Annotated in this window: 57 protein-coding genes and 1 other RNA gene (2 of these 58 running past the window's edge); 24 read left to right on the top strand and 34 right to left on the bottom strand. The window is 49.2% G+C overall.

Going from position 1 to position 57,671, the window contains the following annotated elements; genetic code table 11:
• On the bottom strand, positions 1-402 hold the 5' portion of the coding sequence (locus tag CSR04_RS21985) for an FMN-dependent NADH-azoreductase (protein ID WP_102798486.1). Its footprint begins 210 nt before the window's first position; the window shows 402 of its 612 coding nt (coding positions 1-402); its start codon is at positions 400-402; the stop codon falls past the left edge of the window.
• Positions 403-598: 196 nt separating this feature from the next.
• Here CSR04_RS21985 and CSR04_RS21980 point away from each other — a divergent pair, with 196 nt between their 5' ends.
• Positions 599-2,008 (top strand): DUF4397 domain-containing protein, encoded by a 1,410-nt coding sequence (locus CSR04_RS21980; RefSeq protein WP_102798485.1) that lies wholly within the window; start codon positions 599-601, stop codon positions 2,006-2,008.
• 56 nt (positions 2,009-2,064) lie between these two features.
• Here the strand turns inward: CSR04_RS21980 and CSR04_RS21975 are convergent, their stop codons facing one another.
• The 3 genes from CSR04_RS21975 to CSR04_RS21965 form a co-directional block, all read right to left on the bottom strand.
• Complete coding sequence (locus tag CSR04_RS21975) at positions 2,065-3,789, bottom strand: potassium/proton antiporter (RefSeq protein WP_102798484.1); 1,725 nt, start codon at positions 3,787-3,789, stop codon at positions 2,065-2,067.
• 113 nt (positions 3,790-3,902) lie between these two features.
• The gene (locus tag CSR04_RS21970; protein ID WP_102798483.1) at positions 3,903-5,141 is read right to left on the bottom strand and encodes a cystathionine gamma-synthase family protein; all 1,239 of its coding nucleotides are present in this window, start codon (positions 5,139-5,141) and stop codon (positions 3,903-3,905) included.
• Between the two features lie 71 nt (positions 5,142-5,212).
• Positions 5,213-5,806 carry a lysophospholipid acyltransferase family protein gene (locus CSR04_RS21965; RefSeq protein ID WP_102798482.1) on the bottom strand — a complete coding sequence of 198 codons (594 nt, stop codon included), beginning with the start codon at positions 5,804-5,806 and terminating at the stop codon, positions 5,213-5,215.
• A gap of 138 nt (positions 5,807-5,944) precedes the next feature.
• Between CSR04_RS21965 and CSR04_RS21960 the strand changes: the two genes are divergently transcribed.
• The 4 genes from CSR04_RS21960 to CSR04_RS21945 all read left to right on the top strand — a co-directional run bounded on the left by CSR04_RS21960 (position 5,945) and on the right by CSR04_RS21945 (position 10,224).
• Complete coding sequence (locus CSR04_RS21960; protein WP_342751423.1) at positions 5,945-7,210, top strand: S1 family peptidase; 1,266 nt, start codon at positions 5,945-5,947, stop codon at positions 7,208-7,210.
• Positions 7,201-8,160 carry an FHA domain-containing protein gene (locus CSR04_RS21955; protein WP_102798481.1) on the top strand — a complete coding sequence of 320 codons (960 nt, stop codon included), beginning with the start codon at positions 7,201-7,203 and terminating at the stop codon, positions 8,158-8,160. Before CSR04_RS21960 ends, CSR04_RS21955 begins: the two co-directional genes overlap by 10 nt.
• Positions 8,161-8,163: 3 nt before the next feature.
• Complete coding sequence (locus CSR04_RS21950) at positions 8,164-8,934, top strand: NRDE family protein (RefSeq protein WP_102798480.1); 771 nt, start codon at positions 8,164-8,166, stop codon at positions 8,932-8,934.
• Between the two features lie 102 nt (positions 8,935-9,036).
• Positions 9,037-10,224 carry an amino acid aminotransferase gene (locus tag CSR04_RS21945; RefSeq protein ID WP_102798479.1) on the top strand — a complete coding sequence of 396 codons (1,188 nt, stop codon included), beginning with the start codon at positions 9,037-9,039 and terminating at the stop codon, positions 10,222-10,224.
• 60 nt (positions 10,225-10,284) lie between these two features.
• On the opposite strand, the gene CSR04_RS21940 is transcribed toward CSR04_RS21945, so the two are convergent.
• Both CSR04_RS21940 and CSR04_RS21935 read right to left on the bottom strand, forming a co-directional pair.
• Positions 10,285-12,237, bottom strand: a complete 1,953-nt coding sequence (locus tag CSR04_RS21940; protein ID WP_102798478.1) for a methyl-accepting chemotaxis protein — start codon at positions 12,235-12,237, stop codon at positions 10,285-10,287.
• Between the two features lie 92 nt (positions 12,238-12,329).
• Positions 12,330-13,007 (bottom strand): 1-acyl-sn-glycerol-3-phosphate acyltransferase, encoded by a 678-nt coding sequence (locus CSR04_RS21935; protein WP_102798477.1) that lies wholly within the window; start codon positions 13,005-13,007, stop codon positions 12,330-12,332.
• A gap of 93 nt (positions 13,008-13,100) precedes the next feature.
• Between CSR04_RS21935 and CSR04_RS21930 the strand changes: the two genes are divergently transcribed.
• From CSR04_RS21930 to CSR04_RS21910, 5 genes are all read left to right on the top strand, one after another.
• Positions 13,101-13,526 carry a hypothetical protein gene (locus tag CSR04_RS21930; RefSeq protein WP_102798476.1) on the top strand — a complete coding sequence of 142 codons (426 nt, stop codon included), beginning with the start codon at positions 13,101-13,103 and terminating at the stop codon, positions 13,524-13,526.
• A gap of 126 nt (positions 13,527-13,652) precedes the next feature.
• Positions 13,653-14,129 carry a glycine zipper 2TM domain-containing protein gene (locus CSR04_RS21925; RefSeq protein WP_172449459.1) on the top strand — a complete coding sequence of 159 codons (477 nt, stop codon included), beginning with the start codon at positions 13,653-13,655 and terminating at the stop codon, positions 14,127-14,129.
• Positions 14,130-14,183: 54 nt separating this feature from the next.
• Positions 14,184-14,450, top strand: a complete 267-nt coding sequence (locus CSR04_RS21920; protein WP_102798474.1) for a PepSY domain-containing protein — start codon at positions 14,184-14,186, stop codon at positions 14,448-14,450.
• Between the two features lie 6 nt (positions 14,451-14,456).
• On the top strand, positions 14,457-15,131 hold the full coding sequence (locus CSR04_RS21915; RefSeq protein ID WP_102798473.1) for a response regulator transcription factor: 675 nt from the start codon (positions 14,457-14,459) through the stop codon (positions 15,129-15,131).
• A 5-nt stretch (positions 15,132-15,136) separates the two neighbouring features.
• Entirely contained in the window at positions 15,137-16,456 is a 1,320-nt protein-coding gene (locus tag CSR04_RS21910; RefSeq protein WP_102798472.1) for an ATP-binding protein, read from the top strand.
• Here the strand turns inward: CSR04_RS21910 and CSR04_RS21905 are convergent.
• Positions 16,428-17,474, bottom strand: a complete 1,047-nt coding sequence (locus CSR04_RS21905) for an AI-2E family transporter (RefSeq protein ID WP_102798471.1) — start codon at positions 17,472-17,474, stop codon at positions 16,428-16,430. The two genes, CSR04_RS21910 and CSR04_RS21905, sit on opposite strands and share 29 nt — an antisense overlap.
• An 89-nt stretch (positions 17,475-17,563) precedes the next feature.
• Between CSR04_RS21905 and folX the strand changes: the two genes are divergently transcribed.
• The gene (folX, locus tag CSR04_RS21900) at positions 17,564-17,929 is read left to right on the top strand and encodes a dihydroneopterin triphosphate 2'-epimerase (protein ID WP_102798470.1); all 366 of its coding nucleotides are present in this window, start codon (positions 17,564-17,566) and stop codon (positions 17,927-17,929) included.
• Positions 17,930-17,952: 23 nt separating this feature from the next.
• Positions 17,953-18,852: a TIGR01777 family oxidoreductase gene (locus CSR04_RS21895; protein ID WP_102798469.1), complete on the top strand. Its 900-nt coding sequence runs from the start codon at positions 17,953-17,955 to the stop codon at positions 18,850-18,852.
• Positions 18,853-18,884: 32 nt separating this feature from the next.
• On the opposite strand, the gene CSR04_RS21890 is transcribed toward CSR04_RS21895, so the two are convergent.
• Together CSR04_RS21890 and CSR04_RS21885 are read right to left on the bottom strand one after the other, a co-directional pair.
• The gene (locus CSR04_RS21890) at positions 18,885-21,407 is read right to left on the bottom strand and encodes an ABC transporter permease (protein WP_245921817.1); all 2,523 of its coding nucleotides are present in this window, start codon (positions 21,405-21,407) and stop codon (positions 18,885-18,887) included.
• A complete protein-coding gene (locus tag CSR04_RS21885) occupies positions 21,397-22,095 on the bottom strand; it encodes an ABC transporter ATP-binding protein (RefSeq protein ID WP_102798521.1) in 699 nt (232 codons plus the stop codon). The genes CSR04_RS21890 and CSR04_RS21885 overlap by 11 nt, the downstream gene beginning before the upstream one ends.
• Between CSR04_RS21885 and CSR04_RS21880 the strand changes: the two genes are divergently transcribed.
• The 4 genes from CSR04_RS21880 to CSR04_RS21870 all read left to right on the top strand — a co-directional run bounded on the left by CSR04_RS21880 (position 22,076) and on the right by CSR04_RS21870 (position 25,508).
• On the top strand, positions 22,076-22,738 hold the full coding sequence (locus tag CSR04_RS21880) for an arylesterase (RefSeq protein WP_102798519.1): 663 nt from the start codon (positions 22,076-22,078) through the stop codon (positions 22,736-22,738). The genes CSR04_RS21885 and CSR04_RS21880 overlap by 20 nt on opposite strands.
• A 56-nt stretch (positions 22,739-22,794) precedes the next feature.
• Positions 22,795-22,971: a hypothetical protein gene (locus CSR04_RS25040; RefSeq protein WP_172449458.1), complete on the top strand. Its 177-nt coding sequence runs from the start codon at positions 22,795-22,797 to the stop codon at positions 22,969-22,971.
• A gap of 149 nt (positions 22,972-23,120) precedes the next feature.
• The gene (recN, locus tag CSR04_RS21875) at positions 23,121-24,788 is read left to right on the top strand and encodes a DNA repair protein RecN (protein ID WP_102798468.1); all 1,668 of its coding nucleotides are present in this window, start codon (positions 23,121-23,123) and stop codon (positions 24,786-24,788) included.
• Positions 24,789-25,157: 369 nt separating this feature from the next.
• Positions 25,158-25,508, top strand: coding sequence for an outer membrane protein assembly factor BamE (locus CSR04_RS21870; RefSeq protein WP_102798518.1), 351 nt, complete (start codon positions 25,158-25,160; stop codon positions 25,506-25,508).
• A gap of 76 nt (positions 25,509-25,584) precedes the next feature.
• Here CSR04_RS21870 and CSR04_RS21865 read toward each other — a convergent pair whose 3' ends face one another.
• Entirely contained in the window at positions 25,585-25,938 is a 354-nt protein-coding gene (locus tag CSR04_RS21865) for an RnfH family protein (protein ID WP_102798467.1), read from the bottom strand.
• The gene (locus CSR04_RS21860; RefSeq protein WP_102798466.1) at positions 25,931-26,365 is read right to left on the bottom strand and encodes a type II toxin-antitoxin system RatA family toxin; all 435 of its coding nucleotides are present in this window, start codon (positions 26,363-26,365) and stop codon (positions 25,931-25,933) included. The genes CSR04_RS21865 and CSR04_RS21860 overlap by 8 nt, the downstream gene beginning before the upstream one ends.
• 102 nt (positions 26,366-26,467) lie before the next feature.
• Here CSR04_RS21860 and smpB point away from each other — a divergent pair, with 102 nt between their 5' ends.
• Positions 26,468-26,947 carry an SsrA-binding protein SmpB gene (gene smpB / locus CSR04_RS21855; RefSeq protein ID WP_102798465.1) on the top strand — a complete coding sequence of 160 codons (480 nt, stop codon included), beginning with the start codon at positions 26,468-26,470 and terminating at the stop codon, positions 26,945-26,947.
• Between the two features lie 101 nt (positions 26,948-27,048).
• Positions 27,049-27,408, top strand: a transfer-messenger RNA (tmRNA) gene (gene ssrA, locus CSR04_RS21850).
• 81 nt (positions 27,409-27,489) lie between these two features.
• Here the strand turns inward: ssrA and CSR04_RS21845 are convergent.
• From CSR04_RS21845 to CSR04_RS21790, 12 genes are all read right to left on the bottom strand, one after another.
• Positions 27,490-28,536, bottom strand: coding sequence for a protein-glutamate methylesterase/protein-glutamine glutaminase (locus tag CSR04_RS21845; RefSeq protein WP_102798464.1), 1,047 nt, complete (start codon positions 28,534-28,536; stop codon positions 27,490-27,492).
• Positions 28,537-28,545: 9 nt separating this feature from the next.
• On the bottom strand, positions 28,546-29,160 hold the full coding sequence (gene cheD, locus CSR04_RS21840) for a chemoreceptor glutamine deamidase CheD (RefSeq protein WP_102798463.1): 615 nt from the start codon (positions 29,158-29,160) through the stop codon (positions 28,546-28,548).
• The gene (locus CSR04_RS21835) at positions 29,157-29,978 is read right to left on the bottom strand and encodes a CheR family methyltransferase (RefSeq protein WP_102798462.1); all 822 of its coding nucleotides are present in this window, start codon (positions 29,976-29,978) and stop codon (positions 29,157-29,159) included. The genes cheD and CSR04_RS21835 overlap by 4 nt, the downstream gene beginning before the upstream one ends.
• Positions 29,979-29,993: 15 nt before the next feature.
• Positions 29,994-32,057: a methyl-accepting chemotaxis protein gene (locus CSR04_RS25300; RefSeq protein WP_102798517.1), complete on the bottom strand. Its 2,064-nt coding sequence runs from the start codon at positions 32,055-32,057 to the stop codon at positions 29,994-29,996.
• 639 nt (positions 32,058-32,696) lie between these two features.
• A complete protein-coding gene (locus tag CSR04_RS21825) occupies positions 32,697-33,194 on the bottom strand; it encodes a chemotaxis protein CheW (RefSeq protein WP_102798461.1) in 498 nt (165 codons plus the stop codon).
• 2 nt (positions 33,195-33,196) lie between these two features.
• Positions 33,197-35,092, bottom strand: coding sequence for a chemotaxis protein CheA (locus CSR04_RS21820; RefSeq protein WP_102798460.1), 1,896 nt, complete (start codon positions 35,090-35,092; stop codon positions 33,197-33,199).
• 12 nt (positions 35,093-35,104) lie between these two features.
• Positions 35,105-35,473, bottom strand: coding sequence for a response regulator (locus CSR04_RS21815; protein WP_102798459.1), 369 nt, complete (start codon positions 35,471-35,473; stop codon positions 35,105-35,107).
• Between the two features lie 7 nt (positions 35,474-35,480).
• A complete protein-coding gene (locus tag CSR04_RS21810) occupies positions 35,481-37,175 on the bottom strand; it encodes a fused response regulator/phosphatase (protein WP_102798458.1) in 1,695 nt (564 codons plus the stop codon).
• Positions 37,162-37,446, bottom strand: a complete 285-nt coding sequence (locus CSR04_RS21805; protein ID WP_102798457.1) for an STAS domain-containing protein — start codon at positions 37,444-37,446, stop codon at positions 37,162-37,164. The genes CSR04_RS21810 and CSR04_RS21805 overlap by 14 nt, the downstream gene beginning before the upstream one ends.
• 23 nt (positions 37,447-37,469) lie before the next feature.
• On the bottom strand, positions 37,470-38,126 hold the full coding sequence (locus tag CSR04_RS25545) for a methyl-accepting chemotaxis protein (protein ID WP_245921826.1): 657 nt from the start codon (positions 38,124-38,126) through the stop codon (positions 37,470-37,472).
• Between the two features lie 576 nt (positions 38,127-38,702).
• The gene (locus CSR04_RS21795) at positions 38,703-39,845 is read right to left on the bottom strand and encodes a response regulator transcription factor (RefSeq protein ID WP_102798455.1); all 1,143 of its coding nucleotides are present in this window, start codon (positions 39,843-39,845) and stop codon (positions 38,703-38,705) included.
• 17 nt (positions 39,846-39,862) lie between these two features.
• Positions 39,863-42,271, bottom strand: a complete 2,409-nt coding sequence (locus CSR04_RS21790; protein WP_172449457.1) for a hybrid sensor histidine kinase/response regulator — start codon at positions 42,269-42,271, stop codon at positions 39,863-39,865.
• Positions 42,272-42,390: 119 nt separating this feature from the next.
• Between CSR04_RS21790 and CSR04_RS21785 the strand changes: the two genes are divergently transcribed.
• Together CSR04_RS21785 and CSR04_RS21780 are read left to right on the top strand one after the other, a co-directional pair.
• Entirely contained in the window at positions 42,391-43,476 is a 1,086-nt protein-coding gene (locus CSR04_RS21785; protein WP_216362617.1) for a sulfite exporter TauE/SafE family protein, read from the top strand.
• Positions 43,477-43,648: 172 nt separating this feature from the next.
• Positions 43,649-44,041, top strand: a complete 393-nt coding sequence (locus CSR04_RS21780) for a DUF3718 domain-containing protein (RefSeq protein ID WP_102798453.1) — start codon at positions 43,649-43,651, stop codon at positions 44,039-44,041.
• Between the two features lie 51 nt (positions 44,042-44,092).
• Here CSR04_RS21780 and CSR04_RS21775 read toward each other — a convergent pair whose 3' ends face one another.
• From CSR04_RS21775 to yoaA, 11 genes are all read right to left on the bottom strand, one after another.
• On the bottom strand, positions 44,093-44,587 hold the full coding sequence (locus CSR04_RS21775; RefSeq protein ID WP_102798452.1) for a YcgN family cysteine cluster protein: 495 nt from the start codon (positions 44,585-44,587) through the stop codon (positions 44,093-44,095).
• A complete protein-coding gene (locus CSR04_RS21770) occupies positions 44,581-45,249 on the bottom strand; it encodes a fumarylacetoacetate hydrolase family protein (protein ID WP_102798451.1) in 669 nt (222 codons plus the stop codon). The genes CSR04_RS21775 and CSR04_RS21770 overlap by 7 nt, the downstream gene beginning before the upstream one ends.
• Positions 45,227-46,225, bottom strand: a complete 999-nt coding sequence (locus tag CSR04_RS21765; protein ID WP_102798450.1) for a lytic murein transglycosylase — start codon at positions 46,223-46,225, stop codon at positions 45,227-45,229. Before CSR04_RS21765 ends, CSR04_RS21770 begins: the two co-directional genes overlap by 23 nt.
• Positions 46,218-46,511, bottom strand: a complete 294-nt coding sequence (locus CSR04_RS21760; protein WP_102798449.1) for a YcgL domain-containing protein — start codon at positions 46,509-46,511, stop codon at positions 46,218-46,220. The genes CSR04_RS21765 and CSR04_RS21760 overlap by 8 nt, the downstream gene beginning before the upstream one ends.
• A 54-nt stretch (positions 46,512-46,565) precedes the next feature.
• Complete coding sequence (gene rnd / locus CSR04_RS21755) at positions 46,566-47,690, bottom strand: ribonuclease D (protein ID WP_245921814.1); 1,125 nt, start codon at positions 47,688-47,690, stop codon at positions 46,566-46,568.
• 105 nt (positions 47,691-47,795) lie between these two features.
• Entirely contained in the window at positions 47,796-49,451 is a 1,656-nt protein-coding gene (gene fadD / locus CSR04_RS21750) for a long-chain-fatty-acid--CoA ligase FadD (RefSeq protein ID WP_102798447.1), read from the bottom strand.
• 116 nt (positions 49,452-49,567) lie between these two features.
• Positions 49,568-50,419 carry an alpha/beta fold hydrolase gene (locus CSR04_RS21745; protein ID WP_102798446.1) on the bottom strand — a complete coding sequence of 284 codons (852 nt, stop codon included), beginning with the start codon at positions 50,417-50,419 and terminating at the stop codon, positions 49,568-49,570.
• A gap of 98 nt (positions 50,420-50,517) precedes the next feature.
• The gene (locus CSR04_RS21740; protein ID WP_102798445.1) at positions 50,518-51,141 is read right to left on the bottom strand and encodes a Slp family lipoprotein; all 624 of its coding nucleotides are present in this window, start codon (positions 51,139-51,141) and stop codon (positions 50,518-50,520) included.
• Between the two features lie 118 nt (positions 51,142-51,259).
• On the bottom strand, positions 51,260-51,577 hold the full coding sequence (locus CSR04_RS21735) for a hypothetical protein (RefSeq protein ID WP_102798444.1): 318 nt from the start codon (positions 51,575-51,577) through the stop codon (positions 51,260-51,262).
• Positions 51,578-51,708: 131 nt separating this feature from the next.
• Complete coding sequence (tsaB, locus tag CSR04_RS21730) at positions 51,709-52,395, bottom strand: tRNA (adenosine(37)-N6)-threonylcarbamoyltransferase complex dimerization subunit type 1 TsaB (RefSeq protein ID WP_102798443.1); 687 nt, start codon at positions 52,393-52,395, stop codon at positions 51,709-51,711.
• A complete protein-coding gene (gene yoaA, locus CSR04_RS21725; RefSeq protein WP_102798515.1) occupies positions 52,392-54,320 on the bottom strand; it encodes a DNA repair helicase YoaA in 1,929 nt (642 codons plus the stop codon). Before yoaA ends, tsaB begins: the two co-directional genes overlap by 4 nt.
• A 541-nt stretch (positions 54,321-54,861) precedes the next feature.
• On the opposite strand from yoaA, the gene CSR04_RS21720 reads away from it, so the two are divergent.
• The 4 genes from CSR04_RS21720 to CSR04_RS21705 all read left to right on the top strand — a co-directional run.
• Positions 54,862-55,257: an H-NS family histone-like protein gene (locus tag CSR04_RS21720; RefSeq protein WP_102798442.1), complete on the top strand. Its 396-nt coding sequence runs from the start codon at positions 54,862-54,864 to the stop codon at positions 55,255-55,257.
• Positions 55,258-55,471: 214 nt separating this feature from the next.
• Positions 55,472-56,389 carry an AAA family ATPase gene (locus CSR04_RS21715; RefSeq protein WP_102798441.1) on the top strand — a complete coding sequence of 306 codons (918 nt, stop codon included), beginning with the start codon at positions 55,472-55,474 and terminating at the stop codon, positions 56,387-56,389.
• 2 nt (positions 56,390-56,391) lie between these two features.
• The gene (locus CSR04_RS21710) at positions 56,392-57,369 is read left to right on the top strand and encodes a DUF58 domain-containing protein (protein WP_102798440.1); all 978 of its coding nucleotides are present in this window, start codon (positions 56,392-56,394) and stop codon (positions 57,367-57,369) included.
• On the top strand, positions 57,356-57,671 hold the start of the coding sequence (locus CSR04_RS21705) for a transglutaminase TgpA family protein (protein WP_172449456.1). 1,691 nt of this gene lie beyond the right edge of the window; only the first 316 of its 2,007 coding nucleotides appear in the window; its start codon is at positions 57,356-57,358; the stop codon falls past the right edge of the window. Before CSR04_RS21710 ends, CSR04_RS21705 begins: the two co-directional genes overlap by 14 nt.

The raw sequence follows: 57,671 nt of genomic DNA, 5'->3' as shown, positions 1-57,671 counted from the left end.
GACTTTTTTGCCTTCCAGCAGGCCAACCGGACCATTTTCCGTATAACGGAAAGTAATACCTGCACGCGCAACCCTGTCCACCCAGGATTTAAACACTGACGGCACACCAAAGTTGTACATCGGCATACCGATAACAATAATGTCGTGCGCCTTAAGCTCCTCAACGAGTTTGTCTGACATACCGGCCAGGCGCTGTTGTTCGTCGTTGCGCTGATCGGCGGGTGTCATCCATGCGGCCATTTCCGCCCCACTTAGATGTGGCAGGTCAGTATCGTCCAAATCGCGCTCAGTGATTTGAATGTCAGCCGCCTTAGCCAACTGCTGAACAAATTTTTCAGCCAGTTGCCAGGAATTACCTTGTTTACCATTCAGGCTTGAATTAATCAGAAGCAGCTTGTTCATCGCTCGTTCTCCAACAGGTTTAATTTAGAAGACGAGTGTATTTTAGTCGCACACATACGAAAGAAAATCACAAAAAAACGGCAAAACCATTCCAATAAATTGAACGTTTTATTTTCACACCCGAGGGAAAGGATGTGATCCCTCGCCGGATTATCCCCGTAGTTGAATTTGCCTAAACAACAATGAGGAGAAAACCATGCAAGGGATCACAAAGCTGTTGACGATCTCATTGATGACTGCCGCACTGACCGGGTGCTGGCTTGACGACGACGATGATCCGGCTCCCGTGCCAACCCCAACCCCGGAGCAACCCGCTCCAGAGCCTGCTGATGCCATTGTGCGAATAACTCACGCCGTCGCTGATGCGCCGGGGGTCAATATTCTTGCTGGCAATAGCATACTGGCGGGCCTGGAAAATGTCGACTATCAGGTGTCATCGCCCTGGATCACAGTCGATGAGGGTAGTTATGACATTCAGGTGGATGCACGCTTGCCAGGCGGTAATCTGGCAGCCGTGATAGGCCCGGTTTCATTAACTTTCAGCGCAGACAAAAGCTACGACATTCTGGCTGTGGGTAACGTCGAGACGATTGAGCCGTTGGTGATCGAAAATGATGTCATGGACGTCAGCACTGGCAATGCCAGAGTACAGGTAGTGCATGGTGCGGCCGATGCACCGGCCGTGGATATCTACGTTACAGCGCCGGATGACGATTTAAGCAGTGCCCAGGCATTGGCCACGCTGGCATTTAAGCAATATACCGCACAAATGGAAGTAGCGGCTGGCGACTACCGAATCAGGATCACGCCAGCAGGTAGCCTGGATGTGGTATTTGACTCCGGTACCGTCACGCTACCTGATGGTCTGGACGCTATGATCACTGCCACAGACAATGTAGGTGCTGGCAGTGCGCCGGTTAGTCTGTTGCTGTCTACACCAGAAGGCTCGAGCCTGATTTGGGATGCTAATGCAGGCGCACATTTACGCGTGGTGCACGGTGTGGCAGATGCACCAGCAGTGGATATTTTGCTGAATAATGCCACTATCCCGGCAGCTCCCGCTCTCGATGCGCTTGCCTTTAAACAAGACTCAGGTTACCTGCCGGTGGCGGCTGGCGATTATCTGGTGGATGTGGTGGCTGATGCAGATAACAGCCTGGTGGTTATTGATGATGCTGAGTTAATGCCAGCGCAAGGCATGATTTACACGGTCATTGCGCATAACCAACTGGCCGACATTGCTCTGGGCGTTTTAGCTGATACCCCCAGATCTTTGGCCACAGCGGCAAAAGTTCGCATCGTGCACGCATCGCCAAGTGCGGGTGACGTGGATATTTATGTCACTCAGGATGATGATATCAGTGATGATACGCCAGCTTTCAGTGCCGTCCCTTTCAGTTCACCGGACTTGGCCACAACTGGCTATGAGGAACTGGCAGAAGGCAGCTATTATGTCACAGTTACAGGGGCTGGCAGTAAAGATGCAGCCATTGGCCCGTTAATGCTGGAATTTACCGCAGGCCAGGTATTTACAGCAATCGCGCTGGATGGCGACGGTGGCGGACTGCCTCCCCAGGTCATACTGCTGGATGACAGCCAGCCTTAACGGTATAAAACACCCACAGCAGGGGGAGCCAAAGGCTGCCCCTTTAAATCCGCTTGTCAGGCTTCTTTAATACCAACGCTTTCTATATTACCTGCCTCATCCACCTGACGCACGGTCAACACCACCCCGCCAAGGGTAAGGTTGTCTCCCACCACAACACGCCGATGAAACTTACGGCCAAAAAAATCCGCCAAGCTTAGTTGCCGCTTTTCCTCAGGTAACTCCCCGAGCGGATAAAACTCAGCGACTTCGGCCAGGGTCAGACTGGCATGCAGACTGAAAGCGCCAAAGAAATCACTTTCCCGTAGTTGCTTGCCTTCATTGCTGCTGGCCAGCACGCGACTGACGCTTTCTATATCCGCCACTCGCCCCATCACCAGCACCTGATCATCCTGCTTAAAGCGTAACGCCGGGTCGGCCTGCAACCATTCATTGTCTCTGAGTACGCCGATAAAACAGGGACGATGAGTGAAATTCAGTTCCTGCCAATGATGTTCAAGCGCCAGACTGTCGGTACCAATGGGAAAGCACCAAACTTCCAGAGGATCGGCACTTGGCAGCGATTCAAGCGGCACTCGCTGCGCCGGTTCGGGGATTGGCGGCACTTCCAGTCCTAACCAACGCGCCAGAGGCGCCATAGTCCAGCCCTGCACCAGCAGAGAAATCAGCACCACGAAGAAGGCCACATCAAAATACAGCGCCTGGTATTCCAACCCGGATAACCAGGGATATAATGCCAGAATAATAGGGACTGCCCCGCGCAGCCCTACCCAACTGATAAACACCTGTTCCCGCCAGGGAAAAGAAAAAGGTGCCAGACAAATCAAGGTGGCCAGCGGCCTGGCAATAAAGATTAGGATAAGCGCAACGGATAATGACAAGGCAGCGTTGTCCATAAGGTGTGAAGGTGTCACCAGCAGCCCCAGAATCAGAAACATCAAAATTTGCCCAAGCCAGGTCAACCCGTCCTGCACCTGTAGAATATGCACCAGTTGTGGTAATCGTGCGTTACCTATCAGGTAGCCCATCAGATACACCGCCAAAAAGCCACTGGCATTGGCTTTAGCGGTTAATGAAAACACCAGGATAGCGCTGGCCGCGGCCAGTAAGGGTACAAAGGTGAAATCTAACGGAATACGCCGAACCAGTTGGATAAACGCCTGCCCCCCTATCCAGCCGGCAACCAGGCCGATAACCAGTTGCCATAATACGTTAGTCCCCAGGCTGAGCATATCCAGCGACGCACCAGTAGCAAGCGCCGTGGTAAGGGTCATGGTCAGGATCACCGCCATTGGATCATTGGTACCCGACTCAATCTCAAGAGTAGAAGCCACACGCTGTTTTAAGGTCACGCCCCTGGACTGAAAGATGCCAAAAACCGCAGCAGCATCAGTAGAGCTGAGTAACGCGCCAATCAGCATGGCAGTTGGCCAGGGCAAGTCAAATAACCACACCGCACCGGCCGCAGTGATAGTACAGGTCAGTGCCACACCAAGCGTGGACAGGCTGATAGCGGGCCAAAGGGCCACACGAAATCGGTCCTGGTGGGTGCGCATACCGCCATCGAACAGAATAATGGCCAGCGCCAGGGAACCAATAAAAAAGCTCAGTTGCGGGTTGTCAAACTCAATGCCCAGCACACCGTCTTCACCCGCCAGCATGCCGATACACAAAAACACCAGCAGCAGCGGCGCCCCAATCCTGTTGGACAAGACGCTGGCCAGTATGCTGAACACCAGCAGCGCGCCCCCCAACAACATTATACCAATCACGTCATTCATGGTGTTTCCTTCAGGCACGGTCCACTAAAAAATAAGATTACCACAAGCCTGAATTGGCACGAATTGGTTAGCTCTTTTATATCCCCTGTTTCATCTGATTTTTTACGATATTGTCAGAGTTTATCCAGCGCTTGCTCGAAGTCGGCGATAATATCGTCAATATCTTCAATACCGACGCTGAGACGAATCATATTGTCGCTTATTCCAGCCTTGGCCCGTTGTTCCGCGCCCATTTCAAAATAAATGGTATGGGCAACCGGTATTGCCAGGGTTCGGGTATCCCCCAAGTGCGTAGCATTTAACACCAGCTTCAAGTCATTTAAAAATGCAAAGCAGTCAGTACCTTCTTTTAAATCAAGGCTTAATATGCCGCCATATTGCGCAAACAGGTCACCGGCCAGATGATGTTGGGGATGATCGCTCAGGCCAGGATAATACACCTTCTCCACCTTGGCATGGCTGGCCAGATAAGTGGCCAGGGTCAGTGCGTTCTTACAGATTTTATCCATACGCAATGCCAGGGTTTCCATGCCGATGGATATCAGATGTGCGGAATCAGGAGTCAGACAACCGCCCATATCGCGCAGACCTTTTTTCTTAACCTGCAGTAATCCCCACATATGTGCTGGCTGGGATTTGTATGACTCATTGATATTAGGGAACGTCTGCCAGTCAAACAGCCCGGTGTCCACCACTGCACCGCCCAGCACATGGCCATGTCCGGCTATGTACTTAGTTAACGAGCCAACCAGCATGGAGGCTTTAACCGACTTGGCGTCAAACAGATTGGCAGGGGTCATGGTATTGTCAACCAGATACAACAGGCCATGCTTTTCACACAACTTACCAATGCCTTTTAAATCCGGCACCTGAGTCACAGGATTGGCAATAGTTTCCAGGTACACGGCGCGGGTATTAGGTTGAATGGCCGCTTCCACATTGGCCAGATTGGTTGTATCCACTAAGGTGACATCAATGCCCAAGCCCCGCAGTGTATGGGCGAAGCTGTTGGTATTACCAAACAAAAACTGGCTGAAAATCAGATGATCGCCCTGCTTAAACAGCGCCAGCATAGTCGTGGTGATGGCAGCCATGCCTGTCGCAAAGGTCAGTGCGCCGACACCACCTTCTAATTGACTCAACATATTCTGCAGGGCGTTAATGGATGCCGAAGATTGGCGCGAATATGCATGACCGTTGTTGCGTCCCTGGAACACATCCACCAAGTCTTCAACCCGCTGGTACTCAAACAACACCGAGTTACTGGTTGCCTGATGCACCGCTCCATCCTGCGGTTGGTTAATCAGCCTGTCAGCATGCACCAACCTGGTAGTAAAACCTTTAAACTCCAAAACTCACCTCGTCATAGGCCTGTTCAGGCCATTTGCGGGCGACCACGCCGCCCGTAAAAATTGTGCTGTCGTTACGCCATATCTGGATGCCTGGCATGAACGGTGGCATAAAACTCTCGGATTTTAGCCATCTCTACGGCTATATCATCGCCGATTTCAAGCAAAGGACCAAATCCAATTACTTTTTTCTTATAATCAAGATAGACCAACAGCACCGGAACATTGGCTGCGCGAGCTATGTGTAAAAAGCCGGACTTCCAGTGCTCCACCTTTTTACGCGTGCCTTCCGGCGCCACGCCCAACACCATATTCTGGCGGGCAAAGACATCGGCGACCTGTTGTACCAAGCCTTGCGGGGCACTGCGATCAACCGCAATACCACCAATTTTGCGCATCCACCAACCCAGTGCCCCTTTAAACAAGCTATGTTTGCCGAGGAAGGAAATCCTTAAGCGCAGGGCAAAGGCCGTGCCCAGCGCCACCACAAAGTCCCAGTTTGATGTATGCGGTGCCACACAGGCCACCATTTTACCCAGGTTTGGAAATTGCCCTTCCATTTTCCAGCCTTTGAGCTTCAGTACTTTACAGCCAAGCCAAAACGTAAAGTTACCACCAATTCTTGGGACATTGTTGCCGATTTCCGGCATATTCAGTGAATCTTGCATAAAACCAAATTGTCATTACACCTGCCCCATGATCCCTGAGGCAAACTCGCTTGTCGAGGAGATTTGATCGCGGATAAGCGTGGCAAAGCCCAGTAGCCTGAGGCAGAATGAGGCTATTCGTTTCTTTCTGGTATCACAATGAAGTTGATGTCTTTATTCAGGATTTTCATCCCCCTGTTCTGCTGTCTGAGCAATGCATCGCTGGCGGCACAGGAAAATGCCAAGGATGTTTTCGGGCATTATCAACCGGCTTTGTTTCAAATTAGAATGATTGAAGTGGAGTCAGGCAATAAATCCTCTATCGGTTCAGGATTTCAGGTCAGTGCGGATGGATTGATTGTCACCAATTACCACGTTATCTCGGATTCTGTGTTTTATCCCAAAAAATACCGCATTGAATACCTTACCCACGAAGGTGAAACCGGCACCTTAAAGTTACTGCATATTGACGTGGTTAATGACCTGGCACTGGTGCAAAGAGAAACGGCAAATGCGCCCTTCTTTGTCCTGGGTGAGAATCTACCGGCCCAGGGAGATAATATCTTTTCACTGGGTAACCCCCATGATTTGGGTATGATAGTGGTACCCGGAACATACAATGGTCTGAAAAAAAGCAGTTTTAACCAAAAGATCCATTTTACCGGTTCCATTAATCCAGGTATGAGTGGCGGCCCAACCGTCAATGCTTATGGTCAGGTGGTGGGCGTTAACGTAGCGACGGCAGGTAACCAGATTGGCTTTCTGGTGCCGCTGGCCCCCCTGCAGGCTTTGGTAAATAGGGCGGTTGATCCAACACCTGATGATTTCATGGCGGAAATCCAGCGCCAATTAATAGATAACCAACAACGTTTATTAACACCTTTTGTGGAAAACCCCTGGCCCATTGCCACCCTTGGACAAGCCCAAGTGGCGGGCGAAGTGGTGAGCTTCCTGCCCTGCTGGGGCGATTCCAACGCGAATGACAAAAATGCCCGCTACCTGACCGTGCAAAAGCGCTGCCGTTTGGATGAAGAAATCTACCTGCATCAGCGTTTACGTACCGGTACGCTGGAACTTGAATATGAATGGCTGACCTCCGACAAGCTGTCTTCCGCGACCTTTTACAACCTTTATGAACAAGGTATGCAAAGCGCAGGGCCGGGCAATAATGCCGGCAAGGAAAATGTGACCAACTACAGTTGCCAGCAACAGCGTATGGCCAATAGCCATAACATGAAACTGAGATTTGTTTTTTGCACTCGAGCCTATAAAGACTTTGACCAGTTATATGACGTGTTAATTCTCGGTGCCAGTTACGATCAGGCCAATCAGGGTCTGATTAGTCATTTCACCCTGGCCGGTGTTACTCAGCAAATGAGTCAGGCCTTTACGCAACGTTTTGTGGAGGCATTGGCATGGCAATAATTGTTGAAAAACTGGGGGGCAATAACCGTCAGGTTAAACACTTTCGCTTTGACCAACAGCAAATCAGCATTGGTCGTGGCTATGACAACGATATTCGTCTGGACGATCCCTATGTATGCGCAGATCATGTGCTGATTGAACAGGACCCGGATAGCGGCCAGATACGGATCAGTGACAAGCAGAGCGTTAACGGGCTGCGGGTAAACGGACTGGCCACAACGCAATCGGCTGTCACTAAACAGGATGTGATTGTCCTTGGTAAAACCCGCCTGCGTATATTTGACAGTGCAGAGCAGGTAGATCCTGCGCTACGCCTGAGTGTGATTGAATCCAGGCTGAACTTTCTTTCTCATTGGCGATTTGCGTTGCTGCTTGGCTTTGTTTACGCATTAGCGCTGACCTATCAGACCTATCTGAATACCTTTGTCGAATTTGAACTGGGCAAAGTGCTGCCGCGGCTGATCAGTGATTTCCTAATTCTGTCGGCATGGCCCCTGCTGTTTGGCATGTTATCCCGACTGCAGAAGCAGGATGCCAGGCTGGCCAGCCAATATTCCATCGCTTTAATCATGGTATTAATCGGCATGGGGCTATCACTGATAAATCAATGGATTCAGTTTAACTATCCGCAGCTACCTGCCTGGAACCTGGTGGAACTAAGCGTATTGGCGCTGCTGCTGTTTGTGCTATTTTGGTTAACATTGCTAATTGCCTTTCACCAACCGACCTACAAACGCAATCGTATTGCCCTGGGGTGCAGCCTGATACTGCTATCCTGCATCATGGGTTGGCAGCAGATTAAACAAGCGGAGTTTACCCCCAGGCCCGTCTACCAGTTTATTTTGTTACCCGATAGCTATGCACTGGACGATGGTATGACAACCGACCAATTTATCCAAAGCTTGCAAGGCAGCTATGCAGATTCAGCCGCCAACAGGACAAAGAAATAGGCTATGTGCATCCTGTTTGTGGCTTTGAGGGCTCATCCCGAGTTTCCGCTGCTGATCGCGGCTAATCGTGATGAGTTTCATGCCAGGCCCACCACCCCATCGGGTTTTTGGCCCGCAGCCCCAGGCATTCTGGCTGGCAAGGATCTGCAGGCTGGCGGAACCTGGATGGGGGTAAGTGAGGATGGCCGGGTCGCCGCCCTGACCAATATCCGCGAACCATCGCAACACAAGGCAAATAGCCCAAGTCGTGGCCACCTTGTCAGCGGCTATCTGACAAATACCACGCCACAGGATTACGCCGCGGCCTTAAAGCGAAGCAAAACGGCTTACAATGGCTACAACCTGCTGTTTGGCAACTGGCAGAATCTGGCCGTTTACAATAACAAACGCGATGAGCTGACTGTGCTTACCGACGGGATATACGGGCTGTCCAACGCCGACATCCACAGCCCCTGGCCTAAAACCAGTAAAGGGGTGGCGCGCCTGACGCAGTTCTGCCAGCAAGGTCAGACGAATACAGAAATCCTGTTTTCCTTGCTAAAAGACGATGTGCCCGCCGAAGACCATCTTTTGCCCAGCACAGGTGTGGCAAAAGAATGGGAAAAACGCCTGTCGGCCATTTTTATTCAGTCAGAGCAATACGGAACCCGCACATCGACCTTACTGATGGTCAACAAACATGCTCAGGCATCCTGGTATGAGCGCAGTTTTTCTGCGTCAGGGGTTGTTTACAAAGATGTCAGCTTTCACTTTCCACTTCGCGAATATCTATAACCATTATTGTCTAAAACGGCACTCGAATTTTGTCGTACTGCTGTCATAATAGGACGCCGTTTGCGCACCATACCAACCGCACATAATTAGTTGAGGGAAACCATGTTAGAAGTGCTAGAGCAGTTACCTGCCGATCCAATCCTTGGCCTGTCCGCCGCGTTCAAACAGGATGCCAACCCCAAGAAGGTTGACCTGGGTGTAGGCGTTTATAAAGACGAACAGGGCCGTACGCCAATTCTGCACGCCGTTGCTAAGGCACAGAATATTCTGCTGGCCAACGAGGATTCCAAAACCTACATCAGCCCGCAAGGTGTGCAAGGTTTTATCGACGGTATGCTGGAACTGCTGTTAGGTAAAGGCCACAAAACCCTCATCGAACAGCGTGTCGCCGCCGTTCAGGCGCCAGGCGGATGCGGTTCTTTGCGTATTCTGTCTGAGCTGCTGAAGCGTGCAAACGGTGACTTAACCGTGTGGGTCAGCGACCCCACCTGGGCCAACCATATTCCACTGATTGGTAGTGCCGGCCTGAAAATTAAAACCTACCCCTACTTCGACAAAGAACAAGCCGGCATAAAGTTCGATGAAATGGCGGCTTGTCTGGCCCAGGTCAGCAAGGGCGATGTGGTGTTACTGCACGGCTGCTGTCACAACCCGACCGGGGCAGACCTGACTAAAGAGCAATGGCACAAAGTATTGGAACTGGCCCAGCAGCGAGAGTTTCTGCCGTTTTTGGATATTGCCTATCAGGGCTTTGGTGATGGTGTAGAAGAAGACGTCTACGGTTTGCGCCTGCTGGCCGACAACCTGCCGGAAGTGATTGTTGCGGCATCCTGCTCGAAGAATTTTGGTTTGTATCGTGAGCGCGTTGGCCTGGCCGCCATGATTTGCGCCAATAATCAGGTGCGTAACGCCTTGCAAAGCCAGATCCAATCTATTGCCCGGGCTATCTACTCGATGCCGCCTTCCTACGGTGGTGCACTGGTAGATATTATTCTTAACAGTGAAGAGCTGAAAGCTCAGTGGCTGGGTGAAGTCACCGAAATGCGCGAGCGTATGCAGCAGTTACGCCGCTTGCTGGCCGACAAAATCAAAGAAAAAAGTGGTAGGGACTTTGACTTTATCACCCGCCAGAAAGGCATGTTCAGTTACCTGTGTATCAGCCCTGAACAGGTAAAAAAAATGCGCAGTGACAATGCCATCTATTTTGTTGATTCCAGCCGGGTCAATATTGCCGGTATCAGTCACCAGAATGTTGACTATATTGCCGAAGCGCTGGTTGCAGTTCTGTAATCAGACCGCCAACCAGGAAAAGAAAGCCGCGTTAAAGCGGCTTTCTTGCTTACTGCCTGACTAAGCCACTTTAAATCGCTCACAGCTCTGTTTCAGATGCTTGGCAAGCTCATACAGGTTATTTGAGGATTGCACAGTATCACTGGCTTCTTCGGCAGTGCCTTTGGCGATCAGATTAATATCTCCAACACTGCGGTTGATTTGCTCAGCAACCAGGTTTTGTTCTTCCGATGAACTGGCAATCTGGTGATTCATATCATTGATGGTTCCTATCGCAGCAATGATGTTTTCCAGCGCACTATTGGTTTCCAGCGCGGCAGTAGCCGTTTGTTCGGCTTCGTGGGTGGTTTTGAGCATGGACTCAACCGAGCGCTTGGTCTGGTTCTGCAAACTGGACAACTTCTTCTGTATTTCTTCGGTGCTGTCCTGGGTGCGACTGGCCAGTGTGCGAACTTCATCGGCCACTACAGCAAAGCCCCGCCCCTGCTCTCCAGCTCTCGCTGCCTCTATAGCTGCATTCAGCGCCAGCAGGTTGGTTTGCTCTGCAATGCCACCTATGACCCCCAATATGCCGCCAACGTTTTCTGCTTCCTGCTCAAGACCCGTTATCATTTCACTGACAGAACGAATGTTCCCTACCAACTTGTTAATGTTTTGCCCGGTGGTGGCCACCACTTGTTGCCCCAATTGCGCCTGGTGATCGGCTTCTCTTGCCGCATCTGCTGCATTGTGCGCACTTCGGGTAATTTCCTGTACGGTCGTTGTCATTTCCTCCATGGCCGTGGCTGTTTGCGTTAACATATGCATCTGATTTTCAGAATTATCCGCTGTTTGACGGGTAACCTGTGACAAGCCTTGCGCCGCCACAGTCAGCTCGTCACTGGCAGCATTAATCTGTTTAATCAACCCGGAAAGTTGTTCCACCATTTGCATGGTTGAAGCATATATCCCCGTCAGCGGTTTTGAACTATGATTCTTGGCTAACGTAAAATCACCCGCAGCAACCCTTCTTACTATCGCCTCGATATCCCTTGGTTCACCCCCGATAGGACGAATCACCAGGTTGCTGACAAAAAAGGTCACTGAACTGGCAATAATCACCGACGCAACGGCAAGCATGATGACCTCCCACTCCACCTTTTTATTGTATGCTAATGCTTGTTCTCCGGTATCCCGTTCTTCGCTTTCAATTAAATCAGCTACGCTCTTGAGTTCTGCCAGCACTTTGGGGCCTATTTGATTTAACTGCCCATCGATCAGCAGATTTCGTTTGTTAATGATCTCATTCAAGCTGACAAAGGCTTGTTCATATTCCATAGTCAGTTGCTGACTTTGTTGAACCAATGCCTTGTTCTCAGCGCTGACTCTGCTCGACAACGCTGTCAATCTGAGCTGTATATCTGTAAGGGCCTGTTTAGCCTGCCGGGCATCCTCTGCACTATTCGTTTTGATGAACTTGTTCGCAGCCAGCCTCGCCTGCATCAGATTTTCCAGTGTCAGCGCCCCCAGAAAACCAACCTCCCGGTCATCAATTTGCTTACTGCGTTCCAGCAGGTTATGTAACGTTTTCAGAGCTTGTGGACCCACATTATCCATAACAGCAACCTGTTGGCTGCGCTGACGAAACAAAGCTTCAACCTGTTTAAACACATCCTGGTACTGAGATATCGCAGTGACAATCTTTTCTACCGCCACCGTAAATTCAGGCCGATGTAACTGCTGCTGCGTATTGCCGGCCTTATCATTTAACTGCTTGACCGTGCCGGCAATTGTCTTAAGGTTGGCCTCGCTGGGTTCTTTGAGAAAATTAATCACAGATATACGCATCTCCATCAACGAAATCGTCATATCCTGAACCACCGAACGATCAATATTTAACTCACGATAAGTTTCCAGATTACTATTACCTTTTGAAAGGGCCATATAGGCCAAGGCAACAACAACAAATATGATAGCGACGAGAATCATAAAGCCGCTGGCTAACTGCTGACGCAGGGTAAGTTTAGAGAACACGCAAACCTCCAGGTTAAGCTTGCCAATTACTTCGACGTGATATTCTGTCAAAAGTGTAGAAAACTTAATCTAATTAGCGAGTTTGCTGTGATTCAGGGGACAAAGGTATCCAATCGGGCGTTCATATCTGCCATCACTCTGGCTTTAAAATTCGCTTCACTGCGCTGATTGATACTGTGTTTGTATGTCTGAATATCTACAATCTGCAGGTTGGCCGTCAGGGTTTTAAATAGCCTTGGTAGCCTTTCACCGGGGCACTGAATATGATGCAGCCCGCCACTGTAAAAAAACAGCATTTTGCCGTTATCAAGCCTTTCCAGAATATCCGCCACCCCGCCCCTGACGCTCATCGGCTGGCCGTCCTTGTCCAAACCATTACGCCTTTTCATTCTGCCTTCCGGCAATATGGCAGTAATCACATCGGTATTGACCAGAGACAGAAAATGCTCCCATGACTCGTCAGCCTTGCGGGTAATAGGGATCACACCCGGCAGTAAGGTCTTCAGCAACGTGCCGGCCACGGGTCTGTCGAGGGTAACATCCGCGCCTGGCACGATAACTTTATGGGCAATTAGCCATACAAACGACCAGGGAGCAAAGCGGATAAACAACGGCTCGAACAGACTGGTATGATTCAGAAAAACCACCAGCCGGACATCTTTCAGTGATGATTCCTGTTCTTTACTTAACCAGTTTGGCTGACCACGATAAAACACATGGGCTAAAACTTTCACCAGTCCCATCAACAGAAAACTCAGAAATTTAGTCACATTCTGTCACTCCTTTCGCGTCCGCATATTTATCTTAAAGGAAATTCGGTGCAGGCCGATACCTGTTGTGAAAGCGCAAGACGGAGTCACACAATGTCCAAACAAGTTAGCCTTAAAGCACGCAAGCTATTCGCTGCCACACTGGCATTGTTGGCCACTTTGTCCTTATCTGCCTGTATCCAAAGCCAATCCCTCACTGCGGCTCCTCAGGATCCTCAGTTGGCTCAGCAGGCCCTGAAACGCGTCAATCATAGCTTTAAAACCTCCTTTATGATGGGCGACTGGTATTATCAAGGGGCACAGGTAGTTAAAGGTAGCATTAATGCCTATATCCAAATCCCAGCAAAACTGGATATGGAACTGGAATACCAACAAAACTACTTACGTCAGTCGGTTTGCCCTTCCAAAGAGCAACATGACTTCTGGCAGGAAATGGGGCAAATGTCGTTGTTTGTGCATATTTACACCTTTAACAAGAAATTCAGTGTGCATGCCGAATGTGCTAATCCTTTGGCCTGAATCATGCCAGGGTTGAACGGCAGGGGCTAAGGCCCCTGTTTTGTTTTCTAGCTTAAGAAAAAGTTCAGCCAATATTCATGCTCGTCGTCCTAATCTAAGCATAACAACTGGATGAGGATGCAAAAGATGAAAGCCTGGTTTATCCCATTATCTATGCTGGCTTTAAGTACCAATCTACAAGCTGCTGAGCGTTACGATTACGCCAAAGTAAAGCAGGTAACACCTATCTACGAAACCATTCTGCTAAGTAGCGAACCCGAGCAGGTATGCTACACCACGGGCAGACGCCATGATGCAACACCAACCGTCGTTGGCGCCATCATTGGCGGCGCCGTAGGCCATGCTTTAGGCCATAGTTCCTCAAACAAGAAGGTCGGTATGGTGGCCGGTGCTGCGTTGGGTGGGGCCATTGGTCATGATGTTGGCCGCAATAGTTATCGGCAAGTCTGCGAAACCCGGCCAGGAACGCAACGTCGAATCAGAGAATTGACCGGCTATGATGTGACCTATCAATACAAGGGCGACCTGTATCACACTGTGACTCAGCAGCACCCAGGTAAACGCCTGAAGGTAAAAATAAATGTCAGCCCTGCGTTTTATTGATAGCGCCTTTACAGGTAGACTTGTCGATATTAAGACAAGTCTAAGGTAGTGATAATGAAATTGGGCAAGGTGCTGATTTTCTTACTAAGTTGCATGGTCTGCTGCACGGTTCAGGCACAACAAGACAAGGATCAGTTAAATGAAGCCCAGGCAGCCAAGCGCGCCAAACAACAGGTGGATGGCCGCGTATTGAAAGTTGAGCAGCAAAAGGACAACTATCGGGTCAAGGTTTTGCAAAAAAATGGCCGGGTAGTGACGGTGGATGTGGATAAAAAATCCGGCAAGGTCACGCAGAACAAAAACCACAAAGACAGGAAGTAATGTCTGATGCGAGTACTGATAGTTGAAGATGATGCCAGACTGTTAACTCAGTTGGATCAGTTAATGCAGCAAAATGGCTATAGTGTGGACTTAGCCGATGATGGCCAGAAGGCTTTGTTTCTATTCCGCGAATATCCCTACGATTTAGCCATTGTGGATATCGGCTTGCCGGTGTTAGATGGCCTTGATCTGATTCGCCAGGTACGTAAGGACCATGTTACCAGCCCGATCCTTATTCTGACCGCACGGGATCGCTGGCAGGAAAAAGTAGAAGGTCTGGAAGCCGGCGCCGATGACTATCTGACTAAACCTTTCCATAACGAAGAACTGCTGGCCCGGGCCAAGGCCTTGATACGGCGCGCTGCAGGTCAACCAAATCCAGCTATCGAACGCGGCCCCATTCGCTTGGATACGCTCTCAGAGGAGGTTTTCGTCAACAACGCCTACGTGGAACTTACCGCATATGAGTATAAGGTGCTGGAATATTTGTTGATGAACCCCAACAAGATTGTCTCCAAGACCGAGCTTACCGAGCATATTTATGATCAAGACTTCGATCTGGACAGCAATGTGATTGAGGTATTTATTGGCCGCCTGCGTAAAAAAATTGACCCAGATGGCAGTATCAAGCCCATAGATACCTTACGTGGTCGTGGTTACAGAATAAGCCGGCAACTTTGACAAATATGCGTAAGTGGTCACTCAAGGCCCGCAGTTTTGCTGCCGCTCTGCTTGTTTTGTTGGTATTTTTACCCTTAACGGCCCTGACCCTTGAGCGAGCCTATACCAGCAGCCTGACACAATCCATGCAGGATCAGTTACGTATTCAGAATCTGGGCCTGATATCTGAGTTTGAAGTGGTACGGGGCGTAATTCAGATGCCGGAAACCCTGTTTAATAACAGTCTGAATATTCCTGACTCTGGTACCTATGCACTGATCTCTATGCACAGACTACCGCTTTGGCAATCCGAATCCACTTTGCATTGGCAAAAAGTCCCTGAACTACAACGCCCAGCCGTAGGAGAAGAACTGTTTCTGTCCAAGCAGATTAACGGTCGTACTTTCTTTCAGTTCAGCTACACCGCCGAATTTGAAGACAGAGAGCTGATGTTCCCGGTGACCTTCCATATCCTGATGGAAGGACGTTTATTCGACACCGAGCTGGCTACATTCCGTTACACCCTATGGCAGTGGCTGGCCTTAGTGGCTGTGGTACTCATTGCGTTACTGGCATTTAGTCTCAACGCGGCTTTGCAACCTATTGGTGATTTGGTTCGGCAAATCAGTGATGTGGAATCAGGGCAAACACGTCGTGCCGAGGGCAACTATCCACCTGAGTTGGAACATTTGAAAGCCAGTCTGAATCATCTGCTGGACTCAGAACAGCAGCAACGCAACCGCTATCATAATAGCCTTGGCGATCTGGCCCATAATCTAAAAACGCCACTGGCGGTGTTAAAAGGTAACCCGGAAATCCCCACCAGTGCCCATGAACCATTGGAACAAATAGAGAACATTATCGCCCGCCAGTTGAAACGTGCGGTGGCCGGTGTGGGTAGCGGCTGGCAACAGGCTGAACCGCTGGCGCCGTTGCTGCAAAAGCTGATTAACGCCATGGCCAAAGTGCATGCCGACAAACAGTTGGACATTCAATTGCTGGATCCCAGTGCACTGAGGCTACCGGGTGATACAACTGACCTGATGGAGTTGTTTGGAAACCTGCTGGACAACGCCTGCAAAGCCGCCAAAAAGCAGGTCAGAATCAGCCTGCACCTGAATAGCCAGTTGTGCATTGATATTGAGGACGACGGTCCTGGGATCCCAGCAGACCAGCGCCAAACTCTGTTGAATCGGGGCAGCCGCCTGGACACCTACGCCAGCGGCCAGGGAATTGGCATGGCGGTAGTGTCAGACTTAGTCGCCGCGTACAATGGCACGCTATTACTGCGTGACTCTGAACTGGGCGGGGCCAGAATCAGTCTGCGTTTTGCACTGCCGGTTTAACATCGTCGCCCAGCAGCAAGGCAAACCAACGCCCCCCTTGGGTCGATTCAAGGGCAATCTTAACAATCATGGTTAGCGGTACAGACAGCAACATGCCTACCGTACCCAGCAGCCAGCCCCAGAAAATCAACGACAGAAATACCACCAGGGTAGATAAACCCAAACCACGGCCCATAAAGCGCGGCTCGATGACATTGCCCATCAGGGTATTAATCACCACATAGCCAATCGCCACCAGGCCAGCGGTTCCGGGCCCTAGCTGTACCAGCGCCAATAACACTGCAGGCACCGCGGCAATAATGGAACCAATATTGGGAATATAATTGAGCAGAAAGGCCAACACGGCCCACAGCAGAAAATGGTCCACATCCAACAAATACAGCATCAAGCCAGCCAGGAAGCCGGTGCCCAGACTGACCAGGGTTTTGATGGCCAGATAATCTTTGATTGAAGATAAAAAGCGATCAATCTGCTGAATCTTCATGGCTGGATCATCCAAGGCGATATGTACTTTGCGTGGCACAGACTCGGCTTCAAACAACATAAATACCACAGTAAGCAGGATCAACAGGAAATTGGTCATCACCGCGCCTACCCCGGAGAGCAAGTTGGATGCCATATTCATGGCCAGGCCAGGGTCCAGATAAGACAGCAGTTGCGTGCGATCCAGATGAATGTTCAGATTGGCCAGTTGCCCTACCAACCAGTTTAATTCACCGGCCAGTTGTTCCTTATAAACAGGTAGATTTTGGGAAAATTCATTCATGGAATTTCCCACCAGGCCCGCCAGCATAAATCCAAAAATCACGATCAGCAGTATTACTAATATTACCGACAGCCAGCGTGGCACCCGATAGCGACTGGCCCAATTAATCAACGGGTTACAGGCCATGGCAATGAAAACCGACAGCAGAAAAGGCACCAGGATCGTGCTGGCGGCTTTTACACCGGCCAGAATGATGACCAGCGCTGCCATAGTCAGCAGAACTTTGGAGGAAGACGAACGTTTAATTTCCATATTCAAAGGAGATTGGCCTCAGGTTGTGGCAAAATTACCAAAAAGCCACTGTGTTTAAAATAAATTAAGTCATTAACGGATGTACTCAGATGCAGCTTAACCCAGCCACAATTCGTATCAAGAACCTACGCTTACGCACTTTTATCGGCATTAAGCAGGACGAGATTGATAACAAGCAGGACGTGTTAATTAATGTCACCATCAGATACCGTGCTGAACAGGCTACCAATAGCGACGATATGCAGGATGCCCTGAACTATCGCACTATCACTAAACGCATTATCGATTTGGTGGAAAACAACCGATTTTCGCTGCTTGAGAAACTCACCTCAGATGTATTGGCTATTGCCGCAGAGCATCCCTGGGTTATCCATGCCGAAGCAGAAGTGGATAAACCGCACGCATTGCGTTTTGCTGATTCTGTCTCTCTGTGCTTATCTTGTAGCAAGGCCTGAACAGCTAAGGATTTTTCGGCATTATGCAGATTTTGATGACTGGCGGCACCGGGCTAATTGGTACCAGACTATTGTCCCGTTTGCCAGAAGGCTATCAGGTCACAGTGTTAACCCGAAATTTGGCCGAGGCCGAACTGGCGTTGGGGCGGCGGGCTGCCTGGATATCCTCACTTAAGGGACTACAAAACCTGGATGGCTTTGATGCTGTCATAAATCTGGCCGGAGAGCCCATCGCAGATAAGCGCTGGAGTGAAGAACAAAAGCAGCGGATTTGTCAGAGCCGCTGGCAACTTACCGAGAAACTGGTGGAACTCTGCCAGTCCAGCGTGCACCCACCCAAGGTCTTCCTTAGCGGGTCAGCCGTAGGCTACTACGGACGCCAGGGCGATGACTTCATCAGTGAATATCATCAGAGCCCGCATAACGAATTCAGTCATCAGCTTTGCGAACGCTGGGAAAAAATCGCCCTGGAAGCCCAGTCCCCCAGTACCAGGGTATGCTTGCTCAGAACCGGGATTGTCTTGAGCCGCAAGGGTGGCGCATTGGTTAAAATGCTGCCGCCTTTTCGCATGGGATTAGGGGGAAGAATGGGCAGTGGCAAGCAATTTATGCCTTGGATCCATATCAGTGATATGGTGGCCGCCATGCGCTTTTTGCTTGAAACGCCGGATTGCCAGGGGCCCTATAACCTTTGCGCACCGAATCCGGTGACGAACACCGAATTCAGCCAGACGTTGGCTAAAACATTAGGGCGGCCTTGTTTATTCCCTATGCCTGCATTTGTACTTCGCGGCCTGTTTGGTGAAATGTCCGATTTATTACTGTACGGCCAACGGGTGATCCCCAAACGCCTGGAAGAGGCTGGCTTTCATTTCCAATTCCAGCAATTGGATAAAGCATTGCTGAATCTGATAAAGGGCTAAAAAGTAAGCCTCAACATATGTTGAGGCTTATTCTAAATCATCCGTCTCAGCAGATCGCTGGTATTGAAAGACAACAATCGCCAGCAACTCAGCGCCCCCAGTATTCCAACAACCAGCGCACCAACCAAGGGCGCCAGCAGCCAGAATTGAAAGTGGAATCCGGCCTGCATATTAAACACCTGGGTCTGCAGCAGATAGAGTGCCAACTCATTGGCCATTGCCGCCATAAAACCGGCAACCGAGCCGATAATAACGAATTCTAACACCACGCTCATTCTGATCAGCATGCCCCTGGCCCCCAGTGTTCGTAATATCGCCAGCTCCTGCATACGCTCATCCATACTCGCTTGCACTTGCGCCACTAATACCAGAGTACCGGCACAAAGTACCAGAAACAGAATAAACTCCACTGCCATCGACACTTGCTCTACGATGCTGCGCAATTGATTAATGCGGGCATCCACATCAAACAGACTGACAGTGGGAAACGGTGCCATCAACTCTGCCAACTTGGCTTTGTGCTCAGTATCCAGATGAAAACTGGTGATATAGGTAGGTGAAAACTCCGCCATCGCATATGGCTCCAGCACAAAGAAAAAATTGGGCTGCATGGTTTGCCAGTTGACCTCCCGGATACTGGTCACCCGGGCCCTGACCACTTCGCTACCAATATTAAAGGTCAGCCTATCCCCCATTTTAATGTCCAGACGCTCGGCCACTTCTTTTTCCACCGACACCCTGGGTTCTTCACCCGGCGCAGCGCCGCCATGCCACTTCCCTTCCACCACATGGTTTTCGTGCTGTAGTTGATTGCTCCAGGTGAGGTTGGCTTCGCGCCCCAACCCTTGACGACCACGACTATTACTGTCTGCCTCTTTGCTAACATCGGTACGGATTGTTTCGTCATTGATGGCGGCAAAGCGACCGCGAACCACGGGATAAAACTGTTCAACTTTTACGCCTCGCGCCAGAAAATGCTGTTCGAGCTGTGGCAACTGTCCTTCGGTAATATTGATCATAAAATAGTTGGGCGTACCTTCGGGTAACTGGTCGCGCCATTGCTGCACCATATCATTGCGCATCACCAGTACCACCAACAGCAGCATAATAGTGACCGCAAAACTGATAAGCTGCACCGAATTGTCCATGGCGCGACGGGAAATCCGTGCCCAGGCCAGTTGCCAGGCGCCCATTCTTGCCTGCCCCAATTTGCGGCCAAGGGCAATTAACCCCAGCGTCACCAGCATCAGCGCCACCACTAACAATAGCCCGCAAGCCAGCAGGATAGCACTGATAGTCAAATTGCCGCTGTAAGCCCACATCAACAGAAAAATAGCCAAACCGGCCACGGCGAACTGCACACTTCTGGAGCCCATGCTGGCGCCAAGGTCGCGGCGCAAGACTCTTAAGGGCGGTACAGAAAAGAGCTTCATCAGCGGGTACAGTGAAAACAACATGGCGCATACCAATCCGGTAAATACCGCGATTAAAAATGGTCGCCAGTACCAGCTGTCGAGTGCCACCTGAACCTTTTCGGCAATTAAACTGGCAATCAACTGTTGCACCCCATAGCCCACAATACCGCCAATTAAGATACCCAAGGCGGTGATAAACAGAATTTGCAGTAAATATACCCGCCGCACCAAAGCGGCGGATGCGCCGAGGGTCTTCATAATGGCAACAGGATCGTAATGGCGCTGACTGTATCGCTGTGCGGCCACAGCAATAGACACGGCGGCCAGCACAATGGCCAGCAGGCTGGCCAGCAGAAAATATTGCTCGGCACGTTTAACGGAACGCCCCAGCGGTGAATCGTCATCTTTAACCGAGCGCCAGTAATGGATCTCCCGATTAAGCTGAGGTTTCAGGTATTCGTAGTAATCATCCAGGGCGGTATCATCACCGGCAAACAGATAATCATAGTCGGTGCGACTACCCGGCCCGGTGACATTGGTAGCAGCTAAATCCGATTGATTCATCAACACCACAGGATCGCCACCAAACAGGCTAAAGCCGCCATCAGGCAGTTCAATCACCGCCTGAGTAATCACAAAAGCCTTATCACCTATTTCCAGTTGATCACCAAGATTAACCCCCAGAACCTGGAACAAACGCGAGCCTATCCAGACCTCCCCTGGTTGGGGCAAACTATCTGTCACTTGCGGCAGACCAAAGGGCGTCTCGGAAATTTTAACCTTACCTTTCAGCGGATACTGATTGTCTACCGCTCTGACATCCGCCAGCATCATTTTGTCATTGGCAAATGCCATGGAACGCAGTTGATTGCGCTGGGCGACCTTAAGACCACGTTGTGTGGCTTCTTCCAGCCATTCTGGTGGCACCGGCTTGTCTGAGCCCAGCAGGCGGTCTGCAGCCAGAAACTCGGCACTTTTGTCGGTCAACGCCGACTGCAGACGCTCACTAAAAAGAGACAGTGACAACACAGAAGCAACAGACAACACGATGGCCAACAGGATTACGGTGAGTTCACCACGCCGGGCTTCATGACGAAACAACCGCCAGGACAAGCTTAACGACATTGCATCAACCCGCATGGCGTTTATCCTCAAAGCCAGACACCGGTGCTTCCTCCAATACACCACCATGCATGCGAAGCTGGCGCCGACAGCGCGCAGCTAATTCGCTGTCGTGCGTGACCAGAATCAATGTTGTTCCCAGTTGCTGGTTTAAATCAAACAACAGATTTTCGATTTTTTCACCGTTGGCGGCGTCAAGGTTTCCGGTCGGCTCATCGGCAAATAGAATTCTGGGACGAGTAATAAACGCGCGGGCAATAGCCACCCGTTGCTGCTCACCACCGCTGAGTTGGTTGGGATAATGATTACCCCGATGCGACAAACCAACTTGTTCCAGTGCCTCAGTGGCACGTTTACGCGCATCGCTGAGTCCGGCAATTTCAGCAGGCAACATAATATTTTCCAGTGCGGTCAGGCTTTGCACCAGCATAAAACTCTGAAAGATAAAGCCGACTTTTTCACCGCGCAATCTGGCGCGCTGTTCCTCATCCATAGCGTGCAGAGGCTGACCATCAAGAATAATCTCACCGGCAGACACCTGGTCCAGTCCCGCCAGTAAACCTAACAAAGTGGACTTGCCGGAGCCTGACGCACCGACAATGGCAACAGACTCACCGGCCTTGACATCAAAACTGATAGGCTGAAGGATCTGCAACTCACCCTGGCTGGTTGTCACTATTTTGGTAATGGCCTTGGTACTAATCATATTGGAGGTCAACGTCATCGTGTATTCTGCTCTCAAGGTTATCCTGATTGTTATACCGCTGCTGTGCTTTTCGGATCAATTGAAGGCGGCGCAGGTCAAATTACTGGTATTAGGTGACAGCCTAAGCGCAGCCTATGGCATGAAGCAAGAACAAGGCTGGGTGAGTTTGTTACAAAATTCGTGGCAGGACAAAGGAATAGCTGTCGTCAATGCCGCTATCAGTGGCGAAACCACCGATGGTGGCCTGGCGCGATTGCCACGTTTACTTGAACAACACCAGCCCAGCCATCTGCTGATAGAACTTGGCGGTAACGACGGTTTACGCGGCTACCCGGTAGACAAATTTAAAAACAATATCAGCGCCATGATCGAACTGGCCCGCCAAAATGGGGTATCTGTGCTGCTGCAACAGATGCAAATTCCCACCAACTACGGCAGGCGCTACACCAAAATGTTTACCGACAGCTACAACGAGCTGGCCGACAATCATCAGGTGCCTCTGTTACCATTCCTGCTGCAAGATATTGCGCTCAAGCCAGAGCTGATGCAAAAAGACCGTATTCATCCCAATGCAGAAGCACAGCCATTGATTGCCGAGTTTATGCGTAAACAACTTGAGCCTATTCTATTGGCAAGCCAATAAACCGACTTTGGTCTACACTTTGTCAACCAATAGATTCCACAACAAGGTGAATTAAAATGGAAGTCGGTTCAGTCTCAGGTACCAATGTACAGAGTGTACAGCCACAACCCCGCCAGGAACAACAAGAGGTCCGTCAGGCCGACCAGCAGCAGCGTCAGGCCGAACTGGAAGCACAGCGCAGTCAGCCCGAGCCGAATCAGCGGGTGGGTACAGTGGTAGATACTCAAGCCTGACCTAAACAGCTTAGTTAGTCGAATAAGTAAAGCGCACCGGTTCAACCCGCTTTAGCACAGGTAGCAAATTTTTATTTGTTACTCTGTAGACAAGCCCAAAATACTGTATATAGTTACAGATATGTCTGTATGGATAACCAGGTGACTATATGCTGCTGCAACTTTCTGTACGTAATTTCGCTATTGTTCAATCACTGGATATTGATTTTCAACAAGGTATGACCGCCATTACCGGCGAAACCGGTGCCGGTAAATCCATTGCTATAGACGCACTCGGGCTATGCCTGGGAGACCGGGCTGAAGCGGGCATGGTCAGAAAAGGCGCGGATAAAGCGGAAATTACCGCCTGTTTTTCACTGCAAAATCTCCATCAAGCCCGACAATGGCTAAGCAACCAGGAACTACTGGAAGACGACGAAGAAGCTGTTATTCGCCGGGTTATTTCTGCCGAAGGGCGTTCCAAGGCCTTTATCAATGGCTCTCCCGTGTCGCTGCAGCAGTTAAAAAACCTGGGGCAGTATCTGGTGAATATTCATGGTCAACACGCCCATCAGCAATTACTCAAAGCGGATGTACAGCGCGAATTACTGGACAGCTATGCCGCCCACCCTGCCCTGTTGCAACAGGTGGCCGCTTGTTATCAGCAGTTACAGGACAGCCGCAAACAATTTCAAGCCTTACAGGAAAGTCAGCAGCAACGTGAAGCCAGACGCCAGCTCCTGGATTACCAGGTTCAGGAGTTAAATGAATTTGCCATTGAGCAAGGGGAATTCGAGCAACTTGAGGTGGAACATAAACGATTGAGCCATAGCCAGTCATTGCTGGAACAATCGCAAATGAGCTTTCATCAGTTATACGATGCGGACGATATTAACGCCTTATCGATTATTCAGCATGCGGTGGACAGACTGTCAGAGCTACAGGAACACGATGCCAGCCTGACTCCGATTGTAGAGATGTTGACCGAGGCCAATATTCAGGTGGACGAAGCGTCGCAGCAACTACGTGATTATATAGACGGTCTTGAAGTAGATCCTTTCCGGATGCAGCAGGTGGAAGCGCGCTTCTCCCGCGCGATGGAGCTGGCGCGCAAACACCAGATATTGCCGGAAGGACTTTACCAATACCACCAGCAGTTACTGGATGAGTTTGCTCAGTTACAACAGGATGATGACCTGCTCGGCGAATTAGCCAGTAAGCTTGATGCGTTGCAGCAAGCCTATATTGAATCGGCACAAGCATTGAGTGAATCCCGTACAAAAGCCGCGCAAAAGCTGGCGGGTGAGGTGCAAAGCCAGATCCGGCTGATGAATATGAACCAGGCCTGCTTTTGTCTTGCTGTAGATTTTAACGCCGAGCAAGCAGCCAGCCGCTATGGTTTGGATCAGGTTCATTTTATGGTGGCCACCAATCCAGGCCAGCCTGCTGATCTGCTTGAAAAAGTGGCTTCTGGCGGTGAACTTTCGCGTATCGGTCTGGCGGTACAGGTTATTGCCAGTGCCAGCCACCAGGTGCCCACCATGATATTTGATGAAGTAGATACCGGCATTAGCGGACCAACCGCGTCTGTGGTCGGGCAGTTGCTGCGAAGATTAGGGGAAAGACTGCAGGTATTGTGCGTCACTCACCTGCCTCAGGTAGCCGCCTGTGCCCAGCACCAGATGCTGGTCACCAAATTCAGTGATGGTAAAACCACAGAAACCCATATGCTGGCGCTTGAACAACAGCAGCGTATTGAAGAGCTGGCCAGACTATTGGCTGGCGATAAGTTGACGGATACAGCAATCGCCAATGCCCGGGAACTATTAGGCCTATAATATATCCAACAGACAAGTATTGGGTTTTATAAATACTGCCCCATTAAGGGATAAGAAAAGGGTTAAGCGTGGAGGGCCCGCTACTCAGAAATATATGCAAGAGTAGCGGGCTTTTTTGTCAGTTTGTCATTGTGTTTAAATGCCCATTTCATCGGCCATGACTTGTACGAATGTCCAATCAGACAGTCAAAGTGGAACTATTATGATCAGCGCCGCTCAAAGCATGACCTTTTTTTAAACAATGTTCGGGCAATGGCTTCTGATAAAATCTTCATTAGCAATAGCCGACAGAATAATGCCTGGATGCACATGGACAGTGGCAGACTAACTGGGGTAGGATGCAGCCTCGAACGCGACAGTATAAAGCATATGAAGTATAGAAAACTCGCATTAGGACTCATGGTAATGGCCAGCCTGCAAGCTTGCAGCAGTTGGATTTACCGTATTGATATTCCGCAGGGCAACTATCTGGATCAGAAAGATGTGGATAAATTGCGTATTCAGATGACCAAAGAACAGGTGATCTACATTCTGGGCCAACCTGTGGTTAATGACCCCTTTAATCAGGACAGATGGTATTACGTTTACACGATGAAGCGTGGTATGAGTGACGAACATATTCGTAAGGAACTGATCATCGACTTCGACCAGGGCAAGATAAGCCAGGTAAGTGGTGATTTCACCCTACCTGAGACCTTTAATACCCCGTTAGATCAATAATACTCGTCAGGGCTTCCCCGTATTCTTAGCGGGGAATGCCTTCACACCAAAGTATTGTGCGACTAGCTCACCACTGTTACTCATCCTGACCTGAACGCAGGGGGTTAACTCGCCCACCTGTGACTTTATCTGCCCTGCCCTCATCTTTAGCTTTTTCAGCTCTTCTGCGCCGGGCATCCTTGGGATCGGCAATCAAAGGGCGGTATATGGCGATACGATCGCCGTCTTTGGGCACGTCGGTTAATTTACAGGTACGATACCAGATCCCGACCTTGCTTTGACTGATATCCAGGTCCGGGAAACGCTTTAACAATCCAGACGCCTGAATGGCCTCTTGCACCGTAGTGCCCCTTTCAACCACGACTTCCAATAAAGCCTGCTTATTCGGTAAGGCATACACCACTTCCAACCGTATTTGCTTTTCAGTCACCGTAAACCTCTCTGGCTCGTTGGGTAAAGGCCGCCACCATATTACTGGCAATGCTGGAAAACGCCTTACCGAATGCCATCTCGGCCAACCGACTGGTGAATTCAAATTCCAGATTTAATTCTATTTTACAGGCTTGCTCAGACAGGGGGGTAAAACGCCAGCCACCGCGTAAATGGGTAAAAGGCCCATCCACTAATTGCATCTGAATATATTCACCGCGTTTAAGTTGATTTTGAGTGGTAAACCATTGTTTTAATCCGCCTTTGCTCACAAGCAAGGATGCTTTCATACAATCTTGGTCGGCTTCCAGTACCCGGGTATCAGCGCAACCAGGCAGAAAACTGGGGTAGGCATTAACATCGTTGACCAGGTCAAACATGGATTCGGCACTGTAACTGACTAGCGCACTGCGATTCACGTTTGGCATCTATTCTCCTCTGAAGCCCCTCCTGGGGTAGCGACATCTTGGCGTAAAATAATTTGTTCACCGTCGCAGACAAAAAAATTCGTTGCAGTATAATACGCCGCCATGAAAAAGAAGAACACCAAATCCAATCAAAGCAGCACCATAGCGCTGAACAGAAAAGCCAGGCATGAATACTTCCTTGAAGATAAATTCGAGGCAGGTGTGTCGTTGCAGGGCTGGGAAGTTAAGAGCATTCGCGCCGGTAAGGCCAATCTCTCCGACAGCTATGTGATCATTCAAAACGGCGAAGCCTTCCTGTTGGGGTGTAAAATCCAGCCACTCAAGGAAGCATCAAGCCATGTTATTTGCGATCCGGATCGCACCCGCAAGCTGTTGCTTAATAAACGTGAGCTCAACCGCTTAATCGGTGCTCGCGAGCAAAAGGGCTACTCCATTGTTGCGACAGCAATGTATTGGAAGAAATGCTGGGTCAAGGTAGAAATCTACCTGGCGAAAGGTAAGCAAAGTCAGGACAAGCGTGACAGCATTAAGGACAGAGACTGGGCACGCCAGAAAGAACGCCTGATGAAACATAAAGCTTGATTGAAAATCAAGCACTTGCAATAAGGTGTGAGACAAAGCCAGTTTACTTGTGTTAAACTTGCACCACTTGTTCGGCGTAATAGCTGCGCAATACACATTTCGGGGCTGATTTTGGATTCGACAGGATTCTGGACGCCCGAGGTGCATGCAGAGGTTGTGGCTGGCCTCTTAAAAAAGCCACTTTAAAGTAGTCGCAAACGACGAAAACTACGCTCTAGCCGCTTAATAACCGGTTTAGTGCCCTTCCACTCTGGCCTTGTCCATGGGTAGAGGTTCGGAAGGTCATCATCATGGACTAGCGAGGGAAACTTCCTGAGGTTGAACCGCGAAATAGTATCAGGACAGCTACCAGGAACCCTGTCTGCCGGGGTCCAACGTAGTTAAATAAAAGACAGACTAAGCATGTAGTACCGACGGTAGACGCTTTCTGGACGCGGGTTCAAGTCCCGCCAGCTCCACCAAATAATAGAAAACCCCGATGCCAAGGCTCGGGGTTTTTTATTGGCTAAAATTCCGCAGGGAAGTGGAATCACTGTTTGTAACTACAAACGGGTACCACCTCCCAGCCTAGAGATGGTTTCAAGTGCGACTTTGCCAATGTCCGCTAAGGGTAACACTTTGTCAGCAGCACCAAGGCGAATGGCTTCTTTTGGCATACCAAAAACAATACAACTCTGTTCGTCCTGGGCCAGTGTCTGACCACCGGCCGTTTTGATGGCCAGCATGCCTTGCGCACCGTCTTTGCCCATGCCTGTGAGTAGCACGGCCAGGGTGTTCTTACCGGCGCAGTCTGCCAGTGACTGAAACATCACATCCACCGACGGTTTGTGGCCTTTCACCCGCTCTGTATCGAGCAGCTTAATTCGATAGTCAGCCCCATACTTTTCAATACACATATGCAAATTGCCAGGTGCAAGGTATGCGTGGCCGGGCAACACTCTTTCACCGTCTTTGGCTTCAGCCACCGACACAGCGCACAGACCGTTAAGACGTTTAGCATAGGTGGCGGTAAAGCCCGGCGGCATATGTTGCGTAATGACAATGGCCGGGCTATTGGCTGGTAGCGCCATCAATACATCTTTAATGGCTTCTGTGCCCCCGGTAGAAGCACCTATGGCAAGAATTTTTTCAGTGCCAGAGTTCACAAAGCCCGCAACCACCTTAGGCTGGATGGCCTGACGCTTCGACACTCTGGCAGTAGCCGCCATACGAATCTTATCCAGTATTATCTGGCTATATTCAGCAATGCCCTGCGCCACATCTAACTTAGGTTTGGCAATGTAATCTACCGCCCCCAGTTCCAAAGCTCTCAAGGTCGCTTCGGCGCCATTTTCGGTCAGTGTGGATATCATCAGTACGGGAGTCGGCCTGGCTTTCATCAGGCGGTCAAGAAATGTCAGTCCATCCACTTTAGGCATTTCAATATCCAGCGTGATGACATCTGGTGCGTACTGATTGACAAGATCCCTGGCCACATAAGCATCTGGGGCTGTTCCCACCAGCGTCATATCGGGTGCCTGAGCAATTATCTGCGCTAACAACTGCCTGATCAAAGCCGAGTCATCCACAACCAGAACTTTTGTCGCCATAGGTTTATCCTAAAACAGGTCCACATCGCCACTTTTACGTGCATGACGAATACGCATTCTGTACTCGCTTTCCCTGTCCATAATAGTGCTGTTATGCAGAGACTTGATCTTACGTACCATCACCTTGCCAGTGTGGGGAAAGAAGTACACTTTACGGGGATACTGGTCCAGCAAATCACTAGCCAAAACAGGGATTTGTTCTACTCTGAGGTACTCCAGCACAAACTCGCAGTTTCGTTCACCAACGGTGTTTTGCGTTAAGCCTCTTAGCACATTACCACCGCCAAACACCTTGGCTTCCAGTCCATTGCGGCTGGCACCAAGCTTTATCAGGTGGTTAATCAATATTTCCATGGCAAACGCGCCATATCGTGCAGATTCTGACCAGCTGGAACTGTCACTGCCACCATCGTTGGGTAACAAGAAGTGATTCATGCCACCTATTTTACGCACCGGGTCACGCAGGCATACTGAAACACAAGAGCCCAATACAGTCACGATCATGGTGCCTTCAACCGTAACGAAATACTCACCGGGCAATATTTTCACCGCGTCACAATCAAAGTGTCGATCATAATACCGAGTGGGTGCCAGGTGCTGATCATTCAGTTCAAAAGCGTTCATGCCGGTTGTACCAGCGCAGGGTGGTAGGTAGTTCGCCCCAGATGCCGAACCAAATGTGTGGCATGACTGAAGTTTTCGGAATGCCCGGCAATATATAATCCCTGAGGTTTAAGTAACCCCACCATTTTCTCCAGGATTTCCAGTTGTGTTTCTTTGTTGAAATAAATCATGACATTGCGGCAAAAAATGATGTCCAGAGGTCCTTCAATCCCCCAGTGCCTGTCAGTCAGATTAACCTTGCGAAATGACACCATACGAGACAGCTCTGCCACCACTTTGACTCTGCCCGCCTGCGCCCCTTTGCCTCGCAGAAAGAAATTTTTACGTCTGTCCGCACTGAAAGATTTGATTCGCTCTTCATCATAGATACCGTTTTGCGCTGTTTGCAGTGCTGTGCTATCGATATCTGACGCAATAATTTCGATGCCGTTTTTAAAGCTACCAAGGGTTTCAGCCACCGTAATAGCAATAGAATACGGCTCTTCCCCCGTGCTGCTGGCGGCACACCAGATACGCTTAACTTTATGCTCACGCAGGTAATCAGCAAGAATGTCAAAGTGATGCGGCTCCCGAAAGAACGACGTCAGGTTGGTTGTCAGGGAATTAATAAAGCATTGCACTTCATCTTCGTGTTCCTGCACATATTGCAGATATTGGCTAAACCCTGACAGTTTCAAGGCCCGCAACCGTCTGACTAACCGACTGTACACCATAGAGTCTTTGCTATCAGCCAGATGAATACGAGTTAACTGATAAAGTAGTTTGCGTACTCTGTCAAAATCCGCTCTGGTGTAGGCGAATTCCTTTTCTCCTTGCATCACCTGACATCTCCGCTAGAAACTTTCCCATTCATCTTCTTCAACGGCCACTTTTGCCATAGTGGGTTTGCTTTTGCGATTCTCCTTAGTCAAACGCACGGCCTGCACTTTTGGCTTTGCCGGCGGCAAGGATGCAACCTGATGTTGTTGGTCCAGTTTAAAGGTCGCCACTTGTCTGGCTAACTGCTGAGCCTGGCCCTGCAGGCTTTCTGACGCAGCGGCAGCCTCCTCGACCAGGGCGGCGTTTTGCTGGGTCATTTCATCCATCTGCGTCACCGCTTTGCCAATTTCATCAATACCAGAGGACTGCTCCGCAGACGCCGCGGCAATTTCCGACATAATGTCGTTAACCCGTTTAATGGAGGTGACAATTTCTTTCATGGTTTCACCAGATTGATTCACCAGCTGATTACCATTTTCAATTTTGGCAACAGAGTCGGAAATTAACGTTTTAATATCCTTCGCGGCATTGGCTGAACGCTGCGCTAAGGTTCTCACTTCAGATGCAACCACGGCAAACCCCCGCCCTTGTTCGCCAGCCCTTGCGGCCTCTACCGCGGCATTCAATGCCAATATATTAGTCTGAAATGCTATACCGTCGATCACACCGATAATATCGGAGATCTTCTGTGCCGATTCATTGATGGAGGCCATGGTATTGACCACTTGCTGAATCAAACTGCCACCATCCGTTGCCACCGTGGCAGCCTGAGAGGCAAGACCGTTGGCCTGTTTGGCATTATCGGCATTTAATCGCACCGTACTGGTTAACTCTTCCATGCTTGACGCCGTTTCTTCGAGACTGGCGGCTTGCTGCTCGGTGCGTGATGACAGGTCAGAATTGCCCTTCGCTATCTCACTGGAGGCACTGCTGATGGTATCTGCGGCTTCACGTATCTGACCTATCATATCGGTGAGCTTGTCAGAGGTGTCATTACAGTAATTTTTTAGCGCATCAAAGGTGCCCTGATATTCACTATCGATACGCTGGGTCAAATCACCGTCGGCAATCGCCATAAGCACCTTGGCAATGTCCTTAAGCCCGGTATCGGTGATGGTCAGTAAACTATTAATGCCTTCAGCAATCGTCAGCATAAAGCCTGACTTATCCTGAACTTCAATTCGGTCACTGAATTCTCCGCGTGATGCAGCTGATACAATCCTGGTCACTTCCTGCTCGGCAAGTACTTCCTGGGTGCGATCCAGCCACTCCACTACGGACCCTAATCTTTTACCATCGGGGGCCACAATGGGATTAGCCGTGAGGCGGAAATGTAAATTACCTACCTTAATTTCTGTCTGATAAGTGGATTTCAGGTTCTCTAGCAAAGACGCCTGATGAGCCGGGTTTTTATGAAAACCGTCCATGCTGCCGTTGATGATTTTATCAACAGCAAAACCCGGCAGTGCTTTTTTCAGCTCAGGTTCCACGCCTCGTAACATCGTCTCCACTGATTTATTCATATAGATGATTTTTCGATCTGTATCGGCAATCATCACATTGGTGGTAGCACCGTCCAATGCCTGCTTCACACGCATGGATTCGGTAGCCAGTCTGGCGGCTTCGCGCAGCTTTTCGGTCATTTCAACCAGTGCGTGATTCAGTTTGCCGATTTCATCGCGCCGCGCATTGTCAAGCTCAGTGTCAAACTGGCCATTGGCAATCGCCGACGCAGCAGAAATCGCTCTGTTAATAGCTTTTATCAACTCCCTGACCAGATAGAATGCCGCTATTGCGGCCAGTAAGAAAAATACCAATAACCCCGTAATAGAGCCCAGCCTTTCATTGGCTAATCTGTCTATACGTTTAGCGATTAACTGATTTAGTTCACTGGATAATTTGTCGCCTTGCTCGTAAAAGCCTGCCAATACCTGATTAAAATCTGCGGTAAAACGTTCACTTGAATAATCCAGGGAAGTTTTTTCCACAACTTCACGACGTGATAATTGCAACAGTGCACCAATGCGTTCCTGTAATTGTCTGGCACTGGATAGGTATCCATCCAGTGAACGGTCATATTTACCTGCCTCACTGAGGTTATCGATGTAGTTTTCCAGTGGCGTCTGTAGCTGGTCCATCGCCGATACCATGGCTATTTTGTCTGCTTCAACTGCCGTCCCTGCCGACAAAGCCTTACTGCCTACACCACGAATCTGTGCCAGTACTTCCACCAGCCGCGGCAGCACCTCATAGTTAGCAATAATCAGGTGGTAACTGACAGGTTCCGGATCATAAGCCATGCCAGACTCCCGCATGACGGCGTAGAGTAATTTACGGGTTTCAGCGATATTCTGTGAATGTGCGTCAAAAACCGTTTTTACCGCTTCATTACGGTCCACCAACGCCAGTGTTTGTTGCCAACTTTGCTGCAATGGGTCGATAGACGTTGTGGATACGCCCTGCATCTGATTGGCCAGCTTATCCAGGTTGTTGCTAACCTGCGTCCGTCTGGACAACATCTCTGCGTGCAATTGGCCTTCCCCCTGGATTATCCGGGTCGACAAGTTCCTATGCATAGCGATATTTCGCATCAGATCCAGAGCTGAGTCAGCAGGATCGGTGCCAGCTAACTCAGCTTCGGCTGCCTCCTGGGCAGCATAAGATGTTTCAAGCAGCATGTAAGTAGGCAATGAAACACCAACCACGACTAACAAACCAACACCTAACATCTTCATTGATATACTCAGGTCATTTATCCATTTGAGCGCTTTCATGTTTCACTCCTGTACTGTGTTCTGCTTTTGCTCGAACAAGCCCAACTCGTCGCTGGAAATGAGTTTCTCTATATTGACCAGAATCACCAACTGCTCATCAACTGCGGCCAATCCCACCAGATACTGACTGTCAAACGCCACCCCGAACTCCGGAGGTGGGCGAATTTCGTCGTCAGACAGATTGATAACATCAGACACACCATCCACCACCACACCGACAATGCGGTTATCCACATGCAGCATGATGACAATAGTAAATTCAGTGTAAGTGGCCTCGCCGACGTTGAACTTCATACGTAAATCCACTATCGGAACGATATCGCCACGTAGATTCAATACCCCTTTGATAAAGGGCGGGGCATTGGCAATGCGTGTCACGGCTTCATAGCCACGGATTTCCTTCACTGCCATGATATCCAGTGCATAATGTTCTTCGCCAAGTACGAAGGTCAGAAATTCACGTTGCTGTGTATGTGTCGCCAATGCACTATTGGTTGCCATAATCAGGATGCCTCCCGCACTGGTTGTGGGGCTGTTTTCACCTTGGAAGACAGTGATTCAACATCTATTATCAGCGCAACACTGCCATCCCCCATAATGGTTGCTCCGGCGACGCCAGCGACCCTTTTGTAGTGTTGTTCTAAACTTTTAATCACTACTTGCTGCTGTCCCACCAGGCTATCTACCAGTAAGCCAAATCGCTTCTTCGCGCTTTCTATCAGTACCACAATGCCCTGTGTGGCATCCTGATGCCTGGCCTGAACCCCCATATGCTGACCAAGTTGCAGCAAAGGCCAATACTCGTCACGTACCCACAGCAGCTTGTCATTACCCATACTTTTGATTTGTTCAGGTTGCGGCTGAATGGATTCGATAATATTCACCAGCGGTACCACATACACTTGCCCATCAACGGCAACGCACATGCCGTCCAGAATCGCCAGGGTTAATGGCAAGCGAATATGAAATGCCGCTCCTTGCCCTTGTTCAGATTCAATCTCCACTCGTCCGCCCAACGCTTCAATGTTACGCCGTACCACATCCATGCCGACACCGCGCCCGGATACATCGGTGACTTCTGCGGCGGTGGAAAAGCCGGGAGCAAAAATCAGATTCCAAACGTCGGTGTCACTGGGGTGCTCAGGCACATATACCGAGTTTTCATAGGCTTTGGCTAAAATTCTTTCACGGTTCAGCCCCGCACCATCATCAATAATGCTGATCAGTATGCTGCCGCCTTTATGGGCCGCCCGAAGCGTCAGCAAGCCTTCTTCATTCTTGCCACATTCAGTTCGGCGTTGCGGCTTCTCAATACCATGATCAATGCTGTTGCGAACCAGATGCGTTAGTGGGTCCACCAGTTTTTCGATTAAGCCTTTGTCTATCTCAGTACTGCCACCTTCTATGCAAAGCTCGACGCTCTTACCTAACTTGCCGGATAAATCCCTGACCAAACGTGGAAATCGATTAAACACAAATGACATGGGCAACATACGCATTGACATCACCGCTTCCTGAATCTCACGGGTGTTGCGCTCCAGTTCAGCTAACGCCGCCAGCCTTCTTTCCTCGGCCTCGGCGCTATCGTTACCAGAGATCATGCTTAACATGGACTGAGTAATCACCAGCTCGCCAACCAGATTAACCAGCGCATCAATCTTCTGGGTATCAACCCGAATGGTGCTGGACTCGCTGGCAGCAGCTCCCCCTTTTCGCTCCGTTGCAGATCTGCTTAGCGGCTGTGGCGCTGATTTTTCTTCAGGCTGCTTTTGTGCTGTTTCTGCCTCAGCCGGTTTCTCAGACGCAGGAGGCAAAGGTTCAAACAATCCAAAAGCCTGCTCATCCTCATTTCTGGCACTTACAGGCTCATCTGACGGAGCAAAAAATCCAAATCCTTCATCCTTTTCAGCACCAGGCTCATCGGCAAAGAGTCCAAATCCTTCAGGTTCGTTTACCAGCAATGGCTGCTCAAACAAGCCGTACCCTTGTGTTTGGCTTTCTGAAGGGGCAGAGGTCCCCAAAACGGCATCCAGAGCCTCTGTTCCGGCCGCGATGGCTGACCAATCAATATCGCCTCCCGTACGATAGCTGTGCAAAATACCCTTGAGAATATCCACGGTACTGAGTAATACATCCACAATAGATAAGGTCAACGTCAAGCTATCCTTGCGAGCCCTGTCCAGCAGGTTTTCCATCACATGGGTCAAACCGGTCAAGGCATCAAAACCAAAAATGCCACTGCCGCCCTTAATGGAATGGGCTGCCCGAAATATGCTGTTGAGTAATTCCTTGTCAGGTGAATCAAGATCCAGCTCCATCAGAAACTGTTCCATCTCGTCCAGATGCTCCTGGCTTTCCTCAAAAAACACATTGTGGAACTGCTCCATCTCGATAGACATGTGCGCGATTCCTTATCCCATCACTTTGGCAGCCACTTCCAACAACTTACGTGGATCAAAAGGTTTGACCATCCAGCCAGACGCCCCGGCTGCTCTGCCCTGCGCTTTCATCTCATCACTAGCTTCGGTCGTCAGCACCACAATAGGGGTGCGGGCAAAAGCAGGCAGTGAGCGCAATGATTTAACCAGGGTCAGACCGTCCATTCTGGGCATGTTCTGGTCAGTCAACACAAAGTCGAAGCTTTTACCACCTTTACAAATATCAAAGGCTTCCTGTCCGTCCTTGGCGGCGGTGACACCATAGCTTGCCGATTTAAGTGTGGCCTCTACCATCTGCCGGATAGACGGCGAGTCGTCAACAATCAGTACCTGTTTCGTCATAATGTTCTCACCTGATTAACACTGTTGTTTGGTTGCCGGGTGGCTCGCACTGAAATACGCTTGCCAGGGTGCGAACCAAAGACAGTCCCCTCCCCGACAAGCCGTCTACTTCAGCTTGGGTGTGCTCCGTCAGGCTGTAGCCTTGACCTGAATCCTTCACCCTGATGGTCACCTCATTGCTGGGTGTGACCCAATCCAAGGCCAGCTCTACCCAATCATTTTCTGCCAGCAATGCGGTGCGCTGTTCTTTCTGCTCGATGTAGGTGATAAAACCGTCTACATCGTTCTTAAGCACGGAATCCAGCTTCAATACGCCATGATCCAAGGCATTGCTGATAAGTTCGGCGCTGACAGTAAAAACGCGCTGACGCAACTCCGGCTTCATCGGGCTGGCCTGTAATATGGAATTCAACCAGGCTAGTAAATCCATTTCGGCCAGTTGATAGCCACAAAAACGGCTCGCAATATGCAGGCGTCCGTCCAGGTAGTAGTCATGCAGGCTGGCACTGCGGGCCTCGTACATAAACCCCTGAATATCTATCCTGCAGATCGACACATCATCGTTGTATTCTCTCGTCTGGCAATGATGGCGTAGGGCTTTATCCAGGTTGACAATAGCTTCAGAGTTGCTGCTTCGCTCAATCAGTCGCTCTACACGCTGTATGCCAAATAATTCACCTGTTGCCGATAGCTGTTCAATCAAACCATCGCTAAACATAAAAAGTTGCTCATGAGCAGGAGTAATAGCGATGGTTTCGCTACCCGCGTCAAAGTCCCCCGCTTCCAGCACCCCCAAGGGCATATGCCGGGACACAAACCTGTGCTGAATATGCCCATCGGCGTCACACAACAGTGCTTCCGGCATACCACCATTCCACAAGTTGAGTTCTTTTCTATGCGGATCCAGCTCGATTAAAATGCCAGCTACAAATCTGTCACCGGGAATTTCTTTGGTCAGCTTATGGTTTAATTCATAGGCCAACATAGATAAGGGGCAGCCCTTGGATACCATGGCCCTGAAGACAGACACCACCGGCAAAATGCTGATAGCGGCAGCCAATCCATGCCCGGTGGCGTCCAACAACAAAACAAACAAATTACCACCGGGTGACAGCCGACTAAGCAGCAAATCACCATTAAAAGCACTGGAAGGCTGCATTAAGCTATGAACAAAGGATGAGCTGCTGTTTTCCTTGGCAGACAGGTGTTCATACACATGCCTGGCGAGCTTTTCCTCCTGTTGCTTTTGTCCCAACAGTTCTTCTAAACGATTGTTCTGGACCTGAACATTTTGCTGCAACCAATAGTTGAATATCAGCCTCTGCATCTTAAACAGCAACAAGGGCAAGTGCAGAGGCTTAGGCATAAAGTCGCTGATGCCCCGTTCGAAACAACTTTGTATCAACTGGTAATCGTCATCGCTGGTAATCATCATGACCGGAATATCTATCCCCAGTTGGGTAAGCACATCAATAAACTCTATGCCTAAGCCATCCGGTAAGTGGTTATCCAGCAACACAATGTCGTAGACCTTACCTGCGGCGAGGCTGCGCGCTTCTGCCAGATTGGCAGCCACATCGCAGTTCAGCCCATTTTGTAAAAAATAGGCTGTCAGCATTTTGCTATGCACGCCGTTATCTTCAACCAGCAACACTTTGGTATGATCTTCAGGCGCTTCGATAAAAAACTCAGGCGAATCCATAAATCTTCTGCATATTGGCCATGTTCAATATTTCCTGCGCGGTCCCTTTGGCCCCCCGTATAGAGGCTTTTATGCCAGCGGCCGACGCCCGTTTCTGCAACAGCACCATCATACCCAGTGCAGAACTGTCCAAATAAGCCACCCGACTAAAGTCCAGCACAATGTGTTTGGCAGACTTGCTATCAATCACCCCTTGATAGCCCTGGGTAAAAGGCCCGTGGAAACTGAAGTCGAACCTTTCAGGTAATGAAATAACATGAATATCAGACATCGACGTGTCTCCCTGGTGCCGGTTTAGAAAAGTTCCACTTCCCCTGCACTGACAGAAGAAGACGACACCGGATTGCGCCGGGTCTGTCTGTCAATGCGCATGGTTTCAAGATAGCCGTGGAACTCCTCGATTAAAGCAGGCAAGTTATCGTCATCCAATTGCGCTAGATGATCATGGATAAACTCGATAACCCCCCTACTGAAATTCAGGTTCTGGCTATTGATATCGTCAAATTGCAAACCCCGGATAGCATTATGCAAGGCGCCTTCGAGGCGATGCGCCACCTGATCCAACTCTTTCGTGGTCAGTTCATCTTCATCAGACTTTGCCACAATCATATCCAGCGCTCCCTGGATCTTCTTCTTTGACTCGATCACATAGCTAACGTCCTGCGACGCCACTTTGCCCACATCATGAGTCAGCCCCTCAATCTGCGAGCGAATGGATTTCAATTGACGCTGAATAGCCTCACTAAACTCGGCGGAACGGTTGGATAAGGCTCGCACCTCGTCAGCCACCACCGCAAAACCCCGTCCGGCCTCCCCGGCTCTGGCCGCTTCGATTGCGGCATTCAAAGCCAGCAAGTTGGTTTGTGAAGCAATCTCATCAATATCCTTAAGTGCCTTCATTACCAGAGGCATGGACTCGTATATCTTGTTGACCTTTTCCAGCAAGTCCATGGAAGAAGCAGACATGTCGACCGTGGTGTTAATAAAGCGATCCAGCATCTGGCCGGTATTGATAGCAAAATCATGCATGCGGGCACTGTTAAATTCCTGTTCACTCTCACCTGTACCCAGCAATCTATGAATACAGCTTCCCTGGCGGGACATTAACCCTTGCAGTTGTTCGAATGAATCCCTCAGCAGTAAAACGGCATCGGCCTGTGTGCTTATACTGTCTGCCAGACTTTGTTCACAACGCTTTAAGGCCGGTACCAGTTCAGCACATAAGGCATTTAAATGTTCAGTCTGTGCCTTTGGCGGAGGATTTAAGGGCTGATTATCTGCAATATTTGGTGCGGTGGATTTCCGTGTATAAAAGCCGACAGATACCGCCAAAACGGCCAGAATCATGCCCCAATAACCCCATCCCAGCCACTCAAATAGCATACCGCCGAGCAGTGCTGCGAATATAAACAGAGCGTCGCGTAGAACCAGTGTAGTTTTCAACATGCTATCCAAGTCCCTGTCAGTATTTCCACTTTAGGAGAGGAAAACGAATTGCGCTAATATACTGGTGGTTTTTTACTCTATTCAGCCTGCCAACTTATTCAATAATTGCTGCATCACCGCTTTATACTCATTTTCTTTTTGCAGGCTTTCCTCAAAAATGCTACTTGCTTCCTGAATAGCGGCATTTACATGCGTGACCAGCGTCTGCTCTTCTTCTTCAAGCAAGTTGAAATGAATAAGTTCGGTGCTAAGGTTGGTTTCAAGATTTAATATCGTCTGTTCAAAGCGTTCCGACATGGCCGACTTACTTTGTTCCATTTCCAATACCAGACCAGCGATAGACTTAGCAACATCTGAGGCAATCTGTTGTTTCTGCTGATTATTTCGCTCAAGCAATATGGCCTCAATTCTGGCATCCACGCCATTTAACAATAAGCAAAATTGATCTTTTAACACACCGTATCTTTCTTCATCATCTATGGGCATATCACGAATCAACACGGTGAAATATTGGTAATTAAAAAAAGAAAACTGCTTCCAGCTGTAAATTCTTCCTTTACTGCGAGCTTCATGAATGGACTGTAATTCCAGACTCACTTGCCGACCATCATCACGAAAATATCTTTCTTCATCTAATTCGAAATACGCTGTGCCTTTGACACCAAATCCGGCCAACGCTGAAAAAATCAACGCAGCCAGCTCCGACGTTGTTGACACCTTATGCGTTGATTCCATAAAGCGCAGAATATCGCCAAGCTCGGCGCTGGTTTTCATTGCATCAAACGCCATCTTCATGGCCGAATCAAATTGTTCACTGGCCTGCTGACGTGTTTCCCGCTGGCGAAGTAGTTGTTCTACTTTGAGTATCAGTTCCTTTAGGCGTACCGGCTTAATCAGATAGTCGTCTGCGCCTACCGCATAAGCATGTAAAATATCTTCTTCCTGCATAAGCCCGGAGGTAAAAAGCACAGGTACGTCGTCTTGCAAGAATTCGCGGCGTAGTATTTCGCATATACTAAAGCCGTTAACGCCAGGCAACTGCACGTCCAGAATCACCAGACAGGGAGAGACTGGTAAGCTATCCCGCAACGCACTCACCCCTTCATTCGGGAAGGAAATAAAATGACGCACCACAAAGCCTTGTGCTTCAAGCGCGGTCGTCGTCATCTGTGCAATGTCCGGATCGTCTTCAAAGTAAAGAATATATTTATCAACCATCTCCATACGTCACTCCTGGTAAGCTATGCACGAGCCTCAACCAATAACTCGGCCATCCGCTTCAATAAATTTGATGCTGAAACCGGTTTAATTAAACGATGTCGGTAATACGGGTTTTCCTGCTCAAGTTGATTGGACCTTTCACTGGCAAAGCCCGTGATCAACTGAACTTTTATATGCGGGTAATACTTGTCTATTTGCTCGGATAAATAGATACCGCCCCGTCCGGGCATAACGACATCAGTGAGCACCACATCAATCTTATGGGTGCCCAATAATCGCATGGCATCGTCAACATTATTGGCCTGAAGTACTCTGTAACCTGCGGCTTCAAGTACCGCTCGGGTTACACTAAGTAACTCCTTCTCATCGTCCACCAGCAAAATGCTGGCGTGTTGCCTGAATTGTGGCCTTATGTCATTGCTGACAGCAGGGGCTTGTGCAGCAATATCCTGTTCGTCTGCATGGTAGCGGGGGAAATACAACTCGAAGCGGCTGCCCTGGCCAGGCGTTGATTCCAACCCAATTCCGCCGCCACTGCGATGCACAAAGGAATAGACCTGAGCCAACCCCAGCCCAGTGCCATCCCGGCCCTTGGTGGTAAAAAATGGTTCAAATACTCTGAGTTTGGTTTCTTCATCCATACCGCAACCATTGTCCACAACACTGACCTGAACATACTCACCGGCTGCAATACCAAGTGATTGCCCTTCCAATGCGCCAATCATCAGATTGCGGGTAATAACCAGGATATTGCCCCCTTCCTGCATGGCCTGACGGGCATTAATGGCCAGATTCAGCAAAACGTTTTCAAAGCCGCCTTTGTCTAATAGCACAAGCCAGAGGTTGTCCTGCAACTGGTAGTGAATATTGACCGAGCGCGTCACCGCCTCAACCAACATTTCATCCATATGTTCAATTACCTGACCTATATCCAGGATATCCTCCTGGCCCGGTTTGCTGGACGAAAAGTCCAATAACTTTCTGGTCAGTACCGCGGCCCGTTCACAGGCAGACAGTATTTTTTCCTGATACTTACCGGCGGGTTCATCGGTCAGCTCCATCTGGCTCAGTTCTGCGTAGCCAGAAATAATGCCCAAAATATTATTAAAATCATGGGCTACCCCATTAGCCAGGCTGCCAACCGCGCCTAGCTTTTGATTGAGCAACAGTTGTTTTTCCTGCTCTTTTAACAAGGTCAGGTCATGACAAGTACCAAGGAATCGCCGCAAGCCATTCTCAGCCGGAGGGAGCTCAGAGACCGACAAACGAATGGGAAACTCCCACCCCTCTTTATGCTTGGCGGTGACATCTCTGCCCACCCCAATAATCTGCGCATTACCAGTTTTTAGGTAGTTCATCAGATAGCCGTCATGCTGAGCGGCCACGTCGGCAGGCATCAGGGTATTGATATTTTGCCCAAGCAGCTCCTTGGCGCTATAGCCAAACAGCTTGGTTGTACTGGGATTGCAATGTTCCACCAAGCCCTTTTCGTTGATGGTGATCACTGCATCCACCATATTATCCAGTATTTCTTCCAACTCAGTGCGTTGATGACTGATATCCCGAAACCAGGATAAGGTTTCCTGCTCAGCCAGCACTCTGGAAGTTTCATCAAAAGCGATCATGGCTAATGCTTGCCTGCCGCCATAATGGATAGGATTTACCAGCAGTTCCAACCAGCGAGGCTCTGCTCTGCCCTCCACTCTGCAACTAACCCGCCACAATCCCAGTGCACCTTGTTGCGACTTATCATTGATTACACATTCAAGGCGTGTCAGAAACGAGTCCACATCCTGCTTATTCAATAAATCCAGCAAACTTGTGTGCCGCAGATATTCAGCATGCAGCCCCAACAAATCCAACGCCACTTTATTGGTACTTAAAAACTGAAAATGGTGTCTCTCAACAACCCAGATGGCCGCAGGGTTTGCCTCAAACAAATCAATCCTGAGGCTGTTCATCAAGGGCAATTCTTCGGGTTCAAATATCAGTAGTAGCGCACTGCTGTCACTTTTCTCTGTGCATCTCAACCCGGATAACCGACAGGTAACTAATGTGTTGGAATCTAATTGCAGGCTATAATGAATGGCAGGCATTTCACCTTTTTCATGCAGATCGTTGAGAAAATCGGCGATAGGTTCTGAACTCTCTAAATCAGCCAGATTCAACTTTTGCCAACGGGTATCACTATCACAACCAAATAATCTGGACGCTGCACTATTGCCGATGCAAACTCTGCCATCCGTTTTAACCAACACCACTGGAAAGCTGAATAACTGCAACACTGCGCCCATAGTTGAGCACAATTCACCAGTGAAGCAGCCCAGCTTTACCAGCGGGCGGACCAAATCCAGTAAATTCAAACCGGCCGTTATATTGTTTTGCTTCCCGGAACTGCTGGGACCGCCTGTCAGTAATGCCTTATCCATAAGTTCCATTTGGCTATGTTAGTTTTAAATGAAGGTGTCATGGGTAAGTACAGCAAAAACTTAAATATTTGCCAGTTATCTGGCCAGGCGTTGTTCACACTGCTCTGGCAGCTGTTAGAATGCGCAAAACCAACCAGCAGTCAGTCACAATGTCGTTGCAGTCTCCCCAAAAGCAGTTTTTATGGATCTGGTGGCTATGGCTGGCCGGTTTTTACGGCATATGGTTGTGGCTGATGGTAGGTCAGTCCCTGTGGCCACAGGCCATTGAGCATTGGCCAATGGCGCTGGCGATGGCCATTGGCAGTTATGCCGCAGGCTCGACCCCAATGGGCGGCGGCACGGTGGGATTTCCTGTCCTGGTCTTGTTATTCGAACTTCCTGCCAGCCTGGGCAGGGATTTTAGTTTCGCCATCCAATCCATCGGTATGACCAGTGCCAGCATTTTTATCTTAGCCAGACGTCAACCCTTAGCCTGGGCCTTACTCAAAGGTGCTATGCTCGGCGCACTTGTCGGGACACCGCTGGGAATTTTTTTCATCGCCCCTTATGTCCCTGAGCTATGGATAAAACTGGTTTTTGCCGTGGTATGGGCCAGCTTTGGCCTGCTTCATTTGTACCGTCTGAATGAAATTGCCGGACACAGCGGTATGACGGAATTTGATGAGAACTGGGATTTCCGTCTTGGCCTTTGGCTTGGGCTGCTGTCTGGCGCCACCGTGGCAGCAGTGACCGGTGTCGGAATCGACATGGTGGTCTATTCGGCTTTGGTGCTGTTGTGTCGGGCAGATTTAAAAATTGCCATACCAACGTCGGTTGTGATTATGGCTTACACCTCTGTTCTGGGTGTCGCCGTGAAACTGTTTATCGGTGATGGTTTGCAACCTGGGGTGTTTGAGAACTGGCTGGCAGCCGCTCCGGTAGTGGCCCTTGGGGCGCCTCTGGGGGTGTTTATTGTAGCTAAAATTGGTCGCAAACCTACCCTGCTGGTGGTGGCAACGCTTTGTGTTGGCCAGTTTATCTGGACATTGATGACCGAGCGCCAAGTTTTGGGTCTGACCGGCATACTGATTGCGTTACTGGCTGTCGCGGCCTGCCTGGCGGGCTTTGAACGGCTGCGTCGCTGGGGAGCAGTGTTGGTGGGTGAAAAACCCGAACCCGCTGCCCCTGCGCACAGGGCATTGCTATCCGAGGTGAAAGAGCGCTGATCCTCAGCGCTTAGTTCTGACGTTTCATCCACCTCTCACCTCTCACCTCTCACATAGCGTATAACTTTATATACTAAGGTACGATTTTACCCGCTGTTTCCCTCAGTTCGATTTTCATACACTGCTTCCCGTCAAGACCGTTAACGAATTTTTAACTTTAGAGGCAATTCACATGAAAAAGACCACCATCGCTATCCTGACCCTGAGCAGCCTGATTTTTGCACCTACAAGCTTTGCTGATATTAATGAAGATCTGCAAAACATCTGCACCATCGTTAAAAACGATGACAAATCAGAGCTGCGCAAGAAGCTGAAAAAAGTGCAAGACGACTACAACCTGCGTTTGGGTGACTATTACACAGGTATCAGTTGCGGTGGTAACAGCCTGATTCGCTACTCCATGGAAAATAACGCCACGGAAGTCGGTACTTTTATGATTAAAAAAATGAGCAAATCTGACCTGAGCCAGGCAGAGCAAGACGGTATGGCGTTGCAGCAGTGGGCCGAAGCAAATGGCCACCTGACCACCGAAATCGGTAAAGAATTGCTGGATCGTATCAGCTAATCCTACTCAGCAATAAAAAATCCCGCTTGATGCGGGATTTTTTATATGGCGCTAATCAAGATCCTGCAATGGCCAGACAACAATATAATCTTCCAGGTCATCCACCGAAATACCATCATCCGACACGGTTTTACCACGTACAGACATTCCGGCTTTATGCATAGCCGATTTCTTACCTTTATGCAGAAGTGGATGCCAGGAAGGTAAACCGCGCCCTTCATAAAGTCGCCTGTAACTGCAACTGGCAGGCATAAAAAAGATATCTTTCAGATTCGCTTTGGTTAACTTAACGCAATCCGGCACCAGTATGGTCCGTTTTTGATACTGAGTACATTCACAACGCTTAGTATTGAGAAGATGACAAACGACATTAGTATACTGGACCTCTTCTCCCGGACGCAGCTCATCGGTTGCCAGGCCATCACCTTCTTCATCCTCAATGACTTTATGCAGGCAACACTTGCCACAGCCATCGCACAAGGCTTCCCACTCAATATCGTTCATCTGTTCGAGAGGCTTTTGCTCCCAGAATTTATCGGCTAACAAACGCCCCTCACTTGTGCATCAACCTGCAGATACCCGCACAGTTCAGCTTTAAGACTATCCTCTGGAAGTAAGGGCCCTACCCCTTTAGGGGTCCCGGTTAACACCACATCGCCCGGCAGCAAGGTAAAATACCTGGAGATTTCACTGATAAGCGCCGCCATGTTGTGGATCATCAATGCTGCATTGCCTTGCTGACAAACCTGTTCATTCACCCACAAATTAAAGCTTAGATGTTGCGGCTCTTGCACTTCAATGGCAGGCACAAAGCCGCTAAGCGGACAACTGCCATCAAAGGCTTTGGCCCGCTCCCAGGGTTGCCCCTTGGCTTTCATCTTGTCCTGCACATCACGCAGGGTCAGATCCAGCCCCAGTCCATAACCCCACACGGCCTGCATAGCCTGCTCTGGGGCAACATGACTTAAGGTCTGCCCTATCAGCACAGCAATTTCCAGCTCGTTGTGACAAGCCCCCAAATCGGTAGGGATTCGGATCTCACCGGCAAATGTCACCAGGGCGGTTGATGGCTTGATAAACAGCAGCGGCTGTTCCGGTACTTCATTGTTCAGTTCTTGTATATGGTCAAGGTAATTGCGCCCCACGCATACGGTCTTGCCTGCAGGCAGGCCAATAACTTTGCCTTTATTGTCCAGGTGCTGATACATCATTATCTCGCAATTCAGCTTTGATTCGATCTGACAAATATCCCACCGCACTACCAAAATAGGTGGAGCGATTCCAATTCATCAAGGTATGGAAATTATCGTATACCAGATAAATACGCCCTTTGGCATCATCCGGCATTACCAGACTGGCGCGCAGGTTCCGCGCTGGCAAATCGGAGCCGTCATAGCGTCTTACCCCTAACGCCTGCCATTCACTCAGTGATTTCATTTTATCTTTATCCAGCCCACTAAGCTTAGTATCAAAATCAGCCGGGATCGTCACCTGGCGTCCCCATGTCTGACTGTCATCCCAGCCAACTGTCTTCAGGTAATTGGCAATCGACGCAAAGACATCGGCCTGATTGGACCAAATGTCTTTTTTACCATCGCCGTCAAAATCATAGGCGTACGCTAAAAACGAACTGGGCATAAACTGACTTTGCCCCATTGCCCCGGCCCAAGAACCAACAAAACCTGATTTATCAATATGCCCTTCCTGAAGGATAGTCAGGGCTGCAAATAACTGACGCTTAAACAGGGCTTCACGGCGCCCTTCATACGCCAGGGTCGTCAGGGCCGAGATGACCGGAAATTTTCCTTGTATACGGCCGAAATTGCTTTCATTCCCCCACAAGGCCACTATAAACCGAGGTTGTACACCAAACTTACGCCCCACCGCTTCAAGCACTTCTTTATTTTCTTTGTATTTTTCTACGGCCTGCTTAACCTTCCAGTCAGGTACCCGGCTTGCCAGATACTTGTCCAATGTCAGCTTAAATTCGGGTTGATTCTTATCAGAACTGACGGCTCTTTCATAAAATTCAACATCGGCAAAGGCCTGGTCAACTAAGGCCTGGCTGAAGCCCTGTTGCAGTGCTTCTGCTTTAATATTTTGTACATACTGATCAAAGTCGGGTTTCGCAATGGCTCCCAGACTGCAGAATAATAATAGTGCAGCAGATAAAGGTCTAAACATCATCCTGCTCCTTTGTTTGATGAAGTTGACGACGATGCGTCTCCAGTAGATTTTCCTTTGGTGGCGGCAACTGCAGGTAGAAACCTTGTTCCTGCATAGCCTGACAGACTTTCGCGGCATCACTGATGGCAAGTTTACTATCGGGCTTAATGGCCATTACCATCACCAGAGAAGGGGTACCGAAATGCTGCATAAGCGCTTGTGGTACATCAGAAAAATCATCGCGTTTGGGTACGAAAAGATAGGTTTCGTCTTTCTTACTACTTTTATAAATAGCGCACAACATGGCGACTGCTCGGACTCCCATGAGAGTGATTGGGGCTGGTTTGTGTCAGCATTCTCAGTCTTTACCTAAGATACTCTGAATCCCGTCTTGCAACAAAGGTTGCCGCCAACCACAGATTAAATCAGGTTTCAGGTCTGCCAGTTTACCTTCATCCAGACTGAACCACAGCCATTTTAACAGTTGATTGATCTGTTTTTTTGAACCAAGCAACTCAACCGGAATGTTGAGCCCCTGCGACACTTCTTCACAAAGCTGTCTGAGTGCTTGAGACACTTTCTTGTAGGCGGAAAAATCCACCAGACGCTCTATCTTAGGTGGGAAATGTTCGGGAGGTACATCCATGCATGCATTCATAATCGCTAATAGCTCATCGCCATGGCGGCGTACATCTTGTGGCGGCATACCGGATATGGCAAACAACGCATTGCGTTGCATCGGCTGGCGTTTGGCCAATTCCAGCAGATATTGCTCTTTGAAGACGAAATTTAAGGCCAGGTTTTTGCTGCGAGCCTTCTGAATCCGCCACTTAGCCAGTTCCTTCAGCACTAACAAAGCCTTACCTTTTATCTGCCAATTATTCTTTATGGTCAGATATACATAGTCATCCGGCAACTCACGACGCTTTTTTTCGGCCAGTTGCTGCATTTCATCAAACACCCATTGAGTACGGCCCAGCGCTTCGATTTCATTGGCCAACTGCGGATACAACGCATATAAATGAAAAACGTCATTGGCAGCGTAATCCAGTTGTTGTTCGCTCAAAGGCCTGGCCAGCCAGTCTGTTCGGGATTCACCCTTGTCTAAACTGATCCCCAAACGCTGTTCCACCAGCTTAGCGTAGCCCAGAGATGGCCCCATATTCAGCAATCCAGCGGCAAACTGAGTATCAAATAGTGGCGTTGGTACCACCTTCATGGCGGTCCAGAAGGTCTCCAGATCCTCAGAGCAGGAATGCAGTACCTTAATCACCCGTTCATCCGTCAGTAATTGAACCAGGGCGGATAAATCATCGACGGCGAGCGGATCAACAAGGGCTAATTGTTCTCCGTCATAGAGCTGAATCAATCCCAACTGAGGGTAGAGAGTGCGGGTACGAACAAATTCGGTATCAACAGCAATATATGACTTGCCGGAGGCTTGCTGGCAATAGGATGCCAACTGCCCTGTTTCGGTAATCATTTGATATTTCATCAGAAAAATGCGGTGCCTTAGTTAGGGTTCACAACAATCTTAGGGTGGAAAACGCCGCCATCCTGTCACAGAGCGGCGTTAGTATCGAGGATGCTAACCCTTTAACTCCCGGCGTAATATTTTGCCCACGTTGGTTTTAGGTAACTCGGTACGAAACTCTACCTGACGTGGCACTTTGTAATTGGTCAAATGCTTACGGCAATGGGCTATCAGTTCATCTTCAGTCAGTGCGGGGTCCTTTTTCACTACAAACAGTTTAACCGCCTCACCGGTTGATTCACTGGGAACACCCAAGGCAGCGACTTCCGCAACCCCATCGTGCATGGCCGCCACTTCCTCTATTTCATTGGGGAATACGTTGAAGCCGGATACCAGAATCATGTCTTTCTTACGATCAACGATATAAAAGCGTCCCAGCTCATCCACTTTGGCAATATCACCAGTGGCCAGCCAACCATCGTTTAGCACTTCGCTGGTTGCCTCGTCACGATTCAGATAGCCTTTCATGACCTGAGGACCGCGTACGTGCATTTCACCAGGTTCGCCAACAGCCACTTCATTACCACTGTCATCAAGCAACCTGATTTCCGTGGAAGGCACAGGCATCCCTATGGAACCGTTATATTCATCCGTGATAGTTGGATAATTAATACTGACCACAGGTGAACATTCAGTCAGTCCATAACCTTCCAATAGCACATGCCCGGTCACTTTGGCCCAGCGCTCCGCAACCGGTCGCTGCACGGCCATGCCGCCTCCAAGTGCAAACTTAAAATTGGAAAAATCCAGTTCCTTAAATCCTGGCGTGTTCAGCAAGCCATTAAACAAGGTATTAACGCCGGTTAGCACGGTAAAGGGATACTTTCCCAGTTCTTTAACAAAGCCTGGCATGTCCCTGGGATTAGTTATTAACAGGTTACGGCAACCGTATTTAACGAAAGTCAGACAGTTAGCCACCAAAGCAAAGATGTGGTAAAGCGGCAGGGCTGTTACCACCAATTCCTGCCCAGGTTCTATTACAGGTTCAAGGATCACGGAAATCTGTTGCAAATTCGCCACCAGATTCCGGTGAGTAAGCATGGCCCCTTTTGATACGCCTGTAGTACCGCCAGTGTATTGCAAAAACGCAATATCTGAGCCTTTCACCTCAGGACGCTGGTAGCTCATGTTCTTACCGCTGTTAATTGCCTCCATCAGGCTGCGACTGCCCGGCAGTGAAAAGGCTGGTACCATTTTTTTGATGTGTTTCACCACCAGATTGACTATCCAGCGCTTGGGCGCTGGTAACATGTCTCCCAGGCGCGTCAGGTACACCTGACTGACTTGCGTATCCTTTATTACTTTATCCAGGGTGTGGGCAAAATTTTCAACAATGATTATGGCTTTGGCATTGGAATCATTTAATTGGTGCTTTAACTCTCTGGCCGTATACAGAGGGTTAACATTAACGACCGTTAAACCAGCGCGCAGCACGCCGAAAATAGTCACAGGGTTTTGCAGCAAGTTAGGCATCATGATAGCGACAGCATCGCCCTGCTTTAACCCTTGTTGCTGTAGATAGGCGGCAAACTGCCTGGAATACTGATCCAGCTCTTTGAATGTCATCTGTGCACCCATATTAATAAAGGCAACACGGTCAGCGTATTTCTGCACAGATTGTTCGAATATATCCACCAACGACGCGTAGTGGTCTGCGTCAATATCTGTAGGGATATTATCAGGGTAATGTTCTAGCCAAATCTTTTCCACATTGCCTCCTGTGGCATTTTTTTACTTATTATCTTCATGGCCGGGGATTGCCCGGCAAACGGCGCAGCCCCAATAGTAGCCAAAGCCCGGAAAAAGATAAATCAGAAAAGTTGCGGTTAAAGTTTGTCTACCTGCTGCCAAAAGCTGCGAATATGCTTTGCAACGGCACCCGGATTATCCATATGCAGGTGATGCCCCCCTTCGGCTTGAGCCAAACTCAAATCTGCAATCAAGGCCTTGCGTCGCTGCACATTCCCTCGCACTTTTTCAAATCCTTTGTTTCCGGTTATTGCCAAGACCGGGCAGGTTACTGCCATAAGAAACGCTTCTGCCTGAGGTTCGGTAAGACGCAATGATGAGACGGTGCGCAAACGCCGGTCCGTGCGCCATTCCCACTCCCGCCCCAGTTGACGTAAATTACGCTCAACCAGCAAAGTGGCGGATGTCTTTTTGAGATCGCCAGCCAGCAACCTGGCTGTCACAGCTTTAGCAAAACTGGGCGGATGACGAGCCGTCTTATCATCGATGGCAAGACGACTTACAACGGATTCCCTTAACTGTTCCGCACTGGTTGCTGCTTCTTTAGTCAAAGGACCGAATGCTTCGATCATCACCACAGAGATTATCTGTTCCGGAAAAGTGGCGGCATAAACGGAAGACAGAATGCCTCCCAATGAATGTCCAAGCAGGTGACATTGTTGCCAGCCTAATACATTCAGCAATTCCCTGATATCCTGCACCCAGTCCAGAAAATGATAGTGCGCATCAGCGCTTCGATGCGCGGAGTGTCCATGTCCGGTTAAATCAACCGCCACGACATCCCAGTCTGGAAAATATTCCGCCATCGGAACAAAACTGGCAGCATTGTCCAGCCAGCCATGTAATGCCAGTACTTTGGGTCCATCAGGATTGCCAAATCGCAGGGCCGACAATGTCAGGTGTTTAAGTTTAATTTGAATGTCCTGCAATCCACTTCACTCCATACGCAATAAAAAAGCGGCAATAATCTGCCGCTTCACTACAATAATCTGCCACACCATTGCAAAGCAAGGCAACCATTTGCCGCTTAACGTGTCACCTTTTTAGGTGCTGGTGAATTCGAGGACTGAGGTGCCCGATTGGGCAGTGGTCCATCGACATACCCTTTGCTTTTGCTTCGAATAATAACCCGTTCATGGTAAGGCCACATATGCCAACCCCACCAATTGTATGGGTAAGGGCCATAACCATACCCCATGGTGCTAACTTCCACTTCCTGAACATCTTTCCACAAGTGGTAGCCATTGGCTTTCAACGTTGGAAACTGATACTTGTATTCGCCGACCTGTCCTTCTTCGCTCCCCGTTACCGCCCCGCTGACGGTCAGGCTGCGTCCTGGTTTATACACCATAGGATCCAGAAATCCATCCACATAAACTCTGAAGCGGCCAACACTTTCATCATCTGTGGTAGGTCGTCCGTAACTGCGTATCGGGTAATGCACCATTTCCAGCACTGTGGCGTCGGCCTTGTTCTTTACATCAGCAATCACCCCACCCCACAATACCTGCCCACCCGAACTCTGTTGGGGCTGAGCAGCCACCTCTTGATAATTAAGCAGCTTAGCGCCTTCTGCCACCTGTAAATCCTTGGGTAAGGTAGAGCAACCGGCAATGGCCAACACAAATGTGACCAACATTAACTTCTTCATATTCACCCCACAACTGGCGTTATTGTCTGGTCCATTATCTAACAAATAGCTGAACCCGTACTGAATTGGGTATATGGCGAGGGTATTTAACTGATTCCGATGCGTCAAGAGCTGCGCGTCAGACGTAAGTGTCGATTCCCATAGATTGCTGAATTTCGTCTTTTAGTTGCAGCCGGGCCAGGCTTTGATAAGCATCGACAGCTTGTCTGCCTCGTGAATCTGGTTGATCGTAAAATTGTTGTTGTTGGCGTCGGTACTTGTCTGCCTGTACCTGGGTTTCTTCATTGCCCTGTCGCGCAACCACCTGGCTACGAGGATATTCTGTAGGCGCGTTGTCCTGAGGCTGGCGTGCTGGTTGGTCCCTGGCAGGTCCCTTGACCGCAGGATTAACCACCAGCCCTTGTTGCTGGGCGATAAGAGAAGATTCAATGTCCACTAATTTACCACCGAAGTAGGATACAACTTATCCAGCTAAGCACAGCTTTAATCTATGGCAGCAAATTGCCATTTTTGCCATATCACCAGTCTGCCTAGGGTAGTTCGCAAAAATCATGCCGATATCGTCATCTATTCTCTACCCGGTAACTTTTTCCAGGTGACCTTGTCACGTAAGTACACCGGCTCTATGTGGTCCACCGAGACAGCAGCCCCATCGGCGGCGGCTCTTGTTGCCAAAGGCAGCATAAACTGGGCTGATGGATACAGAATATCAGACAATACCCTTACCTGGCCGTCTGGGTTTAAACTCTCATATGTGCCCCAGGCTGTGCCAACACCTGCCCACTGGCGAATATCCACCATCCCAGACAGCGCCTGTTCAGGTGGTAATACTGCCTCATCGCCCACCAGTTGCATCGTCCCGTCAACCAAGGTGTATTTCCCCATATAGACTTCGTCCATACGCGCATCAATAGCAGCGATAACCTGTTCAACCCCATGCTCAATATAGGCTTGTTGCGCCATGGCAGCCAAGGTGGATACAGGAACCACAGGTAACTCTGAGCCTAATGCCAGTCCTTGTATCATTCCTGTGGCGATCCGCACCCCGGTGAAACTGCCGGGCCCCCGACCAAACCCCAGTAATTCGAGGTTTTTCAACGTTATTCCGGCTTCAGCAAGTAATTCATCCACCATGGGCAATAGTCGCTGGCTATGTTGTTGCGGGCATACTTCAAACTTTGCCAATACTTGCCCCTGGTAACTCAGGGCGGCTGAGCAGGCTTCTGTGGCTGTATCTATAACCAATATATTCATGTAACCTGATTCTCTTGTATCTGTTTTAAGAAAGTCAGCGCGCTGTCCAGCGTTCTGGTGCGACGCATATCCGGTAAACTGGCCAAAAAGGTTTTTCCATAGTCTCTGGTAACCAAGCGGTTGTCACATATGACCAATACACCACGATCGGCACTATCACGGATTAACCTGCCGGCACCTTGCTTCAAGGTAATAACGGCTTGCGGTATCTGTATCTGAGCAAAAGGATTGCCGCCATGTTTTCTGCAATCTTCAATTCTGGCCTCCAGCAGTGGATCATCTGGTGCCGCAAAGGGGAGTTTATCGATCAACACGCATGTCAGCGCATCCCCTCGAACATCCACCCCTTCCCAAAATGCACCGGTACCCAGTAAAACAGCATTGTCCGCTTGCAAATAGGCCTCGAGTAAGGCGCGTTTACTGGTGCTTCCCTGCACCAGAATAGGGTTATCAATCACAGCTTCCAACCCATCAGCCACCTCACGGAGCATGGCATGACTGGTAAACAACAAAAAACAGCGGCCATTGCTGGCCTTGATTAGCTGCTGAGCAATACCCGTCAAGGTCTGGCGCATTGCAAAAGCGCTGGGCTCCGGCAGGTAACGGGGCACACATAAAAGTGCCTGCTGTTGATAATCAAAGGGGCTGTCTAAGGCAAGGGTCTGTGCACCCTGAAGGCCCATTTGGCGAATAAAATGCTCAAAGCCGCCGCCGACCATTAAGGTGGCAGACGTAAACACCCAGGTACGTTTTGGCTCAGCCATGTAATCAGCAAAGCGCCTGGCGATAGAAAGCGGCGTCAGGTGTAACACAATATGCTTGATAGTGGTTTCATACCAAAGACTGACGCCTTTTTTGTCCACATCGGTTAGCCTTTCCAACTGACTGCGTGCCTGAGCACATCGTTCATAAATGGTATCCAGATCTTTATCTCTACCCAGGTGCAGCTTAACCACCTCGTAGACCAGATCCAGAATTTCATGCAGTTTACCCAGTTGCGCCTGAACGTCTTCTCGCTCGAGCGCCAGCCGCCAATTGCCCTTTTCCCCCTGTTCAGGAAAAAGCAGCCGCAAGTCACCAGTGATATAACGAAGCTTTTCCGCCACTTTACTTAGTTGCTGAGCATCTTTTAGCTTAGTTCGATATACCAGCTCAAGATCCATACCCAGGTCCTGCAATTGCCGACTGGAAAGAGATTCACCAAAATATTCACTGGCAATGTCTGGAATTTGATGAGCCTCATCAAACAAAATAACATCTGCGTCAGGAATAAGTTCACCAAATCCAGTATCTTTAAGCGCCATATCAGCAAAGAACAGATGATGGTTGACCACCACCAGATCGGCGTCCAACGCCTCACGACGTGCTTTTACCAAATAACAATCTTCGTAATCGGGGCAGTCTTTGCCCAGGCAATTATCTTGTGTAGAGGTGACAAAAGGTAACACCCTGGCATCTTCGGGTAAGCTCTTTAATTCCCCGATGTCACCACTTTTAGTGCCACTTGCCCATTGCCGCACTAACGTGAGTTCATGTAATACGGATTTATCCACCAGATTACTTTTGCCACCATGCTGTGACAATCGATGCAAGCACAGATAATTAGATCGGCCTTTGAGCAATACTGTGCGTTTATTAGTAGCAAGGGCTTTTTTCAACAATGGCAAATCACGATGAAACAACTGCTCCTGCAAATTCTTGGTGCCGGTTGAAACAACGACCTTTTTACTGCTTAGTAGCGCCGGTGCCAGATATGCAAAGGTTTTACCTGTGCCAGTACCTGCTTCGACAACGAGTTGCTGTTTATTTTTGATGGCTTGTTGAACTGCCTCAGCCATATCAGTTTGCGCCTTGCGCGGTGTAAAGCCCTGAATAACGCCCGCCAGCGCACCCTGTTTGGCAAAAACCTGTTCAATTGTCGGCATCGAATCCCCCTCAAGACGCGCAATTATGCCAAAAAGCTTAAAAGCGTACAGGGATTTATCCTCATCACTCACAGGTCAAGGTATAAGGTATATTGCCGCACTTGCAGATGAGACATGTGTAATTGCGAATTTAATGTCAACCAGTTCGCCACGATGCTGCTACTTATCGCATAATTTGCGCAAATCAACACAATGCCTGATGGGACCTTTAGTCCCATTCTTTGCTGAGTAAAATGTAAAAAAATGTATTCAGCCTATTCACAATTGCCTGATGTCATTCCGAATAGCATCAGATTTAATATTTTTTAAGCGAATCGCGTCAATATTTTGGCACTTTTATCCAACTGAACTAAATTCATCTTTGCTGGTGTTCATCGCGAACCGGCAGACTTATAAAAATCGGCAGGACTTGCCGGATTAAAAATAAATGATGCGTAATACTGGCAATTTGATTATCTATTGCAAATATATTAATTAGGCAGTATTTTTATATGCCGAACCCATCAACAATTATGACTCCAATTTCGAATAAGGTGGAAGAATGAGTGACTTCATCAGTATTTTGACCCACGCCAGAAGATTGCAAGCGGCCGTTAGAGAGTTGTCTGTTTCTGAACTTGAACAGGTAGCAGAAAAACTGGCTGCCGTTATCGAAACCAAAAAAGAGCAGGAAGCTGAGAAAGCCCGCGAGCTGGAAAAGAAACAAGCTCTGAAGGATGCCATCCTCAAACAAATGCAGGAAGCCGGGCTGGATCTTGATGATTTGGCTGGTAGTGAGGTAGGTACACCATCCAAACGCACAGGTCAGAAGCGTCCAGTAAAATACAAGTTCACCGACAATGCTGGTAAAGAGCACACTTGGACTGGTATTGGCCGCACGCCTAAAGTCTTTGCTGAACTGAAAGAGCAAGGAAAACTGGAGAATTACGCAGTTTAACATCTGCGATGTTTTCATTTGAATTAAGGCCGGCTTTACCGGCCTTTTTTATTTATACCTAATTATTATCCCGAATAATTTGCTTTCCTTCATGTTGTGGCAGGATGAGCTTAATGCCTGCCAGTCTGAGGCGGCAGAGCGCCTATAATGCAGTAACAACCAATCGATTGTGGCCCAACTGGTCATCACAACATGGAATCATCAAGGACCCACTATGCAAGCTCAAGTACAGCAAGCCATAGGGCAAATTGGCAAACTAATCATTGGCAAACAACAGGAAATACGCTTGGCCCTGACGTGCATGCTGGCGGGCGGACACCTGTTAATTGAAGACTTACCCGGCATGGGGAAAACCACGCTATCTCATGCCTTGGCGCAAGTGTTTGGACTGAATTTCTCCCGTATCCAATTCACCTCCGATCTTCTGCCAGCCGATATGCTGGGAGTCAATATTTTCGACAATCAGAAACAAGCCTTTCACTTCCATCCCGGTCCCATCTTCAGCCAAATTGTGCTGGCCGACGAAATCAATCGTGCCAGCCCCAAAACTCAAAGCGCTTTATTAGAGGCAATGGAGGAGCGACAGGTCAGCTTGGATGGGCAGACCCATATGCTGCCTTCACCGTTTTTTGTTATTGGTACACAGAATCCATTGCATCAGGCAGGTACCTATCCATTGCCAGAGTCCCAACTGGACCGGTTTTTGATGCGCATACAATTAGGCTATCCCAACTGGCAAGCTGAGAAAGCTATGTTACAACAACCGCAATCCCAAAGAGGTCAGGCTCTACCCACCATTATCAACGATGAATTGCGCCTCAAGCTTCAACAGCAGGTATTGGAAGTCCATGCTTCCGACGCTATCTTGGATTACATACTTCGCCTTGTTACCTTCAGCCGTGAGTCTGAACGCTTTGCCAATGCATTGTCACCCAGAGCCAGTAAAGCGCTGCTGCTGGCAGCACGGGCCTGGGCGGTAACGGATCATCGTGACTATCTGATCCCGGAAGACATTCAAGCGGTATTGCCCGCGGTGGCTGAACACAGATTAAGATCATCGCAGGCCGACAGTCAGACAAATTCAGGCCTAAGCCTGCAGTTACTGGAATGTGTTGACCCGTTGGCTGCCTGAACATGGCTGGCTTTATTCAACAACGCTTGCTTCGCTGGCTGGACAAAAGAATTCCTGCACAACCGCGATTTAGTTTGCATCGGGGCAATATATTTATTTTTCCCTCCAGGTTTGGTTGGTTATATCTACTTTTATGTTTGACCCTGTTTATCCTCGGTACCAACTACCAAAATAATCTGATTTTGCTATTAAGTTTTTTTCTGATGGCCTTGATGCTGGTGAGTTTGTTCAGCAGTTACCTGAATTTCGCCGGGCTTAATCTTCAACCCGGGAAGCTGGCCAATATCTATGCAGGTAACCCGGTGAGCTTTCCTCTTTGGATTGAAAGTAGAAAAGAAGGCAAAGCTGGCAAGCTGCATTTAGCCTGGTTTGGTGAAAAAGTCCAAAGTGCCGTGGAGCTGGACAATTTTACGAACCCGGCAACATTGAATCTGTTCAGCGCAAAGCGCGGAAAACTGCAATTACCCAGATTAACACTCTGTAGCTACTATCCTTTGGGTCTGTTCCGCTGCTGGACACACCTTGCCTTTGACTTTCACCTGATAGTCTATCCCACGCCGATGCTCCCTTTATGGCCAGTCAGCCATCGCGATACCACATCTGCAGGGCAGCAGAGTGTCAGTTGTGTCAAAGAAGGTCAGGACCTGGATGATTTTGACAGTCTGACCGATTACCGACTGGGGCAACCTCTCTATCATATTGCCTGGAAACAAGCCGCAAAAGGCCAGGGGTTACTCAGTAAAAAATTCAGTTCGCAAACCCAACAATCAGGATGGCTGATATTGCACCACATTGATCAGCATCTGGAAGATAATCTGTGCCGACTTTGCCAAACTTGTCTCGAAATGGACGCTAGAGGCTGGGAATTTGGCCTGGATATACCCGGCAAGGTCATTCCACCTGGCAAAGGCAAAGAACATGTTCGTCAATGCCTGGTCGCACTGGCATTGGTCAAAGGAGTGGCGGATGTTACGTCTTAATCCCTCGGCTCACAACAATGCCCATTTATTACTGACCCTGATATTGATGGCACTCAGTCTGACGCTCTTTGAGCCATTGCAATTGTGGGTTTTGCTTTTAGTACTTTGCGCAGTGATTATTCGTGTCAGCCTTTACTTGAATTGGCAGAAGCATCAACTTTCTATTCGTACCCTGAACTTAATGGCCATACTATGCGCCATTGTACTGGCGTATTTTGGTTGGCAATTAGGGCTGTTGCTTGGCATGTTAAATCTGCTGGTCATGGCCAGTAGTTTAAAATTAATGTTGCTGGCCAGTCGCC

The sequence above is a fragment of the Bowmanella denitrificans genome (assembly GCF_002887595.1).
Taxonomy (GTDB): Bacteria; Pseudomonadota; Gammaproteobacteria; order Enterobacterales; family Alteromonadaceae; genus Bowmanella; species Bowmanella denitrificans.
Note: the sequence above shows the minus strand (reverse complement) of the source record. Positions and strands in the feature narration are given on the sequence as shown.

Excerpts from the sequence above, each read along its gene's own strand:
- CSR04_RS21980 (WP_102798485.1), top strand. The coding sequence starts at position 599 with ATGCAAGGGATCACAAAGCTGTTGACGATCTCATTGATGACTGCCGCA.
- CSR04_RS21975 (WP_102798484.1), bottom strand. The coding sequence starts at position 3,789 with ATGAATGACGTGATTGGTATAATGTTGTTGGGGGGCGCGCTGCTGGTG.
- CSR04_RS21965 (WP_102798482.1), bottom strand. The coding sequence starts at position 5,806 with ATGCAAGATTCACTGAATATGCCGGAAATCGGCAACAATGTCCCAAGA.
- CSR04_RS21960 (WP_342751423.1), top strand. The coding sequence starts at position 5,945 with ATGAAGTTGATGTCTTTATTCAGGATTTTCATCCCCCTGTTCTGCTGT.
- CSR04_RS21955 (WP_102798481.1), top strand. The coding sequence starts at position 7,201 with ATGGCAATAATTGTTGAAAAACTGGGGGGCAATAACCGTCAGGTTAAA.
- CSR04_RS21950 (WP_102798480.1), top strand. The coding sequence starts at position 8,164 with ATGTGCATCCTGTTTGTGGCTTTGAGGGCTCATCCCGAGTTTCCGCTG.
- CSR04_RS21945 (WP_102798479.1), top strand. The coding sequence starts at position 9,037 with ATGTTAGAAGTGCTAGAGCAGTTACCTGCCGATCCAATCCTTGGCCTG.
- CSR04_RS21930 (WP_102798476.1), top strand. The coding sequence starts at position 13,101 with ATGTCCAAACAAGTTAGCCTTAAAGCACGCAAGCTATTCGCTGCCACA.
- CSR04_RS21925 (WP_172449459.1), top strand. The coding sequence starts at position 13,653 with ATGAAAGCCTGGTTTATCCCATTATCTATGCTGGCTTTAAGTACCAAT.
- CSR04_RS21920 (WP_102798474.1), top strand. The coding sequence starts at position 14,184 with ATGAAATTGGGCAAGGTGCTGATTTTCTTACTAAGTTGCATGGTCTGC.
- CSR04_RS21915 (WP_102798473.1), top strand. The coding sequence starts at position 14,457 with ATGCGAGTACTGATAGTTGAAGATGATGCCAGACTGTTAACTCAGTTG.
- CSR04_RS21910 (WP_102798472.1), top strand. The coding sequence starts at position 15,137 with ATGCGTAAGTGGTCACTCAAGGCCCGCAGTTTTGCTGCCGCTCTGCTT.
- CSR04_RS21905 (WP_102798471.1), bottom strand. The coding sequence starts at position 17,474 with ATGGAAATTAAACGTTCGTCTTCCTCCAAAGTTCTGCTGACTATGGCA.
- folX (WP_102798470.1), top strand. The coding sequence starts at position 17,564 with ATGCAGCTTAACCCAGCCACAATTCGTATCAAGAACCTACGCTTACGC.
- CSR04_RS21895 (WP_102798469.1), top strand. The coding sequence starts at position 17,953 with ATGCAGATTTTGATGACTGGCGGCACCGGGCTAATTGGTACCAGACTA.
- CSR04_RS21890 (WP_245921817.1), bottom strand. The coding sequence starts at position 21,407 with ATGCGGGTTGATGCAATGTCGTTAAGCTTGTCCTGGCGGTTGTTTCGT.
- CSR04_RS21880 (WP_102798519.1), top strand. The coding sequence starts at position 22,076 with ATGGCCTTGGTACTAATCATATTGGAGGTCAACGTCATCGTGTATTCT.
- CSR04_RS21885 (WP_102798521.1), bottom strand. The coding sequence starts at position 22,095 with ATGATTAGTACCAAGGCCATTACCAAAATAGTGACAACCAGCCAGGGT.
- CSR04_RS25040 (WP_172449458.1), top strand. The coding sequence starts at position 22,795 with ATGGAAGTCGGTTCAGTCTCAGGTACCAATGTACAGAGTGTACAGCCA.
- recN (WP_102798468.1), top strand. The coding sequence starts at position 23,121 with ATGCTGCTGCAACTTTCTGTACGTAATTTCGCTATTGTTCAATCACTG.
- CSR04_RS21870 (WP_102798518.1), top strand. The coding sequence starts at position 25,158 with ATGAAGTATAGAAAACTCGCATTAGGACTCATGGTAATGGCCAGCCTG.
- CSR04_RS21860 (WP_102798466.1), bottom strand. The coding sequence starts at position 26,365 with ATGCCAAACGTGAATCGCAGTGCGCTAGTCAGTTACAGTGCCGAATCC.
- smpB (WP_102798465.1), top strand. The coding sequence starts at position 26,468 with ATGAAAAAGAAGAACACCAAATCCAATCAAAGCAGCACCATAGCGCTG.
- CSR04_RS21845 (WP_102798464.1), bottom strand. The coding sequence starts at position 28,536 with ATGGCGACAAAAGTTCTGGTTGTGGATGACTCGGCTTTGATCAGGCAG.
- cheD (WP_102798463.1), bottom strand. The coding sequence starts at position 29,160 with ATGAACGCTTTTGAACTGAATGATCAGCACCTGGCACCCACTCGGTAT.
- CSR04_RS21835 (WP_102798462.1), bottom strand. The coding sequence starts at position 29,978 with ATGCAAGGAGAAAAGGAATTCGCCTACACCAGAGCGGATTTTGACAGA.
- CSR04_RS25300 (WP_102798517.1), bottom strand. The coding sequence starts at position 32,057 with ATGGACCAGCTACAGACGCCACTGGAAAACTACATCGATAACCTCAGT.
- CSR04_RS21825 (WP_102798461.1), bottom strand. The coding sequence starts at position 33,194 with ATGGCAACCAATAGTGCATTGGCGACACATACACAGCAACGTGAATTT.
- CSR04_RS21820 (WP_102798460.1), bottom strand. The coding sequence starts at position 35,092 with ATGTCTATCGAGATGGAGCAGTTCCACAATGTGTTTTTTGAGGAAAGC.
- CSR04_RS21815 (WP_102798459.1), bottom strand. The coding sequence starts at position 35,473 with ATGACGAAACAGGTACTGATTGTTGACGACTCGCCGTCTATCCGGCAG.
- CSR04_RS21810 (WP_102798458.1), bottom strand. The coding sequence starts at position 37,175 with ATGGATTCGCCTGAGTTTTTTATCGAAGCGCCTGAAGATCATACCAAA.
- CSR04_RS21805 (WP_102798457.1), bottom strand. The coding sequence starts at position 37,446 with ATGTCTGATATTCATGTTATTTCATTACCTGAAAGGTTCGACTTCAGT.
- CSR04_RS25545 (WP_245921826.1), bottom strand. The coding sequence starts at position 38,126 with ATGGACTTGCTGGAAAAGGTCAACAAGATATACGAGTCCATGCCTCTG.
- CSR04_RS21795 (WP_102798455.1), bottom strand. The coding sequence starts at position 39,845 with ATGGAGATGGTTGATAAATATATTCTTTACTTTGAAGACGATCCGGAC.
- CSR04_RS21790 (WP_172449457.1), bottom strand. The coding sequence starts at position 42,271 with ATGGATAAGGCATTACTGACAGGCGGTCCCAGCAGTTCCGGGAAGCAA.
- CSR04_RS21785 (WP_216362617.1), top strand. The coding sequence starts at position 42,391 with ATGCGCAAAACCAACCAGCAGTCAGTCACAATGTCGTTGCAGTCTCCC.
- CSR04_RS21780 (WP_102798453.1), top strand. The coding sequence starts at position 43,649 with ATGAAAAAGACCACCATCGCTATCCTGACCCTGAGCAGCCTGATTTTT.
- CSR04_RS21770 (WP_102798451.1), bottom strand. The coding sequence starts at position 45,249 with ATGTATCAGCACCTGGACAATAAAGGCAAAGTTATTGGCCTGCCTGCA.
- CSR04_RS21765 (WP_102798450.1), bottom strand. The coding sequence starts at position 46,225 with ATGTTTAGACCTTTATCTGCTGCACTATTATTATTCTGCAGTCTGGGA.
- CSR04_RS21760 (WP_102798449.1), bottom strand. The coding sequence starts at position 46,511 with ATGTTGTGCGCTATTTATAAAAGTAGTAAGAAAGACGAAACCTATCTT.
- rnd (WP_245921814.1), bottom strand. The coding sequence starts at position 47,690 with ATGATTACCGAAACAGGGCAGTTGGCATCCTATTGCCAGCAAGCCTCC.
- CSR04_RS21740 (WP_102798445.1), bottom strand. The coding sequence starts at position 51,141 with ATGAAGAAGTTAATGTTGGTCACATTTGTGTTGGCCATTGCCGGTTGC.
- tsaB (WP_102798443.1), bottom strand. The coding sequence starts at position 52,395 with ATGAATATATTGGTTATAGATACAGCCACAGAAGCCTGCTCAGCCGCC.
- yoaA (WP_102798515.1), bottom strand. The coding sequence starts at position 54,320 with ATGCCGACAATTGAACAGGTTTTTGCCAAACAGGGTGCGCTGGCGGGC.
- CSR04_RS21720 (WP_102798442.1), top strand. The coding sequence starts at position 54,862 with ATGAGTGACTTCATCAGTATTTTGACCCACGCCAGAAGATTGCAAGCG.
- CSR04_RS21715 (WP_102798441.1), top strand. The coding sequence starts at position 55,472 with ATGCAAGCTCAAGTACAGCAAGCCATAGGGCAAATTGGCAAACTAATC.
- CSR04_RS21710 (WP_102798440.1), top strand. The coding sequence starts at position 56,392 with ATGGCTGGCTTTATTCAACAACGCTTGCTTCGCTGGCTGGACAAAAGA.